52 protein-coding genes and 1 tRNA gene (2 of these 53 running past the window's edge) are annotated in these 57,223 nt (G+C 63.7%); 42 read left to right on the forward strand and 11 right to left on the reverse strand.

Annotated elements, in window-relative coordinates; all coding sequences use genetic code 11:
- Positions 1-273, forward strand: partial view of a hypothetical protein gene (locus DBR47_RS01030; protein WP_124446145.1) — the 3' portion only. The gene continues 438 nt to the left of window position 1, outside the view; 273 of the gene's 711 nt are visible here — the last part of the coding sequence; its start codon lies off the left edge, out of view; its stop codon occupies positions 271-273.
- Positions 274-346: 73 nt separating this feature from the next.
- On the opposite strand, the gene DBR47_RS01035 is transcribed toward DBR47_RS01030, so the two are convergent.
- A complete protein-coding gene (locus DBR47_RS01035; RefSeq protein WP_197046799.1) occupies positions 347-1,114 on the reverse strand; it encodes a PP2C family serine/threonine-protein phosphatase in 768 nt (255 codons plus the stop codon).
- A gap of 142 nt (positions 1,115-1,256) precedes the next feature.
- On the opposite strand from DBR47_RS01035, the gene DBR47_RS01040 reads away from it, so the two are divergent.
- The gene (locus DBR47_RS01040) at positions 1,257-1,484 is read left to right on the forward strand and encodes a YdcH family protein (RefSeq protein ID WP_124446146.1); all 228 of its coding nucleotides are present in this window, start codon (positions 1,257-1,259) and stop codon (positions 1,482-1,484) included.
- Positions 1,485-1,684: 200 nt separating this feature from the next.
- Positions 1,685-3,694: an ATP-dependent DNA helicase gene (locus DBR47_RS01045; RefSeq protein WP_124446922.1), complete on the forward strand. Its 2,010-nt coding sequence runs from the start codon at positions 1,685-1,687 to the stop codon at positions 3,692-3,694.
- A 53-nt stretch (positions 3,695-3,747) separates the two neighbouring features.
- Here the strand turns inward: DBR47_RS01045 and DBR47_RS01050 are convergent, their stop codons facing one another.
- Positions 3,748-4,542 carry an outer membrane protein assembly factor BamD gene (locus tag DBR47_RS01050; RefSeq protein WP_124446147.1) on the reverse strand — a complete coding sequence of 265 codons (795 nt, stop codon included), beginning with the start codon at positions 4,540-4,542 and terminating at the stop codon, positions 3,748-3,750.
- Between the two features lie 140 nt (positions 4,543-4,682).
- Between DBR47_RS01050 and DBR47_RS01055 the strand changes: the two genes are divergently transcribed.
- The 20 genes from DBR47_RS01055 to DBR47_RS01150 all read left to right on the forward strand — a co-directional run bounded on the left by DBR47_RS01055 (position 4,683) and on the right by DBR47_RS01150 (position 26,416).
- The gene (locus tag DBR47_RS01055; RefSeq protein ID WP_124446148.1) at positions 4,683-5,756 is read left to right on the forward strand and encodes an RluA family pseudouridine synthase; all 1,074 of its coding nucleotides are present in this window, start codon (positions 4,683-4,685) and stop codon (positions 5,754-5,756) included.
- Positions 5,757-6,108: 352 nt separating this feature from the next.
- On the forward strand, positions 6,109-6,957 hold the full coding sequence (gene scpB, locus DBR47_RS01060; protein WP_124446149.1) for an SMC-Scp complex subunit ScpB: 849 nt from the start codon (positions 6,109-6,111) through the stop codon (positions 6,955-6,957).
- Entirely contained in the window at positions 6,954-9,206 is a 2,253-nt protein-coding gene (locus tag DBR47_RS01065; protein ID WP_124446150.1) for a pseudouridine synthase, read from the forward strand. Before scpB ends, DBR47_RS01065 begins: the two co-directional genes overlap by 4 nt.
- A 139-nt stretch (positions 9,207-9,345) precedes the next feature.
- The gene (ndk, locus tag DBR47_RS01070) at positions 9,346-9,771 is read left to right on the forward strand and encodes a nucleoside-diphosphate kinase (protein ID WP_124446151.1); all 426 of its coding nucleotides are present in this window, start codon (positions 9,346-9,348) and stop codon (positions 9,769-9,771) included.
- Positions 9,772-9,843: 72 nt separating this feature from the next.
- Complete coding sequence (gene rlmN, locus DBR47_RS01075; protein WP_124446152.1) at positions 9,844-10,962, forward strand: 23S rRNA (adenine(2503)-C(2))-methyltransferase RlmN; 1,119 nt, start codon at positions 9,844-9,846, stop codon at positions 10,960-10,962.
- Between the two features lie 20 nt (positions 10,963-10,982).
- Positions 10,983-11,834, forward strand: coding sequence for a type IV pilus biogenesis/stability protein PilW (pilW, locus tag DBR47_RS01080; protein WP_124446153.1), 852 nt, complete (start codon positions 10,983-10,985; stop codon positions 11,832-11,834).
- Positions 11,835-11,850: 16 nt separating this feature from the next.
- Positions 11,851-12,864, forward strand: a complete 1,014-nt coding sequence (locus DBR47_RS01085; RefSeq protein WP_197046800.1) for a RodZ domain-containing protein — start codon at positions 11,851-11,853, stop codon at positions 12,862-12,864.
- 10 nt (positions 12,865-12,874) lie between these two features.
- On the forward strand, positions 12,875-14,179 hold the full coding sequence (gene ispG / locus DBR47_RS01090; protein WP_124446155.1) for a flavodoxin-dependent (E)-4-hydroxy-3-methylbut-2-enyl-diphosphate synthase: 1,305 nt from the start codon (positions 12,875-12,877) through the stop codon (positions 14,177-14,179).
- 47 nt (positions 14,180-14,226) lie between these two features.
- Entirely contained in the window at positions 14,227-15,528 is a 1,302-nt protein-coding gene (hisS, locus tag DBR47_RS01095) for a histidine--tRNA ligase (RefSeq protein ID WP_197046845.1), read from the forward strand.
- A gap of 68 nt (positions 15,529-15,596) precedes the next feature.
- Positions 15,597-16,277 carry a tetratricopeptide repeat protein gene (locus DBR47_RS01100; protein WP_124446157.1) on the forward strand — a complete coding sequence of 227 codons (681 nt, stop codon included), beginning with the start codon at positions 15,597-15,599 and terminating at the stop codon, positions 16,275-16,277.
- Positions 16,274-17,410, forward strand: a complete 1,137-nt coding sequence (gene bamB, locus DBR47_RS01105; RefSeq protein WP_231512067.1) for an outer membrane protein assembly factor BamB — start codon at positions 16,274-16,276, stop codon at positions 17,408-17,410. The genes DBR47_RS01100 and bamB overlap by 4 nt, the downstream gene beginning before the upstream one ends.
- A gap of 75 nt (positions 17,411-17,485) precedes the next feature.
- Positions 17,486-18,823, forward strand: a complete 1,338-nt coding sequence (gene der, locus DBR47_RS01110; protein WP_124446158.1) for a ribosome biogenesis GTPase Der — start codon at positions 17,486-17,488, stop codon at positions 18,821-18,823.
- Between the two features lie 95 nt (positions 18,824-18,918).
- Entirely contained in the window at positions 18,919-19,164 is a 246-nt protein-coding gene (gene hfq / locus DBR47_RS01115; protein WP_058720384.1) for an RNA chaperone Hfq, read from the forward strand.
- A gap of 161 nt (positions 19,165-19,325) precedes the next feature.
- The gene (gene hflX, locus DBR47_RS01120) at positions 19,326-20,636 is read left to right on the forward strand and encodes a GTPase HflX (protein WP_370454857.1); all 1,311 of its coding nucleotides are present in this window, start codon (positions 19,326-19,328) and stop codon (positions 20,634-20,636) included.
- Positions 20,637-20,755: 119 nt separating this feature from the next.
- The gene (hflK, locus tag DBR47_RS01125) at positions 20,756-21,982 is read left to right on the forward strand and encodes an FtsH protease activity modulator HflK (RefSeq protein ID WP_231512101.1); all 1,227 of its coding nucleotides are present in this window, start codon (positions 20,756-20,758) and stop codon (positions 21,980-21,982) included.
- A gap of 20 nt (positions 21,983-22,002) precedes the next feature.
- Positions 22,003-22,896 (forward strand): protease modulator HflC, encoded by an 894-nt coding sequence (gene hflC / locus DBR47_RS01130; protein ID WP_124446159.1) that lies wholly within the window; start codon positions 22,003-22,005, stop codon positions 22,894-22,896.
- Between the two features lie 35 nt (positions 22,897-22,931).
- Positions 22,932-23,120, forward strand: coding sequence for a DUF2065 domain-containing protein (locus DBR47_RS01135; protein WP_124446160.1), 189 nt, complete (start codon positions 22,932-22,934; stop codon positions 23,118-23,120).
- Positions 23,121-23,282: 162 nt separating this feature from the next.
- Entirely contained in the window at positions 23,283-24,446 is a 1,164-nt protein-coding gene (locus DBR47_RS01140) for an ATP phosphoribosyltransferase regulatory subunit (RefSeq protein ID WP_124446161.1), read from the forward strand.
- Between the two features lie 50 nt (positions 24,447-24,496).
- Complete coding sequence (locus DBR47_RS01145; protein ID WP_197046801.1) at positions 24,497-25,840, forward strand: adenylosuccinate synthase; 1,344 nt, start codon at positions 24,497-24,499, stop codon at positions 25,838-25,840.
- A gap of 54 nt (positions 25,841-25,894) precedes the next feature.
- Positions 25,895-26,416 carry a phosphoribosyltransferase gene (locus DBR47_RS01150; protein WP_058720380.1) on the forward strand — a complete coding sequence of 174 codons (522 nt, stop codon included), beginning with the start codon at positions 25,895-25,897 and terminating at the stop codon, positions 26,414-26,416.
- A 284-nt stretch (positions 26,417-26,700) separates the two neighbouring features.
- Here the strand turns inward: DBR47_RS01150 and DBR47_RS01155 are convergent.
- Positions 26,701-26,785: transfer RNA gene (locus tag DBR47_RS01155), tRNA-Leu, on the reverse strand.
- Positions 26,786-26,790: 5 nt separating this feature from the next.
- Positions 26,791-27,015 carry a hypothetical protein gene (locus tag DBR47_RS24805; RefSeq protein ID WP_231512068.1) on the reverse strand — a complete coding sequence of 75 codons (225 nt, stop codon included), beginning with the start codon at positions 27,013-27,015 and terminating at the stop codon, positions 26,791-26,793.
- On the opposite strand from DBR47_RS24805, the gene rnr reads away from it, so the two are divergent.
- Positions 26,920-29,190, forward strand: a complete 2,271-nt coding sequence (gene rnr / locus DBR47_RS01160) for a ribonuclease R (protein ID WP_231512103.1) — start codon at positions 26,920-26,922, stop codon at positions 29,188-29,190. The genes DBR47_RS24805 and rnr overlap by 96 nt on opposite strands.
- 12 nt (positions 29,191-29,202) lie before the next feature.
- Here rnr and DBR47_RS01165 read toward each other — a convergent pair whose 3' ends face one another.
- Positions 29,203-30,723, reverse strand: a complete 1,521-nt coding sequence (locus DBR47_RS01165) for an NAD(P)H-hydrate dehydratase (RefSeq protein ID WP_231512069.1) — start codon at positions 30,721-30,723, stop codon at positions 29,203-29,205.
- A 35-nt stretch (positions 30,724-30,758) separates the two neighbouring features.
- Positions 30,759-32,087, reverse strand: a complete 1,329-nt coding sequence (locus DBR47_RS01170) for an FAD-dependent oxidoreductase (RefSeq protein ID WP_124446163.1) — start codon at positions 32,085-32,087, stop codon at positions 30,759-30,761.
- A gap of 370 nt (positions 32,088-32,457) precedes the next feature.
- On the opposite strand from DBR47_RS01170, the gene rpsB reads away from it, so the two are divergent.
- The 16 genes from rpsB to DBR47_RS01250 all read left to right on the forward strand — a co-directional run bounded on the left by rpsB (position 32,458) and on the right by DBR47_RS01250 (position 47,697).
- Entirely contained in the window at positions 32,458-33,204 is a 747-nt protein-coding gene (gene rpsB / locus DBR47_RS01175) for a 30S ribosomal protein S2 (protein WP_124446164.1), read from the forward strand.
- A 114-nt stretch (positions 33,205-33,318) separates the two neighbouring features.
- Positions 33,319-34,215 (forward strand): translation elongation factor Ts, encoded by an 897-nt coding sequence (tsf, locus tag DBR47_RS01180; RefSeq protein ID WP_124446165.1) that lies wholly within the window; start codon positions 33,319-33,321, stop codon positions 34,213-34,215.
- 177 nt (positions 34,216-34,392) lie between these two features.
- On the forward strand, positions 34,393-35,103 hold the full coding sequence (gene pyrH / locus DBR47_RS01185; RefSeq protein ID WP_124446166.1) for a UMP kinase: 711 nt from the start codon (positions 34,393-34,395) through the stop codon (positions 35,101-35,103).
- A gap of 68 nt (positions 35,104-35,171) precedes the next feature.
- Positions 35,172-35,732 carry a ribosome recycling factor gene (gene frr, locus DBR47_RS01190; RefSeq protein ID WP_124446167.1) on the forward strand — a complete coding sequence of 187 codons (561 nt, stop codon included), beginning with the start codon at positions 35,172-35,174 and terminating at the stop codon, positions 35,730-35,732.
- A gap of 16 nt (positions 35,733-35,748) precedes the next feature.
- Entirely contained in the window at positions 35,749-36,477 is a 729-nt protein-coding gene (uppS, locus tag DBR47_RS01195) for a polyprenyl diphosphate synthase (protein ID WP_255420609.1), read from the forward strand.
- Between the two features lie 28 nt (positions 36,478-36,505).
- Positions 36,506-37,351: a phosphatidate cytidylyltransferase gene (locus DBR47_RS01200; protein ID WP_124446168.1), complete on the forward strand. Its 846-nt coding sequence runs from the start codon at positions 36,506-36,508 to the stop codon at positions 37,349-37,351.
- A 38-nt stretch (positions 37,352-37,389) separates the two neighbouring features.
- Positions 37,390-38,619: a 1-deoxy-D-xylulose-5-phosphate reductoisomerase gene (locus DBR47_RS01205; protein ID WP_124446169.1), complete on the forward strand. Its 1,230-nt coding sequence runs from the start codon at positions 37,390-37,392 to the stop codon at positions 38,617-38,619.
- On the forward strand, positions 38,616-39,983 hold the full coding sequence (gene rseP / locus DBR47_RS01210; RefSeq protein ID WP_124446170.1) for an RIP metalloprotease RseP: 1,368 nt from the start codon (positions 38,616-38,618) through the stop codon (positions 39,981-39,983). Before DBR47_RS01205 ends, rseP begins: the two co-directional genes overlap by 4 nt.
- 10 nt (positions 39,984-39,993) lie before the next feature.
- Positions 39,994-42,306: an outer membrane protein assembly factor BamA gene (bamA, locus tag DBR47_RS01215; protein ID WP_124446171.1), complete on the forward strand. Its 2,313-nt coding sequence runs from the start codon at positions 39,994-39,996 to the stop codon at positions 42,304-42,306.
- Complete coding sequence (locus DBR47_RS01220; protein ID WP_124446172.1) at positions 42,306-42,821, forward strand: OmpH family outer membrane protein; 516 nt, start codon at positions 42,306-42,308, stop codon at positions 42,819-42,821. Before bamA ends, DBR47_RS01220 begins: the two co-directional genes overlap by 1 nt.
- An 8-nt stretch (positions 42,822-42,829) precedes the next feature.
- Positions 42,830-43,909 (forward strand): UDP-3-O-(3-hydroxymyristoyl)glucosamine N-acyltransferase, encoded by a 1,080-nt coding sequence (gene lpxD, locus DBR47_RS01225; protein WP_124446173.1) that lies wholly within the window; start codon positions 42,830-42,832, stop codon positions 43,907-43,909.
- A 2-nt stretch (positions 43,910-43,911) separates the two neighbouring features.
- Positions 43,912-44,352 carry a 3-hydroxyacyl-ACP dehydratase FabZ gene (gene fabZ, locus DBR47_RS01230; protein WP_124446937.1) on the forward strand — a complete coding sequence of 147 codons (441 nt, stop codon included), beginning with the start codon at positions 43,912-43,914 and terminating at the stop codon, positions 44,350-44,352.
- Between the two features lie 20 nt (positions 44,353-44,372).
- On the forward strand, positions 44,373-45,158 hold the full coding sequence (gene lpxA / locus DBR47_RS01235) for an acyl-ACP--UDP-N-acetylglucosamine O-acyltransferase (RefSeq protein WP_124446174.1): 786 nt from the start codon (positions 44,373-44,375) through the stop codon (positions 45,156-45,158).
- Positions 45,159-45,162: 4 nt separating this feature from the next.
- Complete coding sequence (gene lpxB / locus DBR47_RS01240) at positions 45,163-46,323, forward strand: lipid-A-disaccharide synthase (RefSeq protein ID WP_231512071.1); 1,161 nt, start codon at positions 45,163-45,165, stop codon at positions 46,321-46,323.
- Positions 46,292-46,921, forward strand: a complete 630-nt coding sequence (gene rnhB / locus DBR47_RS01245) for a ribonuclease HII (RefSeq protein WP_124446175.1) — start codon at positions 46,292-46,294, stop codon at positions 46,919-46,921. Before lpxB ends, rnhB begins: the two co-directional genes overlap by 32 nt.
- A complete protein-coding gene (locus DBR47_RS01250) occupies positions 46,918-47,697 on the forward strand; it encodes an RNA methyltransferase (protein ID WP_124446176.1) in 780 nt (259 codons plus the stop codon). Before rnhB ends, DBR47_RS01250 begins: the two co-directional genes overlap by 4 nt.
- On the opposite strand, the gene DBR47_RS01255 is transcribed toward DBR47_RS01250, so the two are convergent.
- From DBR47_RS01255 to DBR47_RS01275, 5 genes are all read right to left on the reverse strand, one after another.
- Positions 47,694-48,713, reverse strand: a complete 1,020-nt coding sequence (locus DBR47_RS01255; RefSeq protein WP_124446177.1) for a 2Fe-2S iron-sulfur cluster-binding protein — start codon at positions 48,711-48,713, stop codon at positions 47,694-47,696. The two genes, DBR47_RS01250 and DBR47_RS01255, sit on opposite strands and share 4 nt — an antisense overlap.
- Positions 48,714-48,727: 14 nt before the next feature.
- On the reverse strand, positions 48,728-49,753 hold the full coding sequence (locus DBR47_RS01260; RefSeq protein WP_124446178.1) for a hypothetical protein: 1,026 nt from the start codon (positions 49,751-49,753) through the stop codon (positions 48,728-48,730).
- A gap of 151 nt (positions 49,754-49,904) precedes the next feature.
- A complete protein-coding gene (gene paaX, locus DBR47_RS01265; protein WP_197046802.1) occupies positions 49,905-50,849 on the reverse strand; it encodes a phenylacetic acid degradation operon negative regulatory protein PaaX in 945 nt (314 codons plus the stop codon).
- A gap of 59 nt (positions 50,850-50,908) precedes the next feature.
- Complete coding sequence (locus DBR47_RS01270) at positions 50,909-51,784, reverse strand: EamA family transporter (protein ID WP_124446180.1); 876 nt, start codon at positions 51,782-51,784, stop codon at positions 50,909-50,911.
- A gap of 1 nt (position 51,785) precedes the next feature.
- A complete protein-coding gene (locus DBR47_RS01275; protein ID WP_124446181.1) occupies positions 51,786-52,607 on the reverse strand; it encodes a pyruvate, water dikinase regulatory protein in 822 nt (273 codons plus the stop codon).
- A 317-nt stretch (positions 52,608-52,924) separates the two neighbouring features.
- Here DBR47_RS01275 and ppsA point away from each other — a divergent pair, with 317 nt between their 5' ends.
- Together ppsA and DBR47_RS01285 are read left to right on the forward strand one after the other, a co-directional pair.
- On the forward strand, positions 52,925-55,333 hold the full coding sequence (ppsA, locus tag DBR47_RS01280) for a phosphoenolpyruvate synthase (protein WP_124446182.1): 2,409 nt from the start codon (positions 52,925-52,927) through the stop codon (positions 55,331-55,333).
- Positions 55,334-55,587: 254 nt separating this feature from the next.
- Positions 55,588-57,223 carry the 5' portion of a sodium:solute symporter family protein gene (locus DBR47_RS01285; RefSeq protein ID WP_370454858.1) on the forward strand. Its footprint extends 449 nt past the window's final position, so 1,636 of the gene's 2,085 nt are visible here — the first part of the coding sequence; it begins with the start codon at positions 55,588-55,590; the stop codon falls past the right edge of the window.

Consider the following 57,223-nt stretch of genomic DNA (forward strand, 5'->3'; position numbering starts at 1 on the left):
TCGGCCCGCCAGCCTGCCGCCGATTGGCGTGAGCGTGAGTTGCAAAAATCGGCGGATGAGGCGCGTGCCGCGCGCGATGCCCAGCAGCGCCGTCAGCAGGCCCAAGAGCGCGAGCAGCAGATCAAGACCCGCCAGGCGCAGGCCGAGGCGCGCAATGCTCAGCGAGAGCAGGAGCGGGGTGGGCAGGCCGCTCCCTTGGCCTTGCCCAAACCGACGGCTGCCGAGCTGGCCGCGGCGGCGCAAGCCGCCAGCGCGGCGGGCGCCAAGCGCTGAGGTCGAGCGAAGGCTAGGCTTGAGTTGGCGTGGGTGCTGATCGGCGACCGAGCGGGCGCGAAGCCCGGCCAGTTCAAGACAGGGCTTGCAAGCGGACGATGGCGAGCGAGAGGTTGTCGCCGCTGCCTCTTGCGCGGTCGCGGGCCTTGTTGATCAAGGTCTCGGCGGCTTCGCGCGGCGGCAGGGTGCTCAGGGCCACGCCCATTTCGCTGGGGCTGAAGTAATGCCAGAGGCCGTCGCTGCAGCACATCAAGGTGTCACCGACCTCCAGGCTTTCGATGCAGCTGACGCTGGTCTGGGGCTCGGCCACCGTGCCCAGGCAGGCGGTCAGCAGATTGGATTGAGGGTGGCTTTGCGCCTCCAGCTCGCTGATCTGACCGTCGTCGACCAGACGCTGAACATAGGAGTGGTCCATGGTGCGCTTGAGCATGCGGTTGCCGCGGTAGAGGTAGATGCGCGAATCGCCCGAGTGAATCCAGTAACAGCGCCGGTCGGCATTGACCAAGAAAGCGGCCACCGTGCTGTGCGGCTCTTCCTCGGCCGAGAGCGCGGTCAGCTTGATCATGAGATGGGCTTCGGAGACCAGTTGCTGCAGCAGGTCCTCGGCCGACTCCTCGCCCGGCACAAAGCGTTCAAACAGCTGGCGTGCGGTTAGCAAGACCTGGTCGGCCGCCTTGCGCCCGCCGCTCTTGCCCCCCATGCCATCGGCCACCACGGCCAGCAGGCAGCCGGCATAGCGGGGGTGATTGATCACTTCGACCTGGTCTTGTTGGTAGGTACGGTCACCCCTGTGGGTGCCGGTAGCAGCAAGCAAACGAAAGCCAGGGGAGATGCGTGTCATACCGAAAACTATAATCGCTAATACCGGGGGAGCAGGGTGCTTCTGAGCTGAATTCACCCCCGCACTTCAGCGCCATGTTGGCTCGCTGCCCAGCCCTCTTTCGGCGCCCTTGCTCGCGACTTCACCCGCGCTCCCCACTCTCATGGATGATCAACTTCACTCGCTGTCGCGCCGCCTGATCGAGTTGCGCATGGAGCATGCGGATCTGGACTTGCTGATTGACCGCCAGACCGCCGACGAGAGCCTGGCCAAGTCCCAGGGCCAGCCCTCGGACGAGCTGAGTCTGCGTCGTCTGAAGAAGCGCCGGCTGGCCTTGCGCGATCTGATTGCCCGCCTGGAGCAAGAGCTGGATCCGGATGAATTGGCCTGAGCAAGCCGCCCGCCCTTCACAATGCGGGATCGACGCCCAGCCCATGGGTCCACGACATTTTGAGCCAGGCTCCTGAATTGAAGAACCCAGACCTCACCGACCGTACTCGCCTGCAGGCGCAAGCTGGATCGTCCGCCGATCCCTTTGGCCTCATCGAGGCCTTTGGCGATCAAGACGCGGAGGGCGAGCCGCAGCCCTTCATGCCGCGTGAGGCCTCGCCCAGCGAGCTGGAGCAATGGGTGGCCGCGGCTTTTGCGCCCCTCGGCCCCATTGCCAAGGCCGATCCCGGTTATTTCCCGCGCGAACAGCAACTGGCGATGAGCCAGGCCGTGGCCCGGGCCGTGGCGCGGCGCGAAACCCTGGTGGTGGAGGCGGGCACCGGCGTGGGCAAGACCTTTGCTTATCTGGTGCCGGCCTTGTTGTCGGGCGGCCGCGCCCTGATCAGCACGGCCACCAAGAATTTGCAGGATCAGCTCTTTATGCGGGACCTGCCGCGCCTGTGCGCCGCCCTGCAGGTGCCGGTGCGCATCGCCCTGCTCAAAGGGCGGGGCAGCTATCTCTGCCTGCATCGCCTGGGTCATGCCCGTCACAGCGCCGATCTGCCGGACAAGCGCTCGGTGATGACCTTGGCCCGCATTGAGACCTGGGCCCAGCAGACGCGCAGCGGCGACCTTGCGGAGTTGGACGGCCTGGACGAGCGCTCGCCCGTCCTGCCTTTTGTGACCTCCTCGCGCGACAACTGCCTGGGCTCCGAGTGCCCCGACTTCCGTGCCTGCCATGTGCTCAAGGCCAGGCGCGAGGCCATGGAGGCCGATGTGGTGGTGGTCAATCACCATCTCTTCTTCGCCGATATGACCTTGCGCGATAGCGGTGTGGCCGAGTTGCTGCCCAGCGTGGATCTGGCGGTCTTCGACGAAGCCCATCAACTGCCCGAGGCCGGGGTGCAATTCCTTGGCACTTTGCTGGGTACGGCCCAGTTGCTGGACTTCGGCAGGGATGTGCTGGGCCTGGGTCTGGCGCAAGCGCGTGGTCTGCAAGACTGGCAAGGCCTGCAGGCGCGGCTGGAGCGTGCCGCACGCCAGTTGCGCCTGGCCTGTGCTGGGCCTTTGGCCAGCGGCGGGCGCGAGGTGCGCGGCATGCTCAAACTGGCCTGGAAGGAGCGTGCCGGCCAACCCGCGTTTGTCGCGGCCTTGGAAGAGCTGGCCGGGGCCACAGACTTGGCCGTGGACCAACTGGCCACCGTGGCCGAGACCTCGCCCGATTTCCAGCGCCTGCATGAGCGTGCGGTGCAACTGCGCAAGCTGGTGGAGGTGTTCGCCCATGAGCCCGAGCCGGCCGATGTGCGTTGGATCGATCTGAGCCCGCATCAGGCGCGCTTGGTGGAGTCGCCGCTAGACATTCGTGAGGCCATGCTGGAGCAGCTGGGTACCCCGCAAGGGCAGAACAAGGCCTGGGTTTTTACCTCGGCCACCCTGGGTGATGATGAGCGCCTGAGCTGGTTCACCGAGCCGGCCGGGCTGGACAACGCCACCGTGCTGCGGGTCGGCAGCCCCTTCAATTACGCGGAGAACGCCAGGCTCTACATCCCGCGCAACTTCCCCAAGCCGAATGAGCCGAATCACCCGCTGGAGGTGGCGGCCCTGGCGGCCCGTTGCGCGCGCGCTTTAGGCGGGCGGACTTTTGTGCTGACGACCACGCTGCGGGCCCTGCAAAGCATTGGCGAGGCGATGCGGCAGGACTTTGAAGAAGCGGGTGACCAGATCGCCGTGCTCCAGCAAGGCGCGGCGCCCAAGCGCCAGCTGCTGCAGCAGTTCATGGAGGATCCGCGCGCCGTGCTGGTGGGTTCGGCCAGCTTTTGGGAAGGCATTGATGTGCCCGGCGACAAGCTGCAATGCGTCTTGATCGACAAGCTGCCCTTCCCGCCGCCCAATGATCCCCTGGTCGAGGCGCGGGTACAGCGCCTGGAGGCCGCGGGCCGCAATGCGTTTGCACATTACTTCATCGCCGAGGCGGCGATTGCGCTCAAGCAGGGCGGCGGGCGCCTGATCCGTACCGAGCAGGATCGCGGCCTGCTGGTTGTCTGCGACCCTCGAATGGCGGGCATGAACTATGGGCGCCGCCTGCGTGAGGCCTTGCCACCCATGACGCGCCTGGCGGAGGAGCAGCAGGCACTGGATTGGCTGCAGCTCTTGGCCGATATTCGGGAATAAAAAAGCGCGCCGCTTGGGCGCGCTTTGTTTGAAGTGGCGGACTCAGGGCCTGCTCACCAGATTTTCCACCAGGCCTTTTTCTCGCTGTTCGGGTTCAGATAGGCGCTGTTGGGAAAGCTCTTGGCCAGCACGCGCTGGGCGTCGTCGCGCAAGGGGGTCAGGCCCAGCTTGTCATAGCTCTTGACCATCAGCTGCAAGGCATGCTCTGCAGCAGGGGCATGCTGGAACTCCTGGACCGTCTGCTGCGCCCGGTTGGCTGCGGCCACATAGGCGCCGCGCTCGTAGTAGTAGCGCGCCACATGCACCTCGTAGTTGGCCAAGGTGTTGGTGATGAAGTCCACCCGCACCCGCGCATCGGCCGCGTACTTGGACTCGGGGTACTGCTCCACCACCTGGCGGAAGGACAGCAAGGCGTCGCGCGAGGCTTGTTGGTCGCGCTCGGAGATGTCCTGGCTGGCCAGGCGGCCGAACAGACCCAGGTCCTCATTGAAATTGACCAAGCCCTTCATGTAGAGGGCATAGTCCATCGCGGGGCTGGAGGGGTTGAGCTTGATGAAGCGGTCAAGCACGGTGATGGACTGGGCTCGCTCGCCGCTGCGGTGGTAGGCCCAGGCCAGATCGAGCTGGGCTTGCTGGGCCAGCAAGGTGCCGGCAGCGCGGCCTTCGATGCGTTCCAGGCTCTTGATGGCACGGTCATAACTGCCCGCCGAGAGGTCATCCTTGGCCTCTGCGTACAATTTGTCCAAATTGGCTTGCGAATTCGGGTCCTCTTTGGGCGCCGAGGAACAGGCGGCCAGGGCCAGCAGGGCAAGACCGACGAGCCAGCTCGCACGCGTCTTTGAGCGCATGCCGGACGCCGGTGCCGCGAGATCCAGGTTTGCCTGGGATTGGAGCACCTGCGCCGAGCGGCGCTTCACACATTTTTCTATCATGATCCCTACAGGGCGGTGCTTGACACCCCCTCAGCTGAAGACGGAGCTTTCATTATATGGTTCAGGCCCTGCCTGCAAGTTCGACCGAATCCTTTGATGGCGGCGATGAAGAGTGGGGTGCCGATCAGGAGGGCGCCGAGAGCGGCGACAAGCCTGATGCAGTGGATGGGCCAGATGCCCAAGAGGGTGCCGAGGTGCGCCAAGCCTTTGTCGAAGCCGACTGGCATGCTCAGCGGGTCGACCGTTTTCTGGTCCAGATGGCGCCGGAGTTCTCGCGCAACCATCTGCAAAACCTGATCGAGCGTGGCTGCGTCAGCATCAATGGTCAGCCTCTGGCGAGCGCCTCGCGCAAGCTGCTGGCGGGCCAGCAGGTGCAGGTGACGCTTTTGCCCACCGAGGAGAGTCGCGCCTTCCGGGCTGAGGTCCTGCCGCTGGCCATCGTCTATGAAGATGCCCATGTGCTGGTGCTCAACAAGGCGGCCGGCATGGTCGTGCATCCGGCCTCGGGCAATTGGTCGGGCACGGTGATGAATGGCTTGCTGGCCCATCACCCGGCGGCCGCGACGCTGCCGCGAGCCGGCATCGTGCACCGTCTGGACAAGGACACCAGCGGCCTGATGATGGTGGGCAAGAGTTCGGAGGCGGTGACGGCGCTGACCCGCATGATTGCCGCCCGCGAGGTGCATCGCGAGTATGTGGCCCTGGCTTTTGGCCGCGTGCCCGAGGCCTTGGTCATCGACGCGCCGCTGCGCCGCGACCTGATCTCGCGCATCAAGATGGCTGTGTTGGCCACCGGCAAGCCTTCGCGCACCGATGTCTACGCCCTGGGCGTGGGCGAGGTGGGTGTGCGTAGCGTGTCGGCCGTGCATTGCGTCTTGCACAGCGGGCGCACCCATCAGATTCGCGTGCATCTGGCTTACAAGGGCTATCCCCTGGTGTCCGATGTGCTGTATGGCGGTGTGCCCGCCTTGGGGCTGACGCGCCAGGCTTTGCATGCGGCGCGGCTCTCGTTTGCCCATCCGGTGACCGGGGCGCCGCTGCGTTTTGATGCATCTTTGCCACAGGATTTGGCCTCAGCTTGGGACTTGTTGGGCCTGCCGCCCTTCGAGCTTCCGCCGGTGGCCTACTGAGCGCGCTACAATCGGGCCTCATTGATGCCTGAAGTATCAGGCTGGCGAAGCAAACAGAGCGATGAGGGTGAGGCTGCGGTATCAGGCCCGCCCGACAAGATGCTCGCTTCGCAGGCCGCTCGCGCATCAAGCCCGCCGCGTGATCTGTCATGGCCAGGCTCTGACTTTTACAACAATCTGATTTTGTAAAACCAAGTCCGAGGCCACAGCGCACGCGCCAATGCACGAAGCCCCGCCTCCTGGCCGTCGAGCCCGACGCAAATATTGTTGGTGAACCAGCAATTTGCGCTGCCGATGTCAGTGGCCTGGAACAGCAAACCCCCGTTTGAATCGGGAAAGATGACGAAAGTCAATGAACACACAGGATGCTAAGCGCGTCCTCGAGACTGCGCTGATTTGCGCCCAACAGCCTTTGACCCTGCGCGATATGCGCAGCTTGTTTGCCGACGCCGTTGGGCCCGATACCTTGCGCAATGTCTTGGATGAACTCAGCCGGGACTGGGAAGGTCGCGGCGTTGAGTTGGTGGCGGTGTCTTCCGGGTGGCGCTTCCAGAGTCGGCCGGAGTTACGCGAGTATCTGGACCGTCTGCATCCCGAAAAGCCTCAGCGTTATTCGCGTGCCGTGATGGAGACCCTGGCCATCATTGCCTACCGGCAGCCCGTGACCCGGGGGGATATCGAAGACATACGGGGTGTGGTGGTGTCCACCCAGATCGTCAAGCAGCTGGAAGACCGGGGCTGGATCGATGTGATTGGCTACCGCGAGGCGCCGGGCCGGCCCGGGCTTTACGCCACGACCAAACAGTTTTTAGATGATTTGGGCCTCAACAGCCTGGAGCAATTGCCCGAGTTGGAGGCCGCAGGCGCTTCGCCCGCCCAAGCCTTGAGCGAGGCGGCGGGTCTGCAAGGTCTCCTGATCGAGGAGGCTGCGGCCGAGCCGCTGGAGACGAATCCAGAAGAACCTGCTGCCGATGCTGATTTGCAGCCGGTAGTGCAAGAAGGGGGTGAAGGTCTTGAGTTGATCGAGGCTCCTGCCACCGAAATTCCGTCGCAGCCCGAGGCTGTGACCGCAAGTTTTAGTCCGGACCCGGCCGATGCTGAGTCCCTCACCGCGCCAATTTCAGCCGAAGACGGCGCATCCCTTCCGGCCAAGCCGGACCCTTTGTCTGACGCCGCCGAACAGGTGCAAACCGACGCATGAATTCCAACGAAAACGACTCCACAACAGAACCCGCAGCCGCCTCGGCTGGCGATGCCCATTCGACCGAAGCTGCTGCGCCCAAGCGTAAGCGCAGCCCGGCCAAGCCCAAGCTGGCCGCTGAAGCCTCGGCCGAGCAGGCGGCAGCGCCCGTGGCCGAAGCGCCCGCCGCGCCGGTGAAGGCGCGTGCACCCCGCAAGACCGCGGCCAAGAAGGCCGAGGCTGTGGCGGACGTGGTGGAGTCAGCCCAGCAGCAGCCCGCTGCCGAGGCGCAAGATGGCCAAGAGGCGCCCAAGCGCCGGGCGCCGCGCAAGACGGCCGCCAAGGTGGAGGCCGAGCCCCTTGCTGAGTCCGCGCCTGCCGTGGCGGCAGCGCCTGTCGAGGCCGAAGCCCTCGCGCCGGCTCGCCGTGCACCGCGCGCCGAAAAGACGCCCGTGTTCACCCTGGCTCCCGAAGCGGTTGAATCGGGTGACGCCGGCCAACGCAGCGAGGCGCAGAGCGCAGAGGCTGGCGAGGCGGGCGCAGAGCGCAGCGAATCCGGCGAGCTGGAAGGCAATGAGCGCCGTAGCCGCAATCGCAACCGCCGTCGTGGCCGCAAGGACTTTGCCGAAGGCGGCGAGGGTGGCGAAGTGCGTGCCCCTCGCGTTGCCGAGCAGGCCGTGGCGCCCGCACCCGAGGCGCTGGCTGCCGTGGGTGAGCGTTTTGCCGAGGTGCTGACCGGCGACTTCGACGCCACCGTGGACGAGAGCGAAGACGACGAATTGGTCGCGTTGGATGAGGCGGAAGTCGACACCAAGCGCGTGCTGGCTCCCGAGCCCGATGCACCCAAGCTGCAAAAAGTGCTGGCCCAGGCTGGCATCGGTTCGCGCCGCGACATCGAGGACATGATTGCCGACGGCAAGATCGAGGTGAACGGCGAGGTCGCTCACATCGGCCAGCGCATCTCCTTTGGCGACAACGTGCGCGTGGCGGGCAAGCCCATCCGCGTGCGCATCTCGCCGCCCGCGCCGCGCATCCTGGCCTATCACAAGCCGGCCGGTGAGGTCGTGACCTTCAACGACCCCGAAGGTCGCCCGACGGTGTTCCGTCATCTGCCGCGTCTGCAGCAGGGCAAGTGGCAGTCGGTCGGTCGTTTGGACATGAATACCGAAGGCCTGCTGCTGTTCACCAACTCCGGTGAACTGGCCAACCAGCTGATGCACCCGCGCTTTGGCGTGGAGCGTGAGTACGCCGTGCGCGTGCTGGGCACCTTGTTGCCCGATCAAAAGGCGCGCTTGCTGGAAGGCGTCGTCATCGAAGGTCAGAAGGCGGCTTTCAAGAGTATTGAAGACGGCGGCGGCGAGGGCGTGAACCACTGGTATCGCGTGGTCATCACCGAAGGTCGCAACCGCGAAGTGCGCAAGCTCTTCGAGGCCGTGGGCCTGACGGTCAGCCGCCTAATTCGTATCCGCTACGGCACCGTGGTGCTGCCGCGCGGCCTGAAGCGCTGCGTCTGGATTGAGCTGGGCGAAGAGGATGTGAAGATCATCCGCCGCCTGGCCGGTGGTGGTGATCAAAACCAAGGCCGTGGCCGTGAGGACCGTGAGGAGCGGGGTGGCCGTGGTGACCGCGGTGACCGTGGTGATCGTCCCGAGCGCGGTCCGCGTCCAGAGCGTGGCCCCCGCGGGAATGAGCGCAATGAGCGTTCGCCCGAGCGCGCAGCGGGCGATCGTGGCCAGGAGCGGGGTGGCGAGCGTGGCGGTGATCGCGGTCAAAACCGTGGCCAGGATCGCGGCCGTCGTGCCGACGGTCGTCAAGCCGGCGTGGGCCCGCGTCCCAATGGCCGTGGGCCCGATCGTGGCAATGATCGCCCGGTCGAGCGTTCGCAGGATCGCTACAACGAGCGTTCCAGCGAGCGCGGCCCGGATCGCCAGGATGACGATTTTGACGAGCCCATCCCGCGCAATATCAATCCGCTGGAGCAGACATTCGACCGTCGCTTCGCCACCAGCAAGGGCCGGGGCATCCCCGCCGGCTTCGGCGCTGGCGGCAGCAGCAGCCAAGACCGTGGCGGCCGCGGTGGGCGTGGCGACCGGGGCGATGGCCCGCGCCAACCCGATCCGCTGCAGACCGCTGTCGGTTATATCGGCGCGGACGCCTTTGTCCGCCGCACCGGCCGTAACGGCGGTGGGCGCGGTGGCCAGGGTGGACAAGGTGGCAATAGCGGTGGCGGCGGTCGCTCCGGCGGCGGCTACGGCGGCCGCAATCGCTGAAGCGAGGTTCGCCAAGCTTTGAAGGCGTGAAGAAGTTGCCGGGTCTGCGCAGCGAGCCTTTGGCCGCTGACGCAAGCGGGACTTCTTCACACAGTACAATCGCGGGTTTTGCCAAGCCCCCAGATTTCAGGAGAAAACCATGGCTATCGAACGCACTCTGTCCATCATCAAGCCCGACGCCGTCGCCAAGAACGTCATCGGCCAAATCTACGCTCGCTTCGAAGGCGCTGGCCTGAAGATCGTGGCAGCCAAGATGGCCCATCTGTCGCGCGGCGAAGCTGAAGCTTTCTACGCTGTGCACAAGGCACGTCCCTTCTTCAACGACCTGGTGAACTTCATGATCTCCGGCCCCGTCGTGATCTCGGCTCTGGAAGGCGAGAACGCCATCCTGAAGCACCGCGATCTGATGGGCGCTACCGACCCGAAGAAGGCTGAGAAGGGCACCATCCGTGCTGACTTCGCTGACAGCATCGATGCCAACGCTGTGCACGGTTCGGACGCTCCCGAAACTGCCGCCGCTGAAGTGGCATTCTTCTTCCCCGGCATGAATGTTTACAGCCGTTAATTCGGCAGCTTGCCTCTTGTGCCGCGGCCTGGAGGCTTTAAAGGCCTGAGTGGCCGCACACAAGAGGAAATCATGGGCGCAGCAGTCAACCTACTGGGATTCGACCTTGAAGGCCTGGCTGCGTACTGTGAGCAGCTGGGTGAGAAGCGCTTTCGCGCCACCCAGCTGTTTCGTTGGATCCATCAAAAAGGCGCATCTGAATTCGATCAGATGACCGACCTGGCCAAGTCGCTGCGCGACAAGCTGGCAGGTCAAGCCCAGATCACGGCCTTGCCGGTGATCTCCGAACATATTTCCACCGACGGCACGGTCAAATGGCTGTTCGACGTCGGTGCGGGCAATGCGGTCGAGGCGGTGTTCATTCCCGAAACCGATCGCGGCACCCTGTGCATTTCCAGCCAGGCCGGTTGCGCCGTGGGCTGCCGTTTCTGCTCCACCGGCCATCAAGGCTTCAGCCGCAATCTCGACACCTCCGAGATCATTGCCCAGCTCTGGTTTGCCGAGCACAGCCTGCGCAAGCGCTTGAACACCAGCGAGCGCGTTATCTCCAATGTGGTGATGATGGGCATGGGTGAGCCGCTGCAGAACTACAACGCCCTGGTCCCCGCCCTCAAGATGATGCTGGACGACCATGGCTATGGCCTCTCGCGTCGCCGCGTCACTGTCTCGACCTCGGGTGTTGTGCCCATGATCGAGCGCCTGCGTGACGACTGCCCGGTGGCCTTGGCCGTGTCCTTGCACGCACCTAGCGATCCCCTGCGCGATCAGCTGGTGCCGCTGAACAAGAAGTACCCGATTGCCGAGCTGCTGGCGGCCTGCAATCACTATCTGGACAAGGCGCCGCGTGACTTCATCACCTTCGAATACTGCATGCTGGACGGCGTCAATGACACGCCCGAGCAAGCCCATGCTCTGGTGGAGCTGCTGCGCGGTCATGTGTCTTGCAAGATCAATCTGATCCCCTTCAATCCCTTCCCGGCCTCGGGCCTGAAACGCAGCGCCAATGAGCGGGTCAAGGCCTTTGGCGAAATCTTGTTGAATGCGGGCCTGGTGACGACGATTCGCAAGACGCGTGGTGATGACATCGACGCCGCCTGCGGTCAGCTGGCCGGTGAGGTGCAGGACCGTACCCAAGCCCATATCCGTATGGTGAGAGCGCCAGTAGTGGTAAAAGGCGCGAGCCCGTCCTAACACTGCAGAGCAAACAGCCCATGACTCAAATGCTGCCCGTCGCCCCCCATTCCTCCGTTCAGGCCCGGCCTGTTGGCTTGATGGCCCGTTTGTGGTGGCCTGTGTGGGTGGCGGTGCTCCTGGGTCTGACGGCCTGTGCCGCACCGGCGGTGCGCGATCAGCAGGGCGCTCCGCGCACCGACTTCGATTCGACCGATGCGGATCGCCGCGCTGCGCCGCGTCTGGAGTTGGCGGGGGCTTATTTTGCTCGCGGGCAGTACAAGACGGCGCTGGATGAGATCAAGCAGGTGTTGGCAGTCAAGCCGAATATGCGTGAGGCCATCAATATGCGGGGCCTGATTTACGCGGCCATGGGCGAGTCTCAGCTGGCGGACGAGAACTTCCGCCAAGCCTTGCAGCTCTACCCGCAAGACCCGGATACCTTGCATAACTACGGCTGGTTTTTGTGCCAGCAAAAGCGCTGGCCCGCGGCGCAAACCCAGTTTGACCTGGCGCTGGCGCAGAGCAACTATCGTGCGCCCGCGCGCACCTGGTTGGCCAAGGGCGTTTGTGCGGCCAGCGTGGGGCGCATGACTGAGGCCGAGCAAGCCCTGCAAAAGGCCTTTGAATTCGATCCGGCCAGCCCGGTGGTGGCTTATAACTTCGCGGATGTGCTCTACCGCAGCCAGCAGTACGAGCGGGCTCGCTTCTACATCCGGCGCGTCAATGCGCAGACCGAACAAAGCAATGCGCAAAGCCTCTGGCTGGCGCTGAGAATAGAGCGGCGATTGGGCAATAGTGCGGGCGTCGATGAACTGAGCCAGCTCTTGCGCCGCCGCCACCCGCAGTCGCCAGAACTGCAAGCCCTGGATGGTGGGCGATTCGATGAGTGATGAGGGAAAAGAACGCATGAGCACGAGTTTGAGCGAGCCGAACGCGCCCGCAGCGGAAGCCTTGTCCGCGGGCGCAACGGCCGGCGAGGGCAAGCCGCAGGCCAGCGCTGCCGCCACATCGGCCGGCGCCTTGCTGCGCGAAGCCCGGCAGAAGAAAGGCCTGCACATTGCTGCCCTGGCTGTCATGCTCAAAGTGCCGCAGGCCAAGTTGGAGGCCTTGGAGGCCGACCGTTGGCAAGAGCTGCCCGACATGACTTTTGCCCGCGCTCTGGCCAAGACCCTGTGCCGGGCGCTCAAGCTCGATGCCGAGGCGGTGCTGCGCCTGCTGCCTGCGGGCAAGGACCCCGAACTGAATGTGTCGCGTGGCCTGAACCAGCCCTACCGCGACCGCGGTGGATTGGGCGAGGGCTTCAGCCTGGCCTGGTTGAGCAGCCCGGTGGCCCTGGGCGTGCTGGCCTTGTTGGTGGCGGCGGGCGCCTTGTTCCTGCTGCCCGCCGATCTGTTGCAAAAGCTGACGGCCCAATCGACGGCAACCGAAAACACCCCGGTCGTGTTGGCGCCCGCCCCCGAAGTTAGTGCTGCCTCCGCTGCCATTGCTGCTTCGGGTGCCTTGGCCGCTGTGCCCGAGGCCTTGCCGGCCTCGGCTCAGGCCATGGCCGTGAATGCAAACCTGGGCCCCTTGGTGCCCTCGGCGACCAGTGCCGCCGCAACGCCCGCGCCTCAGGCTTCGGCCGCTGCGGCCAAGTTGCCCTCGGCCGGCGCCAGCTCGCCGGTCCCTGCCAAGATCGAAGGCCAGGCCCAGCTGCGCGTCAAGATCACGGACGAGTCCTGGGTTGAGGTGGTGGACGCCAAGGGTCAGGTCTTGCTGTCCAAGCTGCTGCGCCCCGGTGATGAGCAGAATCTGCAAGGTCTGCCGCCGCTGAAGATACGCGTCGGCAATGTGGCCGGCACCGAGCTGAGCCTGCGTGGCGCTGTGGTCGACCTCAAGGCCTTGTCCCGTGACAACGTGGCTCGCATCGAATTGAATTGAAGACGAACCGATGAGCGAACAAGTGATCGATACCCAAACCAGCGTGGCCCAAGCCCTGGCTGCCGTCGCTGCTGCCAAGCCCGCACAGCGCCAGTCGCGTCAGGCCCAGGTGCGCTGGGGCTCGCGCCTCGTCACCATCGGTGGCGGCGCTCCGGTGCGCGTGCAGTCCATGACCAATACCGACACGGTGGACGTCATTGGCACGGCCATCCAGGTCAAGGAGCTAGCGATTGCCGGCTCCGAGCTGGTGCGCATCACCGTCAACACGCCCGAGGCCGCGGAGGCCGTGCCGCATATCCGCGAGCAGTTGGACCGCATGGGCATCGACGTGCCCCTGGTCGGTGACTTTCACTACAACGGCCATCGCCTGCTGACCGAGTTCCCGGCCATGGCGCAGGCCCTGTCCAAATACCGCATCAACCCCGGCAATGTGGGCAAGGGTGACAAAAAGGACCGTCAGTTCGCCATGATGGTCGAGGCGGCGATGAAGTACGACAAGGTCGTGCGCATCGGCGTTAACTGGGGCAGCCTGGACGCCGAGTTGCTGGCCGAGCTGATGGACGAGAACGCCGCCCGGGCCGAGCCCTGGGATGCGCAACAGGTCATGTACCAGGCGCTGATCCAGTCGGCGCTGACCTCGGCCAGCTATGCCGCCGAGCTGGGGCTCAACCCCAACAACATCATCATCAGCTGCAAGGTCAGCGGCGTGCAGGACCTGATCTCGGTCTACCGTGCCTTGGCCCTGCGCTGCGACTACGCCCTGCACCTGGGCCTGACCGAGGCCGGCATGGGCACAAAGGGCACGGTGGCCTCGGCAACAGCCCTGTCCATCTTGCTGCAAGAAGGCATTGGCGACACCATTCGCGTCTCGCTGACGCCTCAGCCGGGCGAGGCCCGCACCCAAGAAGTGGTGGTGGCGCTGGAGATTCTGCAGTCCCTGGGTCTGCGTGCCTTCAACCCCAGCGTGACGGCTTGCCCGGGCTGCGGCCGCACCACCAGCACCACCTTCCAGGAGCTGGCCAAGCAGATCGACGACTATCTGCGGGCGCAGATGCCGGTCTGGCGCGCCAAGTATCCTGGCGTTGAGAACCTCAAGGTGGCGGTGATGGGTTGCATCGTCAACGGCCCCGGCGAAAGCAAGCATGCCGACATCGGCATCAGCCTGCCCGGCAATGGCGAAGCGCCGGCCGCGCCCGTGTTCATCGACGGTGAGAAGGCCCTGACCCTGCGCGGTGACAACATCGCCAATGAGTTCCACGCCCTGGTGGAAAGCTATATCGAGAAGCGCTTTGGCGCTGCCGCATTGACCGCCTGATTGCGAAGACTCCATTGATGACCGAAGTTCAAACACAGCAAAAGAAGTTGCCCCAACTCCAAGCAGTCAAGGGCATGAACGACATCCTGCCGCCGGACTCGGCGAGCTGGGAATGGCTGGAAGCCAAGATGCGCAGCGTGCTGCAGCGCTATGGCTATGCCAATGTGCGTACTCCCATCGTCGAGCCCACCGCCTTGTTTGTGCGCGGCATCGGCGAGGTGACCGACATTGTTGAGAAGGAGATGTACGCCTTCGAGGACCGGGCCGACAAGCACGGCCAGGCCGAGCATCTGGCCCTGCGCCCCGAGATGACCGCGGGCGTGGTGCGGGCCATGATCGAGCACTCGTTCTTGCGCGACTCGGGCCGCCGCCTCTATTACTTCGGCCCCATGTTCCGGCGCGAGAAGCCGCAAAAGGGCCGTTACCGCCAGTTCCACCAGATGGGCGTGGAAGCCCTGGGCTTTGCCGGCCCGGACATCGATGCCGAGGTGATTTTGATGGGCTCGCGCCTGCTGCGCGAACTGGGCCTGATCGATGGCGAGCATGTCAGCCTGGAGCTGAACTGCCTGGGTGAAGTGGCCGAACGCCGCGCCCACCGCGAGGCCTTGATCGCCTATCTGGAACAGCACAAGGACTCGCTGGACGAAGACAGCCAGCGCCGCCTCTACACCAACCCCTTGCGCGTGCTGGACACCAAGAACCCGGCCCTGCAAGCCATGGCCAATGGCGCCCCCAAGTTGCTGGACTTCTTGGGTGAGGCCTCGCTGGCCCACTTCATGGGCGTGCGGGCGATTCTGGATGCGGCTGGTGTGGCCTACCGCATCAACCCCCGCCTGGTGCGCGGCCTGGACTATTACAACCTGACCGTGTTCGAGTGGGTCACCGACAAACTGGGCTCGCAAGGCACGGTCTGCGGCGGCGGCCGCTACGACGGTCTGATCGAGCAGCTGGGCGGCAAGGCCGCACCGGCGGTTGGCTTCGGCATGGGGATTGAGCGCATGTTGCTGCTGCTGGAGGAGGTGAGCCTGCTGCCCGCCGCGCCCACGCCGCATGCCTATGCCATCGTGCCCTCCGCCCAGGGCTTGCCCCAGGTGATGGTGGCCCTGGAAGGCCTGCGCGCCGCCGGTGTGACGGTTGTCTTGCACCCAGGTCAAAGCAGCATGAAGTCGCAGTTCAAGAAGGCCGATGCCAGCGGCGCGGCCTTTGCGCTGATCTTCGGCGAGGACGAGCTGGACCAGGGCTTGGTGGCCGTCAAGCCCTTGCGTGCCAGCCCTGAGGCGAGCACGGAGCAGTTCACCCGTGACCTGGCCCATGTTTCGGATTGGGCGGCCGAGCTGCTCAACGCATAATCGCGGGCGCCGGGTTGATCCCAGCCCGGCGCTCCATTCATTTCGCTAATCCAAAGAATCTGTCATCCATGGCGTCGCATCTCGATCTCGAAGAACAAGAACAGTTAGACCAGCTGAAGGCTTTTTGGAAGCGCTGGGGCAATCTGATTACCTGGGTGCTGACCCTGGTGCTGGCCAGCTACGCGGCCTGGACGGGCTGGAACTGGTGGCAACGCGACCAGTCCATCAAGGCCGCGGCCATGTATGACGAGCTGGACCGCGCGGTGCAGCAAAGCGATGCCGACAAGGCGGGCCGGGTCTTCGCCGACCTGAAGGAGCGCTTCCCCGGCACCAGCTACGCCGCCCAAGGTGCTTTGCAAGCCGCCAAGGCGCAGTTCGACAAGGGGCAGCTCGATGCGGCCCAAGCCAGCCTCGCCTGGGTGGCCGAGAAGGGCAATGAGTCCGAGTACCGCGACATCGCCCGCCTGCGCCTGGCCGGCCTGCAGATGGATGCCAAGAAGTTTGATGAAGCCGCCAAGACCTTGGACGCCATCAAGTCCAGCGACTTTGCCGCTCTGCAAGCCGACCGCCGTGGCGATCTGTTCAAGCTGCAAGGCAAGCCGGACCTGGCCCGCGCCGAGTACCAAAAAGCCCATGCCGCCATGGACAAGACGCAGAACTATCGCCAACTGATCGAAGCCAAGCTGGCCACCCTGGGTGTGGCCCAGCCCGATGAAGCCGCATCAGCAAGCAAGGGAGCTGCCAAGTGAGGGCCCGCTCTTCGGTCCTGACCGGCGCCCTAGTGCTGGCGGGCAGCTTGATGCTGTCGGCCTGCTCGCTGTTCGGCTCAAACTCGGCCACCAAGCCCGCCGCGCTGGAGCAGCTGACGCCCGCCATCGCTGGCCGGGTGGTGTGGGAGTCGCGCCTCGATAGCGTGCAATTCCCCCTGTCCATCGCCGCCGTAGGTGAGCAGTTTGTGGTGGCGGGCAGCGATGGTGTGGTCACCTCTCTGCTGGCCACTAACGGCAAGCCGCAGTGGCGCGCCGATGTGGGCCAGAAGCTTGCCGCCGGCGTGGGCAGCGATGGCCGCTTTGCCGCCGTCGTCACCCGTAATAGCGAGTTGGTGGTCTTGGATGCCGGCAAGACCGTCTGGCGCAAGACCTTGTCCACGCCCGTGATCGCTGCGCCCCTGGTGGCGGGTGAGCGGGTGTTTGTTTTGACGGTCGACCGTCAGGTCCTGGCCTTTGACGCGCTGGACGGTCACAAGCTGTGGGAAATGCGTCGCCCCGGCGACGCCCTGACCCTGGCGCAGGCCGGCGTCATCGGCGCCTATAAAGACACCCTCATCGTTGGCCAAGGCCCGCGCCTGACCGGTGTTGATCCTCTCAAGGGCACCGTGCGCTGGGAAGCCAGTGTGGCCAATCCGCGCGGTACCAATGAGGTGGAGCGCCTGGCCGATCTGGTCGGCCCCATGTTGCGCAGCGGCGAGCTGCTGTGCGCGCGCGCCTTCCAGTCCGCTGTGGGCTGCGTGAACGCCGACCGCGGCGTGGCTCAATGGAGCCGCAATGTGGGCGGCATCAACGGCGTGGGCGGAGATGCGAAAATCGTCGTCGGCGGCGACGCCTCCGATCGCTTGACTGCCTGGAATGCCGCTAACGGTGAAGTCAATTGGACGGCCGAGCAGTTCCAGAACCGCCGCCTCAGCGCCCCCCTGGTTCAGGGTGCCACCGTCCTGGTGGGCGACTTTGAAGGCTATGTGCATTTCCTCAATCGCGACACGGGCAAGACCCAGCTGCGTTTGAGCACCGACGGTTCGGCCATAGCGGCCGCACCGGTGGCCCTGGGCACCACGGTGCTGGTGGCCACACGCAAGGGCGGCTTGTTTGCCCTGCGACCCGAGTAAAGAGGGCCGGGCCGGAACTCCTCCGCCGGCCTTGTCCTTGCAGTACCTTTTTTGCTTTACGAGAAGAACAACAATATGAAACCAGTCATCGCCCTTGTCGGACGTCCCAATGTGGGCAAGTCCACCCTGTTCAACCGGATGACCAAGAGCCGGGACGCCATCGTGGCCGACTTCGCGGGTCTGACCCGCGACCGCCACTACGGCGACGGCCGTCTGGGCAACCGCGAGTTCATCGTTATCGATACCGGTGGCTTTGAGCCTGACAGCACCACAGGCATCGTCAAGGAGATGGCCAAGCAGACGCGTCAGGCCGTGGCCGAGGCGGATGCGGTGATTTTTGTGGTCGATGTGCGTCTGGGTTTGTCCGCCCATGACTCCGACATCGCCCGCTATCTGCGTCAGGCGAACAAGCGCGTCTTCGTGGCCGTCAACAAGGCCGAGGGCATGACCGAGTCGCCCTTGCTGGCCGAGTTCCACGAGTTGGGCATGGGCGAGCCTCATCCCATCTCGGCCGCACACGGCCAAGGCATTCGAAGCCTGCTGGACGCGGTGCTGGAGCCCTTCGAGTTTGAAGAGGGCGACGAGATTGCCGATGGTGCGCCCGATGGCGTGATCCGGCTGGCCGTGGCCGGCCGCCCCAATGTGGGCAAGAGCACGCTGATCAACACCTGGCTGGGTGAAGAGCGCCTGGTGGCCTTCGACATGCCCGGCACCACGCGCGATGCGATCTCGGTGGATTTCGAGCGCAATGGCCAGAAGTTCCAGCTGATCGACACGGCGGGTCTGCGCCGCAAGGGCAAGGTCTTTGAGGCCATCGAGAAGTTCTCGGTGGTCAAGACCTTGCAGGCGATTGCCGATGCCAATGTCGTGCTGCTCTTGCTGGATGCAACCCAGGGCGTGTCCGACCAAGACGCGCATATTGCGGGTTACATCCTGGAAAGCGGTCGCGCTGTGGTGCTGGCCGTCAATAAATGGGATGCCATCGACAGCTATCAGCGTGAGCAGCTGCAGCGCTCCATCGAGCAGCGTCTGGCCTTCATGAAGTTTGCGCCCATCCACAATATCTCGGCCCTGAAGCGTCAAGGTCTGGGGCCCTTGTGGGGCGCGCTGGCGGATGCTTACTCATCGGCCTACAAGAAGATGACCACGCCGGTGCTGACCCGCCTGATCCAGGAAGCGGTCGAGCACCAAACGCCCAAACGCAGCGGACACTTCCGCCCCAAGCTGCGTTACGCCCACCAGGGCGGCATGAACCCACCGCTGGTGATCGTGCACGGCAATTCGCTGGAAGGTGTGACCGAGGTCTACAAGCGCTATCTGGAGGGCCGCATCCGCGCCCACTACAAACTGGTCGGCACGCCCATGCGTATCGAGATGCGCTCCTCGAAGAATCCTTTCGACGACAAGGACTGACTCTAACTCCTCATCACAGGGCCGCACGCCCTGCGACCCTGTGTTAAGGTGGATCCCGTATCCCTCTCAATCCCTCTCACAACACGGAGCATATCGTGAGCAATAAAGGCCAACTCCTGCAAGACCCCTTCCTGAACCTGCTGCGCAAAGAGCATGTTCCGGTCTCCATCTACTTGGTCAACGGCATCAAGTTGCAAGGCCATATCGAATCCTTCGATCAGTACGTTGTGTTGTTGCGCAATACCGTCACTCAGATGGTTTACAAGCACGCCATCTCGACGGTCGTGCCGGGTCGTGCCGTGAACTTCCATACGGCTGACGCTGCGGACGACGCAGCCTGATAGGCATTGCGGGCGATGTGTGCCACCCGGGCTTTTCCAAGGCAGCGCTCAACAGGCTGATCGGAAGAAAGGTTCGGGGGCTCTTGAATGCCGGGTTGAATCAAAGTACTTGATTTCAACCCAACCAGCCCATCATTTGCTACACCTTGAGTTCTTCCCCTATCTCTCATCTCTCTTCCGCGACGCCGCCCTCTGAGGCGGCGCGCGCCATTCTCGTCGGCGTTGATTTCGGCCGCAGCAACAAGTCGGTGGGCAGTTTTGACCCCACGCTGGACGAGCTGGCTTTGTTGGCCGAATCGGCCGGCGACACGCCGGTGGCTCGCGTCATCGCACGCCGCCAGGCTCCCGATGCCGCTTTGTTTGTCGGTTCGGGCAAGGCCGATGAAATCAAGCTGCTGGTGCAGGCCCACCAGGCGCACACCGTGCTTTTCGATCAGGCGATCTCGCCCGCGCAGCAGCGCAATCTGGAGCGAGTGCTGGGCGTGCCGGTGGCCGATCGCACGGCCCTGATCCTTGAGATCTTTGCCGCGCGCGCCCAAAGCCATGAAGGCAAGCTGCAGGTCGAGCTGGCCAGGCTGCAATACCTGGCCACCCGCCTGGTGCGACGCTGGAGCCATTTGGAGCGCCAAAGCGGCGGCATCGGCATGCGTGGCGGCCCAGGTGAGGCGCAGATCGAGCTGGATCGCCGCATGATCGACGATCGCATCAAGACCATCAAAGACAAGCTGAAGAAAGTGCAGCGCCAGCGCAGCACCCAGCAGCGTGCGCGCAGCCGCAACGGCGTGTTTCGCGTGTCCTTGGTGGGCTATACCAATGCGGGCAAGTCCACGCTCTTCAATGCCTTGGTCAAGGCCCGGAGCTACGCGGCCGATCAACTCTTTGCCACGCTGGACACCACGACCCGCTCGCTCTATCTGGAGCAGGCCGGCGCCAGCGTGTCGCTGTCGGACACGGTGGGCTTTATCCGCGATCTGCCGCACAAGCTGGTCGAAGCCTTCCGCGCCACGCTGCAAGAGGCGGCCGATGCCGATCTGCTGCTGCATGTGGTGGATGCCGCCTCACCGGTGCTGGATGAGCAGATGCTGGAAGTGGAGCGGGTGCTGGAGGAAATCGGCGCCGCCGACATTCCGCAAATCCTGGTCTACAACAAGCAAGACTTGCTCGAAGAGGACCAGCGTCCGCGCGAGCCCATGGACTGGCTGGAGCGCCCAGGCCAGGGCGGTGGCGGTGGCTTGCGGGTGCCGCGCGTCTTTGTCAGTTCCTTGGACGGCAGCGGCCTGGATTTGCTGCGTGAACAGATCGTCGTGGCTATGCAACGTGCGCCTGGCGACATCAATCCCCTTGCCAACGATCCGCGTGGCTTGAAAATCCAGGAGGCCCCCCCAGTTGAAGGGGGGGACTTCGAAACCGAAGAAAACCCCGGTGCTGTCTCGCCTGGCGAGGCCGCCGATTTACCGAAAACACAGGCATGAGCATGAATACCTTTGAGCCCGTGAGCCGCGAGCGGCCGATGAAAAGCCCCGTTGGCGGGCAGATGAAGTCAGTGGCGGCCGCCGCGCAAGCCTTGGCCGCGGGCGCGCTGTTCAAGCTGATGCCCAGTGGCTGGCGTGCCGGTCGTTTGCTGAACAATGGCCGCAACGATGGCCCGCCCGATCTGGATGAGCTGTGGCGTGATTTCAATCGCAAGCTCTCCGGCATGTTTGGCGGCAAGGGCGGCGGCAATGACAACGGCGGCCCCAACCAAGGCGGCCCCAACAGCGGCGGCAACAACTTCCAGCCCGATATGAAGAGCGCCGGCATCGGCGCTGCGCTGATCGGTGGCGTGGTCTTGCTGGGTTGGCTGGGCAGCGGCTTCTTCATCGTGCAAGAAGGCGAGCAGGGCGTGGTGACCTCCTTCGGCAAGTACAGCCGCACGGTTGAAGCCGGTTTCCAATGGCGCCTGCCTTATCCCTTTCAGGCGGTTGAGGTCGTTTCGGTGACCCAGCTGCAGCAGGTGGAAGTGGGTCGTGCCGTCGTGGTGCCGGCCTCCGGCCTGCGTGACTCCTCCATGCTGACGCAGGATGAGAACATCGTCGACATCCGCTTCACCGTGCAATACACGCTTAAGAATGCCCGCGACTATCTGTTCGAGAATCGCAATCCCAACGAAGCCGTGGTGTTGGCGGCGGAGTCTGCCGTGCGCGAGATCGTGGGTAAGAGCAAGATGGACTCGGTCTTGTATGAACAGCGTGATGCCATCGCGGTGGATTTGGCTAAGTCGGTGCAGGCCCAGTTGGACAGACTGAAGACCGGCATCCTGGTCAATAGCGTCAATGTGCAGAACGTGGCGCCGCCCGAGCAGGTGCAGGCCGCGTTTGACGATGCCTTCAAGGCCGGCGCCGACCGTGAGCGCCTGAAGAACGAAGGCCAGGCTTACGCCAATGATGTGATCCCCAAGGCCCAAGGTACTTCGGCCCGTTTGATCGAGGAAGCCGAGGGCTACAAGTCCCGCGTGGTCTCGCAAGCCGAGGGTGATGCGCAGCGCTTCAAGAGCGTCTTGGCCGAGTATCAGAAGGCGCCCGCGGTCACGCGTGATCGCCTCTATATCGACACCATGCAGCAGGTTTACTCCAATGTCAGCAAGGTGATGGTGGACAGCCGCAGCGGCTCCAATCTGCTGTATTTGCCCTTGGACAAGCTGATTCAGCAGACCGGTGCGGGCAATGTCACCGTGACCGCGACCCAGCCCACACCGGTGCAGCCGGAAAGCCCGGCGCCCAGCACCGGTAGTAACGACATTCGCTCCCGCGACGGCCTGCGCAGCCGCGACGGACGCTGAAGAATCCGGGAGAAATTTCAATGAATCGTCTTGCTGCCATTGCCGTTGGCGTCCTTATTGCATTCATGGTGGCCAGCTCTACGCTGTTCATCCTGGATCAACGCCAGTTCGCCGTTGTCTACTCTTTGGGTGAGATCAAGGAAGTTGTGACCGAGCCCGGTCTCAAGTTCAAGATGCCGCCGCCGCTGCAAAACGTGGTCTTCCTGGACCGCCGTGTGCAGACCCTGGACAGCCCCGAGTCGCGCCCCATCTTTACCGCCGAGAAGAAGACCCTGGTCATCGACTGGCTGGTGAAATGGCGTGTGGCCGAGCCTCGCCAGTTCATCCGCAATAACGGCGCCAATATGCGTAACGTTGAAAATCGACTGAGCCCGGTGGTGCAGGCCGCCTTCAACGAAGAAGTCACCAAGCGCACCGTCTTGGCCGTGCTGGCTACCGAGCGTGAGAAGGTGATGAACGATGTGCGTGCTCGTCTGGTCGACGAGGCCAAGCAGTTCGGTATCGAAATCCTGGACGTGCGCATCAAGCGGGTGGACTTCGCCGCCAATATCACCGACTCGGTCTACAATCGCATGAAGTCCGAGCGTTTGCGCGTGGCCAATGAAGCCCGCTCCACCGGCGGCGCCGAAGGCGAAAAGATTCGCGCCGATGCCGATCGTCAGCGCGAAGTGATCGTGGCCGAAGCCTATCGCGATGCGCAGAAGATCAAGGGTGAGGGTGATGCCAAGGCGTCCGCCATCTACGCCGAGTCCTTCGGTCGTGACCCGCAATTCGCGCAGTTCTATCGCTCGCTGGAAGCCTATCGTTCCACCTTCCGCAACAAGTCGGATGTGATGGTGCTGGACCCCAACAGCGAGTTCTTCAAGGCCATGCGTGGCAATAGCGCCGCGCCCGCTGCCCCAGCGCGCAAATAAGGTCTTGCGCATGAGCGAAGCCAAGGGGAGGGGCCGTGTCGTCTGATCAGATCTTCGCGGCCCTGGCCTTGATGCTGGTGATCGAGGGCTTGCTGCCCTTGATCAACCCGACGCTGTGGCGCCAGGTCTTTGCTCGCATGCTGGCCATGACGGATGGACAGATCCGCTTCGTGGGTCTGTCCAGCATTCTGGCCGGCAGCCTGCTTTTGCTCTTCGCGCTTTGAATTGACCTTGGCTTGATGCCTCGCTGAGGCGCGAATTGAGGCTCTGTCAAGCGCCTCTTGAGGGCCAAGTCTTGCCCGCGCGACGCCACGATCTGCTGTGGCCATCGGGTTTTTGATCGCGGCCCGGTACAATGCCGTTTTTAACCGCTTGCGAAAATTCTCATGGCCTCTGCTTGGTTGCTGCCCGAGCATCTCGCTGACGTACTGCCCTCCCAAGCGCGCCGCATCGAAGAGATGCGCCGTGAGTTGCTGGATATGGCGCGCACCTATGGTTGCGAGTTGGTCATGCCTCCGCTGTTGGAGCATCTGGAGTCCTTGCTCTCCGGTGCCGGCCACGAGCTGGATTTGAAGACCTTCAAACTGGTCGATCAACTCTCCGGCCGCTCTCTTGGTCTGCGTGCGGATACGACGCCGCAGGTCGCGCGCATCGACGCTCACCTCTTGAACCGTGCCGGCGTGACCCGCCTGTGCTACTGCGGCCCGGTTGTGCATACCCGTCCTTCGGGTCTGCATGCCACCCGTGAGCCCTTGCAGTTCGGCGCCGAAATCTATGGCCATGCAGGCCTGGAAGCCGACCTCGAGGTGCAGGAGATGGCCTTGGAAGTGGTGCGCCGCGCCGGCCTGAAAAACCCGACCCTGGATCTGGGCGATGCCCGTCTGGTGCGCGGTGTGCTGGGTGATGTGGCCTTGAGCCCCGCTGAATTGGAGGCGGTCATCGCGGCCCTGGCGACCAAGGATCCGGTGGCCTTGCAGGCCATGGGCTCGGTCCTGCCGGCCGAGGTTTTGAGCGGCCTGCAGACCTTGCTGACCCTGTATGGCGGTGTCGAGGTGCTGGCGCAGGCGCGGGCCCAATTGCCGGCCCATCCTGCCATCCATGCGGCTCTGAATGATTTGCAATGGCTGGCCGAGCATCTGCAGCAGACTCACCCGGAGGTAAGTCTGAGCTTTGATCTGGCGGACCTGGTGGGCTATGCCTATTACAGCGGTGCGCGTTTTGCCCTGTATGCGGCCGGTTCCAGCGATGCCATCCTACGCGGTGGCCGTTATGACGAGGTGGGCGCCGTGTTTGGCCGGCGCCGCCCCGCCGTGGGCTTCAGCCTGGATCTGAAGACCTTGGTGGCCCTGACGCCCGACAAGGGTTTGCGCGCCGCCGTGCGTGCGCCCTGGGGTGGTGATGCCGCCCAGCGCGCGGCCGTGCGCGCCCTGCGTGAAGCAGGCGAGACGGTGGTGTGTGTGTTGCCTGGCCACGAGCATGAAGGCGACGAATTTGAGTGCGACCGCGAATTGCTGCGTGTCGGCCAAGAGTGGGTGCTGCGCGCGCTGTGAAAGCGCGCCGGCTGCCCTGACCCATTTTTTTGATCATCGGAATGAGCAAGATGAATAGCGAAATCTCCCGCGGCCGCAATGTGGTGGTGGTTGGTACCCAGTGGGGTGACGAAGGCAAGGGCAAGGTCGTGGACTGGATGACCGATCACGCCCAAGGCGTGGTGCGCTTCCAGGGCGGCCACAACGCCGGTCACACCTTGGTGATCAAGGGCGTGAAGACGGCTTTGCAGCTGATTCCCTCGGGCATCATGCGCGACGGCGTGGCCTGCTATATCGGCAACGGCGTGGTGGTCGATCCGACCCATCTGTTGAGCGAGATCGAGCGCCTGGAAAAAGCCGGTGTGGAAGTGCGTTCGCGCCTTTTCATCAGCGAGTCCTGCCCGCTGATCCTGCCCTTCCATGTGGAAGTGGACAAGGCGCGTGAAGCCCTGCGTGAAAGCAGCGGCAGCGGCAAGATCGGCACCACCGGCAAGGGCATCGGCCCCGCCTACGAAGACAAGGTGGCGCGCCGTGCCCTGCGCGTGCAGGACCTGAAGCACCCCGAGCGTTTCGCCAAGAAGCTGCGCGAGTTGCTGGATCTGCACAACTTCGCACTGTCGGGTTATCTGAATTCCAAGGCGCTGGAGTTCCAGCCCATCTTCGACCAAGCCATGAAGATGGCCGAGTTGATCAAGCCCATGATGGCCGACGTCGGCTACATGATTCACAAGGCTCATTTGGCCGGTGCCAATATCTTGTTCGAGGGCGCGCAAGGCACGCTGCTGGACATCGACCACGGCACCTATCCTTACGTGACCTCCAGCAACTGCGTGGCCGGCAATGCCGCCGCCGGCGCTGGCGTGGGCCCGCAAATGCTGCACTACATGCTGGGCATCACCAAGGCCTACACGACCCGCGTGGGTTCGGGCCCCTTCCCGACCGAGCTGGAGTGGGAAAAGGAAGGCACGGTGGGCTATCACCTGTCTACCGTGGGCCAGGAGAAGGGCACCGTCACCGGTCGCGCCCGTCGTTGTGGCTGGTTCGATGCCGCGGCTTTGAAGCGTTCGGTCATCATCAACGGCATCACCGGCCTGTGCATCACCAAGCTGGACGTGCTGGACGGCCTGACCGAGATCAAGATGTGCGTGGGTTACGAGCTGAATGGCCGTCACTTCGACATCTTGCCTTTGGATGGCGACGAGATCGCGGCCTGCCAGCCCATCTACGAAACCTTTCCCGGCTGGACCGAGACCACCTTCGGCGTGACTGCCTGGGACAAGCTGCCCGAGAACGCACGTCGCTATCTGGAGCGCATCAAGGAAGTCATCGGCGCGCCGATAGACATGGTCTCCACCGGCCCCGACCGCGAGCACACCATCGTGCTGCGCCATCCCTACCAGGGCAGCAAGGCCTGAGCCTCTGAGGCAAAGGTCGGCTGGCTTTTTCATACCAAACAGGAGTTCTTCACTATGTTGACCGACGACGGCAAGCATTTGTACGTGTCTTGGGACGAGTACCACATGCTCACTGAACGCCTGGCGCTGAAGATTCATGCTTCGGGCTGGGAATTCGATCAGATTCTCTGCCTGGCGCGTGGTGGCATGCGACCCGGCGACGTGCTGTCGCGCGTTTTTGACAAGCCGCTGGGCATCATGTCCACCAGCTCTTATCGCGCCGAGGCCGGCACCATCCAGGGCCGCCTGGACATCGCCAAATACATCACCATGCCCAAGGGCGAGTTGGCCGGCCGCGTGCTGCTGGTTGACGATCTGGCCGATTCGGGTGTGACTCTGAAGGCCGTGGTCGAGCGTCTGCGCGGCATGCCCTCGATCTCCGAGCTGCGCTCGGCCGTGATCTGGACCAAGGGCGTCTCCAGCTACACGCCGGACTATTATGTCGAGATGCTGGACACCAGCCCCTGGATCCACCAGCCCTTCGAGGAATACGACGATATGCGGCCGGACGCCCTGGCCAAGAAGTTCGTCGTTTGATTCGTACGCGCAAAGGCCAGCCTGACTTGATGCCAGTGCAAGCACTTGCCGAATGAATCGCCACAAGCCGACCGCATGCCAATGCCGTCGGCTTTGTTTTTGCCCGCCGATTTGTTGCGCTCGCCCGCCGCCCAGAAAAAAATATTTTCACCAGGGCTCGCATTTGCTCAGCGGCGCGCTGGCCACAAAGCAAAATGCCTGCATGTCAGTGAACAAGCAGGCACGAAAAATCGATTCGGCAATGACAAAGGCCGATATCTTTCGATATCGGCCTTTGAAAAATTTGGTGCCCAGGAGAGGACTCGAACCTCCACGGAGTTACCCGCTAGTACCTGAAACTAGTGCGTCTACCAATTCCGCCACCTGGGCAAGGTTCAAAACAAGCTCTTTCGAATTTGTTTTGACGTTTCAGGAAAGAGAAGGATTCTATCATCAAAAACTTTAAGAACGCAAGCGAGTCGCCGCAAACAGGTCCTGCGCTGCTCAGCGAGGTCGATGGCACCCTGCAAGGTCATCGTGACGGCCACGGTTTTCTGCTGCCCGATGCGGGCGCGCAAGACATTTATCTGGCGCCGCAGGAGATGAATGCCGTCATGCACGGCGACCGCTTGCGCGTGCGAATCACGCGTTATGACAAGCGTGGCCGACCCGAAGGACGGGTGCTGGAAATTCTGGAGCGCAAGAAAAAGCCCATCATCGGGCGCCTGCTGCTGGAGTCCGGCATCTGGTTGGTCGCGCCGGAAGACAAGCGCATGGGCCAAGACATCTTGATCCCCAAGAACGGTACCTCCAATGCGACCGCCGGCCAAGTCGTCGCGGTGGAATTGATCGAACCGCCTTCGCTGTACTCGCAGCCCGTGGGACGTGTGGTCGAGGTCTTGGGTGAGATCGATGACCCCGGCATGGAGATCGAAATCGCGGTGCGCAAATACGATGTGCCCCATCGTTTCAGTGCCGAGACTCTGGCCCAGGCTGCCAAGCTGCCCGAGAAGCTGCGCGCGGTGGACTTGAAAGGGCGCATCGATCTGCGCGATGTGGCCTTGGTCACCATCGACGGTGAAGATGCCCGCGATTTTGACGATGCGGTCTATTGCGAACCGCACAAGCAGGGCCGAGGCAAGACCGCCTTCAATGGCTGGCGCTTGCTGGTCGCGATTGCCGATGTGAGCCACTACGTCAAGCCCGGCGACCCGCTGGATGCCGATGCTTACGAGCGCGCAACCTCGGTCTACTTCCCGCGCCGGGTGATCCCGATGCTGCCGGAGAAGCTGTCCAACGGGCTTTGTTCTCTGAACCCCTACGAAGACCGACTGTCCATGGTCTGCGATATGTTGGTGAGCGAGACCGGTGAGGTGCAGGCCTACCAGTTCTATCCGGCGGTGATCTGTTCGCACGCCCGCTTTACCTACAACGAGGTGGCGGCGATTTTGGGCAATACCCATGGGCCCGAGGCCGCCAAGCGCCGCGAGCTGGTGCCGCATCTGCTGCATCTGCACGAGGTTTACCGCGCCTTGCTGGCCGAGCGCGGCCGCCGCGGTGCCATCGACTTCGACACCACCGAGACGCAAATCGTCTGCGATGACAATGGCCGCATTGAGAAGATTATCCCGCGCACCCGTAACGAGGCGCACAAGCTGATCGAGGAAGCCATGCTGGCCGCCAATGTCTGCGCCGCCGACTTCATTGCCGACGCCAAACATGGCTCGCTGTTCCGTGTGCACGAGGGGCCCACACCCGAGAAGCGCGTGGCCTTGCAAGCCTATCTGCGCGCCCTGGGTCTGGGCCTGGCGATCAGCGACAACCCCAAGCCCAAGGAGTTCCAGGCCATCGCCGCGGCGACCAAGGAGCGCGTCGACGCGACGCAGATCCATGCCATGCTCTTGCGCTCCATGCAGCAGGCGGTCTACACCTCCGCCAACGCGGGGCATTTTGGCCTGTCCTACGAGGCTTACACCCACTTCACCAGCCCGATCCGGCGTTACCCAGACCTCTTGGTGCACCGTGTGATCAAGGCCTTGTTGAGCAACAAGCGCTATCACCTGGATGCCGGCAAGATGGCCGTGCCCATGCCGGCCAAGCGACCCGGTCGCGCTCAACCCATAGACCCTGCCAAGGCCAGCACCGAGCTGGAGCGCTGGGAGGTCGTCGGTGCCCACTGCAGCGCCAACGAGCGCCGCGCCGACGAAGCCTCGCGTGACGTCGAGGCCTGGCTCAAGTGCCGATACATGCGCGAGCATCTGGGCGAGGAGTTTGCCGGCACCGTCAGTGCGGTCACCAGCTTCGGCCTGTTTGTGCAACTCGACGCGCTGTTCGTCGAAGGCTTGATTCACATCACCGAATTGGGTGGCGAGTACTTCAAGTTCGACGAGGTGCGCCAAGAGCTGCGCGGCGAGCGCACCGGCATTCGCTATGCCACCGGCGCCAAGGTGCAGGTGCAGGTCAGCCGGGTCGATCTGGATGCCCGCAAGATCGATTTCCGCCTGGTGCAGGACAGCGAAGAGGCCAAGCTGATCGCTCGTGCCCAGCGGGACAAGGCCGGGTTGCCGCCGACGAATCGCGCCGCGATGACGGCCGTCGAGGCTCTGGAGGAGGTGCGCCGCAATGACCGCGAGGTGAAGAAGAGTGCGGGCAAGAAGTCGGGCAAGCCGGCTCGGCGTGGCGCCAAGCCGGCGGGTGCTGCATCGGCCGCACCGGCGGCGCATCCGGTCAAGGCGGCACGGCAGGCCGCGCGGGGCAAGACGGCGTCCAAATCGGCCGCGGGCAAGAAGCGCTGAAGCTCTTCCTGTTTAAGGCAGGCTCAGCGCCTGCCTGAGCTCGTGCATCTGCTCGATCAAATCGGCGGCGCGCAGCGGGCCCGCGCGCCGTGCGTCAGCAGCGCGCCCATGCCAGTAAACGGCCGCTGCGGCGATGGCTTGTGGGTCTTGTTTGGGGGCTTGGGCCCATAGGCCTGCGAGCCAGCCCGCCAGAACATCGCCGCTGCCGGCCGTGGCCAAGGCGGCATTGCCGCTGCTATTGATCAGCAACTCGTCGCTGCGCGCCGCGGCGACCAAGCTGCCCGAACCCTTCAGCACCGCATAACAGTCAAAGCGATCGGCCAGGGCCTGGGCTGCGCTCAGTCTATCGGCCTGGACCTCGGTCGTGCTGATGTTCAGCAGGCGTGCGGCTTCGAGCGGATGGGGCGTTAGCAGTGTGGGCAGACCGCGCGCCGCGCGTTGGCGCAAGGCCTCTTGCAGTGTGGGGCTCAGGCTGAGGCTGTTGAGCGCGTCGGCGTCCAGCAGCAGGCGCTCGCTGTGCTGCAGCAAGGCGGCCAGCTCTGGGGCGATGGCGCTGCCGCCGCCGCAGCCGGCCACCACGGTCAGGCTTTGCCAGCCCTCGCTGCTTTGCAGGCGCTGCGGTGGCATGAGCATCAGCTCAGGGCGTTGGGCATCGGCGTCCTCGGTGAGGGCCGTGGAGGTGTTGAGAAAGGTCAGAAAAACCCGGCCCGCACCTGCCGCCAATGCGGCGCGGCCGGCCAGGCGGGCCGCGCCGCGCATGCCTGGCGCGCCGCCCATCACCAGCACATCACCTTGACTGCCTTTGTGTGCCGTGGCTGGGCCGGGCCGTAGCCAGGCTTGCAGACAGTCCTGGCCCAGCCAATGCGCATCGGCCATCTGGCTGGGTGTGAGGCCTAAATCATCGAACCAAAGCTCGCCACACAGGGCGCGCCCCTGGCCGGTGAGCAGGCCGGGCTTGAGGTTCAGCAGGCAGAGCGTGTGCTGCGCCTGCAGCACGGCCGAACCCTTGGCGCAGCCGCTGTCGCCCGAGAGGCCGCTGGGCAGGTCGATGGCCAGCTTCGGCGTGCTGAGTCGGTTCAGCAGGCTGATGGCGCCCTCCAGTTCGCTGGAGCCGGGGCCTTGAGTGGCGCCCAAGCCCAGCAAGCCGTCGACGATGAGGCCTAGGTGCTCGGGTGGACTCAATTCTGCGCGAATCACGACTCCCGCCGCCTGCGCTTCGGCCAAGGCCTGGCGCGCGTCGGCAGGGCCATCGGCTTTGGCGCCGATGAGGCTGACCGTCACTTTTCGCCCCAGGCCATGCAGCAGGCGGGCGGCGACCAAGCCATCGCCGCCGTTATTGCCGGGCCCGCAAACAATCCAAATCACGCGGCCTGCGTCGGGCTGCAAAGCCATCGCCAGTTTGGCCACGCTCGCGCCGGCGCGGGCCATCAGTTGCATGGGGGCGCTGGCCTGCAAGGCCTGGGCTTCGATGGCCCGGCTGCTGGCCACGCGGTAGAGCGGGAGTGAGTGCGAGGGGGCGCTGAGTTTGATCACGGCGGACCTTGGCTGGGGCGAGTTTGCCTCGCAGCTTAGCCCAGGCGGGAGATCTCCAGTCCGCTGATGTCGGGGATGTCGCTGCCCGCTTGCTGGCCGCCGATCTGGCTGCGCAGCACAGCGGCGGCGCCGCAGGCCAGGGTCCAGCCGGCCAGGGCCGAGGACTCTTGCGCCAGGTTCAGCCAGATGCCTGTGCGCCCGCTGTCACCCAGCACAGGCAGTTCATCGGCCAGATGGACCTGGCTGCCGGTCCATTGCAAGACCTGGCCGGACTGCATGGAGCCGGGGAACCAGTCGTTCAAGACCTTGTGCAGCAGGGCGGTGGTGGGAGCTTTGATTTGACCTTGGCCGTCCTCGATCTCGCCGCTGAACTTGCCGCTCAGGCTCAGGCGCACTCGCTGGCCCAGGCGGCTGATGCTGACGCCGCTTTGCTGGTCCAGCAGGGCGGCTTGCGGGCCGAGGTGCGGGTGGGCCTCCAGCTGTCGCAACGGTGCGGTGATGGAGCAGGCGTGCAGCCGTGTTGTCGCCAACTTCAGGCCCAGGGATGCTAATAGCTCGGACGCGCCGGTGCCGGCGCAAACCACGATGGCATCGAAGCTGTCTTGCTGAGGGCCGGGTGTCGCGGGTCGGGTATCACCGGCTTCGCGCTTGTCCATGCTTTCGCCAGGGCGTGAGGCAGGGCCGGCTTGTTCGATGGGCGGCGTGTACTCATGCACCAGGCTGGCCTGCTTGCCCGGCGTGATGCTGCGCACCGTTGTGTGGAAGCGAAATTGCGTGCCCAAGCGCTGCGCTTCCAGACGCAGCAGGTGGGCAAACTGGCGGCAGTTGCCGACCTCGGCCTGGGGCAGATGGACACCGGCTTGCAGGGCCTGCTCCGGGTTGAGGCCGGGCTCCAAGGCCAGGCATTGCGCGCTGTCTAGCAGCTGTGGGCGCGCGCCGAACTGCTCCAGCAGATCAAGGCCGGGCTGGACCTGCTTGAGCTCGCGCGCCGTCCTCAGCAGCACCAGCTGGCCTTGGCTGCGCTCGTAGTCCAGTTGCAGGGTCCGGCGCAGAGCTTGCAGGCGCTCCAGGCTGAATTGAGCCAGCTTGAAGAGACGCTGCTGGGTTGCGCTGGCGTCCTTGTCCTTGGCGGCGCGGCGGCGCTTGAGTTGCCAGCCTATGCCGCGGCCCGCGCTCAGGCTGGGCCAGCCGGCGGCCACCCAGGGCAGGCGCAGGGCAGGGGCGATGATGCCGGCGTTGGCGAAGCTGCCTTCGGCGGCCACGCTGCCGCAGCGGTCAAACACGGTGACTTGATGACCGTCGGCGGCGAGTTCATATGCGGTGCAGACGCCGGCGATGCCGGCGCCAATGATGGCGATGCGCATGTTCAGCCCCTCGCCTGCTTGGGCAGCATTGGTGGCCGGTGGCCAGGGCTGCGGCGGGGGCTGGCAGTGGTGCTCTGATCGCGCGGTGAATCAGGGCAGGGAAGGGCTCGCAACTGGCCTTCTCGCAGGCGCTCGGCGGCGCCGCTCAGGTCGTGGGGCATAGGTGGTGTATACTCTTTGGGTTTTGCCGGCGGCTGAAAGCAATATTGCTCAAGCTCAGACTGGTAAATCAATCGCAAACCGGCTATTCGAGAGGTGTTGCTGCTGTTCAGATAAAGCCCGTTGCCTTGACTTCAGTTAAGCAGCGAGCGGATGTGTATCGCAGAGCAATTCGAGCCGGATTTTAGACACAACCTTCGGAGTATTTGAAATGTCCGTCACTATGCGCGAGATGCTGGAAGCCGGCGTCCACTTTGGTCACCAAACTCGTTTCTGGCACCCCAAGATGGCCCCGTACATCTACGGCCATCGCAACAAGATTCACATCATCAACCTCGAGAAGACGCTGCCCGCCTTCGAAGAGGCGATGAAGTTCGTCCGCAATCTGTCGTCCAAGCGCGGCACCATCCTGATGGTCGGCACCAAGCGCCAAGCCCGTGAAGTCGTGGCTCTGGAAGCTCAGCGCGCCGGCATGCCTTATGTCGACCAGCGTTGGTTGGGCGGCATGATGACCAACTTCAAGACGGTCAAGGCTTCGCTGAAGAACCTGAAGGACATGCAAGCTCAGGTCGACGCTGGCACCCAGCCCGCCATCAAGAAGGAAGCGCTGATGTTCCAGCGCGACCTGGCTAAGCTGGAAAAAGACATCGGCGGCATCCAAGACATGGCCGGCCTGCCCGACGCCATCTTCGTGATCGACGTGGGCTTCCACAAGATCGCTGTGGCCGAAGCCAAGAAGCTGGGCATCCCCGTCATTGGCGTGGTTGACACCAACCACTCGCCCGTCGGTATCGACTACGTGATCCCTGGCAACGACGACTCCGCCAAGGCTGTCGCTCTGTACGCCCGTGCCGTGGCTGACGCCGTGCTGGAAGGCCGTGCCAACGCCGGTAACGACGTGGTGCAAGCGCAAGCTCCCGCTGGCGACGAGTTCGTGGAAGTCAGCGAAGGCGCCTGAGTTCTGAACTCCTGCGAAAAAGGGGCTGATTCAGCCCCTTTTTTTTAAAAAATTGATATCAACGAGTCTTGCTCCTGTGTTGTAGGCAAGGCTCACCGAAACCGGAGAATCAAGATGGCTGTTATTACCGCAAGCATGGTTGCCGAGCTGCGTGCTCGTACCGACGCTCCCATGATGGAGTGCAAGAAGGCGCTGACCGAAGCCGAAGGCGATCTGGGTCGTGCTGAAGAAATCCTGCGCGTCAAGCTGGGCAACAAGGCTGGCAAGGCCGCTTCGCGCGTGACCGCCGAAGGCGTGGTCGCTACCGCCGTGGTGGGCAATGCCGGCGCGCTGCTGGAAGTGAACTGCGAAACCGACTTCGTGTCCAAGAACGATGCCTTCCTGGCTTTCGTGAATGCTGTCGCGGGTCTGATCGCTTCGGACGCACCGGCTGACGTGGCCGCCCTGTCGGCACTGCCCCTGTCGCAAGAAGGCTTCGGCCCGACTGTGGAAGATGTTCGCAAGGGCCTGATCGGCAAGATCGGCGAGAACATGACCATCCGCCGCTTCCAGCGCTATGCCACCGGCTCCAAGCTGGCTTCCTACCTGCACGGCACCCGCATCGGCGTGATGGTTGAGTTCGACGGCGACGAAGTCGCTGCCAAGGACGTCGCCATGCACGTGGCCGCCATGAAGCCCGCCGCTCTGTCTTCGGCCGATGTGCCTGCTGAGCTGGTTGAGAAGGAGCGCAAGATCGCTGCCGAGAAGGCTGCCGAGTCCGGCAAGCCTGCCGACATCGTCGCCAAGATGGTTGAAGGCTCGGTGCAGAAGTTCCTGAAGGAAGTCTCGCTGCTGGATCAAGTCTTCGTGAAGGCTGCCGACGGCAAGCAAACCGTTGCCGCCATGCTGAAGGACAAGGCCACCACCGTGAAGGGCTTCACCCTGTACGTGGTCGGCGAAGGCATTGAGAAGAAGGTGGACGACTTCGCTGCCGAAGTGGCTGCGCAAGTGGCTGCCGCCAAGGGGGCTTAAGCCTCTTGTAACAAAAAGGGCGCCTCTCGGCGCCCTTTACACTTGAGCCCGCACCTATCGGCCGAATTCACTTCTGGCCGACCTGACCCGCCCCACAAAGGCTGCGATGACGGGGTGCTGGCGCTCAGAGAATTTCCCTGCACACCATTGCTCACCCGCAGCTCTTAGAGGTCAATCATGCCCGCGCTCAAACGCATTCTGCTCAAACTCTCCGGCGAAGCCCTGATGGGCGACGACGCCTTCGGCATCAATCGCGCCACCATCGTGCGCATGGTGCAAGAAATCAGAGAGGTGACCGAACTCGGCGTTGAGGTGGCGGTGGTCATCGGCGGCGGCAATATCTTCCGTGGCGTGGCGGGTGGCTCCGTCGGCATGGATCGTGCGACGGCCGACTATATGGGCATGCTGGCCACGGTGATGAATTCGCTCGCCCTGGCGGACACCATGCGCCAAGAAGGCATCACCGCGCGCGTGATGTCGGCCATCGGCATCGAGCAGGTGGTCGAGCCCTATGTGCGCCCCAAGGCCTTGCAGTATCTGGAAGAGGGCAAGGTCGTCGTCTTCGCCGCCGGTACCGGCAACCCCTTCTTCACCACCGACACCGCGGCCGCGCTGCGTGGCGCCGAGATCGGTGCCGAGATCGTCTTGAAGGCGACCAAGGTCGATGGCGTTTACACTGCGGACCCGAAAAAGGATCCGAACGCGACGCGCTACTCGCGCATCACATTCGATGAAGCAATCACCAAGAATCTGCAGGTCCTGGACGCGACGGCTTTCGCCCTGTGCCGCGACCAGAAGCTGCCGATCCGCGTGTTCAGCATCCTCAAGCCCGGCTCGCTCAAGCGCGTGGTGATGGGTGAGGACGAAGGCACGCTGGTTCACGTTTGATTTGATGGAAGATCAAGGCTGGGCATGGGCCCAGCCCAGGATCAGATCAGGAATTTTTGAGAAGCATCATGAGCATTGCAGACATCAAGAACAACGCCGAAGTGAAGATGGCCAAGTCGGTCGAGGCGCTTAAGAACGAGTTGCACAAGATCCGCACCGGCCGTGCCCACCCCGGCATCTTGGATCAGGTGAGCGTGGACTACTACGGCTCCCTGGTGCCCATCTCGCAAGTGGCCAATGTGACCTTGCTGGACGCTCGCACCATCAGCGTGCAGCCCTGGGAAAAAGGCATGGGCGCCAAGATCGAGAAGGCGATTCGCGAGTCTGATCTGGGCCTGAACCCCGCTTCGCAAGGCGAGTTGATCCGCGTGCCCATGCCGCCTTTGAACGAAGAGCGTCGCCGTGACCTGACCAAGGTCGTGCGCAATGCCGGCGAAGACGCCAAGATCGCCGTGCGCAATCTGCGCCGCGAAGCCAATGAGCAAGCCAAGAAGCTGACCAAGGACAAGCTGATCAGCGAGGACGACGAGCGCCGCAGCCTGGACGAGGCCCAAAAGCTGACCGACCGCACCATCGCCGAAATCGACAAGCTGATTGCGGCCAAGGAAGCCGAAATCTTGGCGGTCTGAGCGGAATAGCCCCCGAGTGAGCACCGATCAGAGAACGGTTCCCCGCCACGTTGCCATCGTCATGGATGGCAATGGGCGCTGGGCCAAAAAGCGTTTCCTGCCCCGTTTCTTTGGCCACAAGCAAGGCGTCGACGCCTTGGTCAAGGTGGTGCAGGCCTGTATTGATCGCGAGATCGAGTACCTGACGGTGTTCGCCTTCTCGTCCGAAAACTGGAAGCGCCCCTCCGACGAGGTCTCCGGCCTGATGGGCTTGGTGCTGGCCGCCGTCTCGCGCTACCTGGCCCGCATGGGCTCCATGGGTGTGCGTATTCGTATCGTGGGTGATCGCGATGCGGTCAGCCCCAAGTTGCGCAATGCCTGGAACGAGGCCGAAAGCGCCACCGCTCACAACAGCAAGCTGACCCTGTCGGTGGCCTTCAACTACGGTGGCCGTTGGGATGTGGTGCAGGCCTGCAAGGGCGCGATGCAAGCGGGTGTGCCGCCCGAGGAATTGACCGAGGCACGCTTGTCCGAGTTCATGGCCATGAACTATGCGCCGGACCCGGACCTCTTCATCCGCACCGGCGGTGAGGTGCGTATCAGCAACTTCCTGCTCTGGCAGGTGGCGTATACCGAGTTTGTCTTCTCCGACTGCCTCTGGCCCGAATTCGGCGACGCGCAGTTGGATGCGGCCATCGAGGCCTTCCGCGAGCGTGATCGGCGCTTTGGCGGTGTTAAAGAAGCACCGGCTGTCATAGCGGGCTAATTGCTCTCCTGGCGAGGTAAGGCTTTTCATGCTGAAACAACGCATCATCACGGCCTTGGTGCTGCTGGCCGTTTTGCTGCCTGCCGTGTTCGTCGCCAACCCTTGGCCTTTCGCCCTGCTAACGCTGCTCTTGATCGCAGCGGCCGGTTGGGAATGGGCCAAGCTCAATTCAACGACGGCCTCGCCGCGCTGGCTGCCCGCAGTGTTCGGTGCAGGCGTGGCCTCGGCCTGCGCCATCACCCTGCTGGGGCACGGCCTGCAAGCCCCGCCCGATTGGTGCTGGTGGCTGGCCGGCGTGGTCTGGGTGGCCGGTGGCTCCTATGCCTTGCGCGGCGGCCCCAAAGCCTGGCCCCATGCCTCCAGCGGCCTGCGCTTGGCGCTTGGCGCCATCGTCTTGTTTGCCGCCTGGTTGGCCATGGCCCAAGCCAAGGCCATGGGCACCAACTTCTTGCTCTCCATCTTTTGCCTGGTCTGGATGGCCGATGTGGCCGCCTATTTCGGCGGGCGTGCATTTGGCCGCCGCAAGCTGGCGCCCTCCATCAGCCCCGGCAAGAGCTGGGAAGGTGTCTGGTCTGGCATGTTGGGCGTGATGCTGCTGGGCGTGCTTTGGGTCCATGGCTTGGAAGAACATTTCGTGTTCGATTCCCCCTCACTCTTCATGCTGCTCAAGCGCCAAGGCCTGATCGTCAGCCTCTTGGGCCTGCTCTTCTTGAGCGCCATGAGCGTGGTGGGTGATTTGTTTGAATCCTTGATCAAGCGCGCCGTTGGTGCCAAGGACAGCAGCCAGCTGCTGCCCGGCCATGGTGGCGTGCTGGACCGAGTCGATGCCTTGCTGCCGGTGTTCCCGCTGGCCCTGGCCCTGAGTTCGCTGTGAACTCTTTCTGAATTTCTTGTGTGGCCCCGCCTGCTCCCATGACCACTACTTCATCCAGCCTCCAGGCCTCGCAAGTTCCCCAACGCCGTCAGCGCATCTGTGTGCTGGGCTCGACCGGCTCGATTGGCGTCAACACGCTTGACGTGCTGTCCCGCCATCCCGAGCGTTACGAGGTCTTCGCGCTCTCGGCCATGAGCCGAGTCGAAGACCTGCTGGCCCAATGCCTGCGCTGGCAGCCGCGTTTTGCCGTCATGCCCGCTGCTGAGCCTGCCGCGCGCCTGCGCGTGTTGCTGCGCGAACAGGGCAGCCGCACCGAGGTGCTGGACGGCGCCGATAGCCTCTCGCAGATCGCTGCCCACCCGGATGTGGACATGGTGATGGCCGCCATCGTCGGCGCCGCCGGGCTCTCGCCCTGCCTGGCTGCGGCCAAGGCCGGCAAGCGACTGCTGCTGGCGAATAAGGAGGCCATCGTCGTCGGTGGCGCTTTGTTCATGCAGGCGGTGGAGCAGGGCGCTGCGACCTTGCTGCCCATCGACAGCGAACACTCCGCCATCTTCCAATGCCTGCCCGAAGACCGCAGCAGCTGGGCCCAGCGCATCGACCACATCGTGCTGACCGCCTCGGGCGGCCCCTTCCGCCAGCGCGACCCGTCTACCTTGGCCGAGATCACGCCCGAGCAGGCCTGCGCCCACCCCAACTGGGTGATGGGCCGCAAGATTTCGGTGGACTCCGCCACCATGATGAACAAGGCCTTGGAGGTGATCGAGGCGCGCTGGTTGTTCAATCTGGCGCCCGAGCAGATCCGGGTGCTGATTCATCCGCAGAGCATCATTCACTCCATGGTGGTGTGCCGCGATATGTCGGTGCTGGCCCAGCTGGGCACGCCGGATATGCGAGTGCCCATCGCCTACGGCCTGTCCTTCCCGGAGCGAATTGAGGCCGGGGCCAGCCGATTGGAGCTGGAAAAGCTCGCGGCCCTGAGCTTTGAGGAAGCCGATGAGAAGCGCTTCCCAGGGCTCTTCCTGTCCTGGCGTGCCCTGCGCGCGGCCGAGGGTTCGACCGCTGTCTTGAATGCGGCCAACGAGGAGGCCGTCGAGGCTTTCTTGAACAAGCGCCTGCGCTTCGATCAGATCCACCGTATCAATCTGCAATGCCTGGACGAGCTGCCACCCCAGGCCGGTGAATGCGCCAGTGTGGAAGGCTTGCTGGGCCTGGACGCGCGCGTGCGCCGCCATGCGCAGGGCCTGATTGCTGGGCTCTCTGCATGAGTACCTTGTTGGCCTTTCTCGTCACGCTGGCCGTGCTCATCGTGGTGCATGAGTATGGCCATTACCGCGTGGCGCGTGCCTGTGGCGTCAAGGTGCTGCGCTTCTCGGTCGGCTTTGGTCGCGTGCTGTGGCGGCGTCAGGCGCATCCCGACGCGACCGAATTCACGCTCTGCGCCATTCCCCTGGGTGGCTATGTGCGCATGCTGGACGAGCGCGAAGGGCCTGTGCTGCCGGCCTTGCGCGAGCAGGCCTTCAACAACCGCCCCCTGCGTCAACGCGTGGCCATCGTGGCGGCCGGCCCCTTGGCCAATTTGCTGCTGGCGGCCCTGCTGTTCGGGGCGGCCAACTGGACCGGCATGTCGGTGCCCAAGGCCGTGCTGGGCGCGCCGGTGGCGGGTTCCTTGGCCGAGCGCGCGGGCATGCAGGCGGGGGACTGGGTGCAAGCCACATCCAAGAACGGGCAGGACTGGTTGGACACCGGCTCCCTGCTCGATCTGCATGAACAAGTGGCCGCAGCCCTGGCCCAGGGCGAAAGATTGCACCTGAGTGTGAGCGATGCTAAGGGCCATGGTCGGCGTGAATTGCTGCTGGATACCGAGAGCTTGAAGGGCGCCGAGATGGACGCCGGTCTGAGCGCCAAGCTGGGCCTGGGTGGCCCCTTCAGCGAGCCGGTGCTGGGCCGCATCTCTGCCGGAGGTGCCGCCGAGCAGGCAGGGCTGAAGGAAGGCGATCGAGTGTTGGCGGTCAATGAGCTTGCGGTCCAAGACGCCGCCAGCCTGCGCCAGCTGATCCGTGCCTCCGGCAGTACGGGCGAGGTGCAGGCCCAGCTGTGGCGGGTGCAGCGCGGCGCTGAGACGCTATCAATCGAGGTACGCCCCAAGCTGGTCAGCGAAGCGGACAAAGAGATCGGCCGCATCGAAGCCCTGGTGGGCGCCGCGCCCGAGATGGTGATGCAGCGTTACGGCTTTGTTGACGGCTTGTGGCGCGGTTTTGAGCGCACATGGGATGTGTCCTGGATGACGCTCAAGGTCTTCGGTCGCATGCTGATCGGCGAGGCCTCGCTGAAAAATCTGAGCGGCCCCTTGACCATCGCCGAGTACGCCGGGCAGTCCGCCCGCCTAGGTCTGGCGCACTATCTGGGCTTCCTGGCCTTGGTCAGTGTGAGCCTCGGGGTGCTGAACCTGCTGCCACTGCCCATGCTCGATGGTGGACACCTGATGTATTATCTTTTCGAGGGTTTGAGCGGCCGCCCCGTCTCGGAGTGGTGGCAAACGCAGCTGCAGCGCGCAGGTGCGTTGATCCTGATGCTGATGATGGCTTTAGCCCTTTCCAACGACGTGGCCCGCTTGACGGGTCTGCATTGACTCTATCTGCATGTCCTCATCTCAAAGACCGGGAGCGTTTCTGCGCCCCTCAATCCTGACCTTGGCCCTGGTGGCCACACTGCAGTCAGGCGCCGCCTGGGCCGTGGAACCCTTCATCCTCAAGGACATTCGTGTTGAAGGCTTGAACCGAACCGACCCCGGTACGGTGTTCGCAAGCCTTCCCTTCCGCATCGGTGACACCTACAACGACGACAAGGGCGCGGCTGCCTTGCGCGCCTTGTTCGCCACCGGTTTGTTCAAGGACGTGCGCATCAATATCGATGGCAACTCGGCGGTGGTCATCATCGAGGAGCGGCCTATCATCGCCAACGTCAGCTTCGTCGGCCTGAAGGAGTTCGATACCGAGGCCCTGACCAAATCGCTGAAGGACGTGGGCATTGGCGAGGGCAAGCCTTTCGACAAGGCCTTGGCCGACCGCGCCGAGCAGGAGTTGAAGCGTCAATACCTGACCCGCAGCCTCTACGGCGCCGAGGTCACGACCACCATCACGCCGCTGGAACGCAACCGTGTCAACGTGAGCTTCTCCGTCACCGAGGGCGACCCAGCCAAGATCGGTGAGGTGCGCATCCTAGGCAGCAAGGTGTTCTCGGAGAGCACCCTGGTGGGCCTGATGGAGCAGACCACTTCGGGCTGGCTGACCTGGTACACCAAGACCGACCGCTACTCGCGTTCCAAGCTCAATGCCGACCTGGAAACGCTGCGCTCCTACTACCTGAATCGCGGCTATCTGGAGTTTGCCGTCACCTCCACCCAGGTGACGATTTCGCCCGACAAGCAAAGTATCAATATCGCCATCACGGTCAGTGAGGGCCAGCCCTACACCGTCACGGCGGTCAAGCTGGAAGGCGACTTCCTGGGTCGCGAAGAAGACTTCAAGCGTCTGATCCAACTCAAGCCCGGCCAGGCCTATCAGGGCGAGGCGGTGGCTCAGACCACGCGTCTGTTCTCCGATCTTTACGGCACTTTTGGTTACGCCTTCGCACGCGTCGACAGCCGGCCCGAGATCGACAAGGCCACCGGCCAGGTGGTGGTAACTTTCACCGCCGAGCCGCAACGCCGCGTCTATGTGCGCCGCGTCATCATTGGCGGCAATACCCGGACCCGCGATGAAGTGATCCGCCGCGAGTTCCGCCAGTTCGAATCGGCCTGGTATGACGGCCAGCGCATCAAGGCTTCGAAGGACCGGGTTGAGCGTCTGGGTTATTTCAAGCAAGGCGAAGTGACCATTGACACCCAGGAAGTGCCAGGCGCACAAGACCAGGTGGATGTGATCCTGACCGTGGTCGAGCGCCCCACCGGCAACATCATGGTGGGTGCGGGCTACTCCAGCCAGCAAAAGCTGTCCTTGACCGGCTCCATCCAGCAGGACAACGTGTTCGGCTCCGGCCACTCGCTGGGCATCCAGGTCAATACCGCATCCACCGGCCGTGCCTTGGTGGTGAGCGAGACCGATCCCTACTTCACCGTGGACGGCGTGTCGCGCTCGATCGACGTGTTCTACCGCACGCAAAAGCCCATCAACACCCTGGGCGAGCAGTATGAGTTGATCACCCACGGCGGCACGGTGCGCTTCGGTGTGCCCTTCTCGGAAATTGACACCGTGTTCTTCGGTCTGGGTTATGCCCAAACCACCATGAGCACCACCGCCGGTCTGCCCAATAGCTATCTGCTGTACGGCCGCTTGTTTGGCAAGAACAGCCGGGAGTTCCCCTTCACCATTGGCTGGCAGCGTGACAACCGCGACAGCATCATCTCGCCCACGGCGGGTCGCTATCAGCGCGTCAACTTTGAAATTAGCGCCCTGGGTGATGCGCGTTATGCCCGCGCCAATTTGCAGTACCAAGAGTACTTCCCCATCACCAACAAGATCACCCTGGGCGTGAACAGCGAACTGGGTTGGGGGCAAGGCCTGGGCGGCAGGCCCTATCCCATCTTCAAGAACTTCTACGCCGGTGGCCTGGGTTCGGTGCGGGTGTTTGAAGCCGGCTCGCTGGGTCCGGTGGACGTGACCGGCTCCTACTCCGGCGGCAATCGCAAGGTGAACGTCAATGCCGAGTTGTACCTGCCCGTGCCGGGCGGTGGTAATGACAAGACCTTCCGTCTCTTCGGCTTCTGGGATGCCGGCAATGTCTGGGGTCCGGACGAAAAAATCACCGGCGACTCCATCCGTTCCTCCGCCGGTATCGGCCTCAGCTGGTTGTCCCCCATGGGCCCGCTGCGCTTGAGCTATGGCACGCCATTGCGCAAGAAGCCCACGGATAGAATCGAGAAATTCCAATTCCAAATCGGGAATGCATTCTGATGAAAAGCATGTCATTGAAAGCGGTGGCGCTGTCCGCCATGATGTCGGTCTCCGCCTTGGCGGGTGCGGCTCAAGCCCAAGAGCTGAAGATCGGTTATGTCAACAGCGAGCGAGTCATTCGCGAAGCCAATCTGGCCAAGGCCGTTGGTCTGAAGCTGGAAGCAGAATTTGGCAAGCGCGAGAAGGACCTGAAGGATCTGGAATCCAAGCTGCGCGGTGCTGCCGAGAAGCTGGAAAAAGACGCGCCCACGCTGTCGGAATCTGAACGCAGCCGTCGTCAGCGCGATCTGGTCGAGCAAGACCGCGAACTGCAGCGCAAGCGCCGCGAGTGGCAAGAGGACCTGAGCCAGCGTAAGCAGGAAGAAATGTCGGTCATCGTGGACCGCGCCAATCGCGTCATCAAGCAGATTTTTGATGCCGAGAAGTACGACCTGATCGTGCAGGACGCCATCATGTCCAGCGCGCGCGTTGACATCACCAAGAAGGTGATCGACACGCTCAACGCTCAGAAGTGAGCGCGCAGGTGGCCCCAGAGGTTCACCTTGCTGATTTGATCGCCGCCTTGGGCGGCGATCTTATTGGTGAAGCCCAAACCCGCATCAGCCGCATCGCGCCGCTGGACGAAGCCGATGGGCAAACCATCAGCTTTCTGGCCAATCCGCGTTACCAGGCTCAGCTGGCGCAGACGAATGCGGCTTGTGTGATCGTCGCACCGGCCTTTGCCGAGGCGGCCGCTAAGCGAGGTGAGAAGGGTGGCGAAAAGGGCGGGGAAAGGGGCGGGGCGGTCATCGTCACGCCTGACCCTTACCTCTATTTTGCACGTCTGACGCAATGGTGGGCGGCGCGTAGCCGGCCGCTGGGCGCCGCGCGCATTCATCCAAGCGCGGTGGTTGACCCCAGCGCCCGGCTCGGCGCGGGTGTGGACGTGGGCCCTTTGGCCGTGATCGAGGCCGAGGCCGAGATCGGTGATGGCGCCCGCATTGGCGCGCATTGCGTGATAGCGCAGGGCGCTCGCATCGGTGCGGGCACGCGCCTGGCCGCTCGCGTCACCGTGGGCTTTGGCTGCGAGCTGGGCCAGCGCTGCATCGTGCACAGTGGCGTGGTGATTGGTGCGGACGGCTTTGGCTTCGCGCCCAACTTCAAGTCCGAGCAACCTGGCTGGGAGAAGATCGAGCAGCTGGGCAATGTGCGCATCGGCAACGATGTGGAGATTGGCGCCAACACCTGCATCGACCGCGGCGCCTTGGCCGACACGGTGCTGGAAGACGGGGTCAAGCTGGACAATCTGATCCAGATCGCCCACAACGTGCAGATTGGCCGGCATACGGCCATCGCCGGCTGCGCGGCGATTGCTGGCAGCACCAAGATCGGCGCCTTCTGCACCATCGGTGGCGCGGCCAATGTGGTCGGGCATCTGGTGCTGGCCGACCATGTGCATGTGTCGGCCGCCACCCTGATCAGCCGCTCCATCAGCCAGCCCGGACAGTACAGCGGCGTCTATCCCTTCGAGGACAATGCCAGCTGGGAAAAGAACGCGGCCACCCTGAGACAATTGCATTCCTTGCGCACCCGCTTGCGCGATCTTGAAAAAAAGAACACATGACCATGGACATCCACGCCATTCTGAAGAAGCTGCCGCATCGCTACCCGATTCTGTTGGTGGATCGCGTGCTGGAAGTCGAAGCCGGCAAGCGCATCTTGGCGATCAAAAACGTCAGCATCAACGAGCCCTTCTTCCTCGGCCACTTCCCCCATCGCCCGGTCATGCCGGGTGTGCTGATTCTGGAAGCCATGGCCCAAGCCGCCACGCTGCTGGCCCTGGAAAGCTCGGACATCAAGCTGGATGAAACCACGGTCGTCTACTTCGCCGGCATCGATAACGCGCGCTTCAAGCGCCCGGTCGAGCCCGGCGATCAGCTGCGCCTGGATGTGACGCTGGAGCGCGCCAAGGCCGGTATCTTCAAATTCAGTGGCAAGGCCTATGTGGGTGAGCAGCTGGCGGCCGAGGCCGACCTGATCTGCACCATGCGCAAAATCTCCGACTGAGACTGAGCGAGAGATAAGCCATGTCGTCCCGCATTCATCCCAGCGCCATCATTGACCCGGCGGCGGAGCTGGACTCCACCGTCACGGTAGGCGCCTACAGCTTGATTGGCCCGCATGTGCGCATCGCGGCCGGTACCACGGTGGGGCCGCATTGCGTGATCGAGGGTCGCACCACGATAGGCGCGGACAACAAGATCTTCCAGTTCAACTCCATCGGCGCCGTCCCGCAGGACATGAAGTACGCGGGCGAGCCGACCGAGCTGGTGATCGGCGACCGCAACAGCATTCGCGAGTTCTGCACCCTCAATCTGGGCACGGCTCAGGACGAGGGCGTGACCCGCATCGGCAGTGACAATCTGCTGATGGCCTATGTGCACATCGCCCACGATGTGCGTTTGGGCAGCCATATCGTGTTGGCCAATAACGCCACGCTCGCAGGCCATGTGCATGTGGGCGACTGGGCGACGGTGGGCGGCCTGTCGGGCGTGCATCAGTTCGTCAAGATCGGCGCTCACGCCATGATCGGCTTTCAAGGCCATGTGGCCCAGGACGTGCCGCCCTTCATGACGGTGGACGGCAATCCGCTGGCGGCCCGTGCCGTCAATGTGGTGGGCCTGCGCCGCCGTGGCTTCAGTGCCGAGCGCATCGCCGTGATCAAGCAGATCCACAAGCTGCTCTACCGCTCGGCCCTGACGTTTGAACAATCGCAGACCGAAATCGCGGCGCTGCAAGGTCAAGGGGCCGACGAGGATGTGGCATTGATGTTGAGCTTTTTAGCCGCAGCGACTCGCGGCATCGTGCGCTGAAGCCATGACCGACACTCCGCCTCGTTTTGGCATGGTGGCCGGCGAGGCCTCCGGTGATCTGCTGGCGGGCCTGCTCTTGGCCGGCCTGCGTGAGCGCTGGCCCGAGCTGCAAGCCTGCGGCATCGGCGGCCCGCGCATGGCGGCCCAAGGTTTTGAGGCTTGGTGGCCGCATGACAAGCTGTCCATCTTTGGCTATGTCGATGCCTTGCTGAACATCCGCGAGCTGCTGTCCATACGCAAGCAACTGGGCAATCGCCTGATCGCCTTACCGCCCGAGCAGCGGCCCGCAGCCTTCATCGGCATCGACGCGCCCGACTTCAATTTCGGCCTGGAGCAGCGCCTGCGCGAGGCCGGCATCAAGACCGTGCATTTCGTTTGCCCTTCGATCTGGGCCTGGCGGGCCGAACGGGTGGAGAAGATCAAGCGCTCGGCCGACCATGTGCTCTGCCTCTTTCCTTTTGAGCCCGAGATCCTGCGCAAGCACGGCATAGCGGCGAGCTATGTTGGTCACCCGCTGGCCGATGCGATCCCCTTGCACCCGCCCAAGGCCGAGAGCCGTGCCAGTTTGGGCCTGGCGCACAGCGACACCGTTGTGGCCTTGCTGCCCGGCAGCCGCCGCAGCGAGATCCGCTACATTGCCGAGCCCTTTTTGCGCGCCGCCGTCTTGATGCAGCAGCAGAGGCCCGAGCTGCGCTTCATCATGCCCATGGCACCGGGCTTGCGCGCCTTGATCGAGCCCTTGGTGGCTCGCGTAGCACCTGGGTTGAATCTGAGCCTGCTGGACGGCCGCTCCCACGAGGCCCTGGCCGCCTGCGACATCACCCTGGTGGCCAGCGGCACGGCGACGCTGGAGGCGGCCTTGTTCAAGCGGCCCATGGTGATTGCCTACCGCATGCACTGGCTCAACTGGTGGCGCATGAAGGGCCGCAACTACCAGCCCTGGGTGGGTTTGCCCAATGTGCTGGCGCGTGAGTTCCTGGTGCCCGAGCTGATTCAGGATGCCTGCACGCCCGAGGCCTTGGCCAAGGAGGGCCTGGCCTGGTTGGCGGACGAGAACCGCTATTTCCACGCCCAGGCCCGATTCGAACAACAACATCAAATGTTGCGCTGCAATACCGCGCAAAAGGCCAGCCATGCCATCGCGCAAGTCATCGGGCGTGCCTGAGCAATTGGGCCTGTCCTGGGCCGGTCCCGGCCTCTTGGCGGGGGTGGATGAAGCGGGGCGTGGCCCCTTGGCCGGGCCGGTGGTCGCGGCCGCCGTCATCCTGGACGATGCCGCCCCCATCCTCGGTCTGCGTGACTCCAAAATCCTCAGCGAGAAAAAGCGCGAGGCCTTGTTTGACGAGATCCGCGCCAAGGCCTTGTGCTGCTGCATCGCCGAAGCCAGTGTGGAAGAGATCGACCGCTTGAACATTCTGCAGGCCACGATGTTGGCCATGCGCCGTGCGGTGGAAGGCCTGCGCCTCAAGCCTTCTTTTGTGCAGGTGGATGGCAATCGTCTGCCTGTGCTCAAAGTGCCGGCCGAGGCCATCGTCAAGGGCGACGCCAAGGTGCAAGCCATCTCGGCCGCCTCCATCCTGGCCAAAGTGCACCGCGATCGCCAATGCCTGGCCATGCATGAGGCTCATCCGGCCTATGGCTTCGCCACCCACAAGGGCTACCCCACGGCCGAGCATCTGGCCGCCCTGCGCGAGCATGGCGCCACGCCTTTTCATCGACGTACATTCGGTCCGGTCCGAGCAGTTTTGGAGTTGGCTTCGTGAGCGAAAAAATCTTGCACATCACGTCGCGTGACAACCCCGCCCTGCAACGCCTGCGCAAGCTCAGCCAGGACGGCGGCGCTTATCGCAAGCTGGGTGGCGTTTGGCTGGAGGGCGACCATCTGGCCCGCGCCTGTCTGCAGCGTGGCCATGCGGTGACCTTGGCGGTGCTGACGGAGGAGGGCGCTCAGAACCCCGCTCTGCGCGACTTGGCCGATGCCGCCCCGCGCCAGCTGATCGTGCCCGCGGCCCTGTTCAAAGGCATCAGCGGCCTGGAGTCGCCGGCGCAAATCGGGTTCGAAATTCCGTTTGAAGCAGGGCAAGACCTGACCCCGGGCCTCGACAGCGTGGTGCTGGACCGCCTGCAAGACGCCGGCAATGTGGGCACGATTTTGCGCAATGCCGCAGCCTTTGGCTTCAAGCAGGTGCTGGCCTTGAAGGGCACGGCGGCGCTGTGGTCACCCAAGGTTTTGCGTGCCGGCATGGGCGCGCACTTCGGCCTGCACCTGATCGAGGGCCTCAGCCCGGCCGATCTGGACGCGCTGCAAGTACCGCTGATTGCGACCAGCTCTTACGCCGAGTCACAAATCCATCAGCTCACCCTGCCCAAGCCCTGCGCCTGGGTGATGGGCCACGAGGGCCAGGGCGTGCAAGCCGACTTGATGCAACGCTGCGCCCTGACCGTGGGCATCCCGCAGCCGGGCGGTGAGGAGTCGCTCAATGTGGGCAGCGCCGCGGCCATCTGCTTGTACGAAAGTGCCCGCCAACGCTTGGTTTAACTGATGCGCTGCGACATGAATCGCTCGTGATGCAAGAGCGACTCCTGCGCGCCCAGGGCTCGCACCGCGCTCAAGCAGTCTTCGGTGAACTCGGTGCTGCCGGCCACGAATACGCTGTGCGCCGAGAGATCGGGGAAGAGTTGGGGCAGCAGGCCGGGGAGCCGGCCGTGCAAGATCCCCGGCTTCTCCTCACCGGTCAGCGTCAGCTTCCAGCTGAAATTGCGATGCATGCGTGACCAGTAAACCAAGCGGCCCTTGGCATAAAAGTCTTCTTCGCTGCGGGCCGAGAACAGCAGGGTGACCGGCTTGCGGTAGCCCCGCTTCAAGGCCGCCTCGGTGAGCGAGAGCAAGGGCGCCAGGCCCGAGCCCGCCGCCAGGCACAGGACAGGCGTGTCGGCCTTGGGGTCGCCGATAAAGTTGCCGTAGGGCCCGGACAAGCTCAGCCCATCGCCGATGCCCACTTCTTCGTGCAGCCAGTTGCTGGTTTGGCCGCCGTCGACGCGGGTCACCTGCAAGACCAGGCTGCCGTCCTGGCGCGGCGCATTGGCCAAGGAGTAATGCCTGGGCGTGGCGCCGGGTTTAGGCGCCGTGATGGCCACGTACTGGCCGGGCCAAAAGCGCAGCGGTGCGCCCAGGGGCAGCAGCTGAAACTCGCAGATGCGCGGTGTGCGCTGGATCTTTTCCACCACCACATAAGGCATGCCTTCGCGGGGCGGGAAGAGCTTGGGTGAGGCATCGGCCGAGCCCCATTCGATCACCAGGCGCTCGGACAAAGGCTTGGCCATGCACATCAGGCCGAAGCCCTGTTTGCGCTCCTCCTGCGACAAGGCCATGTCCATCACAAAGCCTTGATCGAACTGGCCTTCCAGCACGCGCACCTTGCACTCGCCGCAAGCACCGGCGCGGCAGTTATTGGGCAGGGCGTAGCCGCCCCGCTCCAAGCTCATCAACACCGTGTCGCCATCGGCCACGGGAATGTTCTGGCCCGAAGGCGAGAGGGTGATGACTTTGCTCATAAGAAAGCCCTCGCTCAGAACACCGGGATGATGTCTTTCATGTCCACATCGCGCACCTCTTCACCCGAGATGCCCACCTCCGGGATGGCAGGGAAGGGGATGCCGTATTTGTCCAGCACGCCCTTGAGATTGAGCATGGCATTGCGCCAGTTCTCCTTCTTGGCCTCGTACTCGGGGATGTAGAAGCCAGCGTTGCGGGCCACGGTCTCGATCTCGCGCTGGTTGGGGATGAAGTCCGGGCCTATGTCCCAGAAGTCTTCCGGCGGCTCGAACAGCACGCCCGAGAGGAAGAGGAAGCCAGCGCGGATCTGCTTGGTGATCAAGGATTTGTCCGACAGATCCATCTTGGGATAGTCGCGCTCCATCAAGGCCATGCAGATGGCCATATGCCGACCTTCGTCGCGGCCCACCTTGCGGAAGCCTTCCTGGAACACCGGCTCGGTACACTTGGCCGCCATCTGGTGAAAGATGGTGGCCGCCGCGATCTCGCCCATCAAGAAGGAGCTGAACAGCACGGCCAGACTGTACTTGGGCACGGCGTTCTTATAGCCCGTCCAGTAGCGGCCGCCGTTGTGATACAGCCAGTGCGCGTTCTTCCAGGCCTTGCGGCCGATCTCGGTCTTGGGCTCGTAGGTGAGCGGGTCCGGGTGCTCCAGCAGCTTGGTGATGGCCAGGCCACAGAGTTGTTCGTGGTTTTGCTCGTCGCGCGTCACCGAGAAGAAGCAGCGGCGTACCGCGTCTTCTTCGTGGGCCTCGTAAGTCTTGATGAAGGCGGCGGCAAACACCGGCGGGGCCGAGGCGTCAAAGACCGAGAGCAGAGTCCACCAGTAGGCCATGGCCTCGCGTTCTTCCCAGCTGTAGCGCGAGGCGTCGAAAGTGTCCCAGGGCAGTTTCTTGGGGTCCCAGTACTCGCGCTGCGAGGCATCCCAAACCTCCTCCAGCTTGGCCGTCTCGCTGCGCCAGCTTAAAGGGTAGACATTGGGCTGCACCGTGGCGGGGGGCAGTTCCATGGTGTGGGCGATCCGTTCGTGGTGTGACATGGCCGTCTCCAAATATTGTTGAGATCAGGCCGGGCTGTGTGTAGACCTGATACGACAAATGGTAATTACTGCCAAGTCTGTATCATATTGACCTGGGTCAGAACTCGCGTTCCTGCCTGCTAGGGCTTTTCCCGGGGCCTCGGGCTGGGGCTTAGAGCAGACCGCCGAAGCGCTGGAAGACGTAAGGCGTCAGCGGCGGCACAAAGCCGGATTCGGCCTTGAGCTGGGCCAGCACATGGGCGTCCGCCGCCAGGTGCAGGCGCCGATACAGCTCGGCAGACAAGGCATAGGCCTGGGTGCCCGGCCAGCTTGGCGGCAGCAGGGCGGTGGGCAAATGCGGGTCGCGCAGCTGCACCCGGCGGAAGGAGTGAATCAGCAGGGTACGGGCCAGCAAGGCCGGGCCGGCTGGAATGGGCTGGCCGAGAGCCAGGGCTTGCTCCAGGCTGCTCAGCAAGGGGCTGAAACGTTGGATGAACTGCTCATAGTCGCTCGCCAACTGATCCAGGGGCCAGGCCTGGGTGGCGAACTCCTGCAGGGATCGACCCCGCAAGGGCGCGATCTCTTTGGCGGATAGAACGAAGACTTGATCGCGCAGGCCCAGACGGTGCAGCATGCTGGCCAGGGCATCGCGGCGCGGCGCTGGGTGGCCCAGCACACCCGGGCCCAGGGCCACAAAGCCCTCCCAGGCCAGCTCGCGCCGCAGCTGCAGGCGCGCCGGAGCGGCCTCGACACCCGCCTGCATGACGAGCAAGGTCCACTGACCGTCCCAGCCCTCGGGCGTGGCCGAGTAGATGCGGCTGTGAGCCTGCTCGAAACGGCTGAAGCCCTCGGGGGTGAGCTGGTATTCGCTGCGCCGGCCCTGGCGATTCGCGCGCAACCAGCCATCTTGCGTCAGCCGGAACACGCTGGTGCGCACCAGGCGCTCGTTCAGGCCCAGGGGCTCGGCCAGGCGTATCAGGCTTTTGAGCCAGAAATGCCCGCCATAGGGCGCGATGGAGTCGCCCAGCAAGGTGACGATCAGGGACTGGGCATTGAGCCGCTCGCTGGCCAAGGCCTGGTCAATCCAGTCGCGGAGCAGAGGTGTGGCGGGGCTCAAGATAGAGGCGTCGGTGGCAAGAAATGGGGGGCCTGGAGCATAGCGAAAGCGCAGGTGAATCAGAGCGTCAAGCCGATCACGCCCGCCGCGATGCAGGCCGCGCCGGCCAAACGCCAGCCGCGCTCGCCTTCCTTCAGCAAGGTCCCGCCCAGCAAAGCTGCGAACAGCATCGAAACCTCGCGCGTGGGTGCCACCCGAGACAGCGGCGCCAGCTGCATGGCATAGAGCACCAAGATGTAAGCCAGCGGGCTGCACACCGCCACCAGCAGGACGTAGCGCCACTGCAGACGCAGAGCGCCTGCAAAACCCTCAGGGTCGCGCCACAGCGCGGGCAACATAAAGGGCACGCGCAGCAGATTGCTGAAATAGTCCAGCAGCAGGGGCGAGATCAGCAAGACCTTGATGGCATAGCCGTCCACCACGGTGTAGCCCGCGATCAGGACGCCTATGAGGCCGCCCCATAGCAGGCCTAACTTTCTGCGCCGCTGGGCCTCGCCCACGCTGCGCCGCCACAGCCCCGGCCCAGCAGCAATCAGCACAATGCCCAGCACCACGGCCAGCAGGCCCAGGCTGCCGCGCAGGCCTAGATGCTCGTCCAGCAAGAGCAGGGCCGCGATGGCCGACATGGCCGGTGCACTGCCGCGCGCGATGGGGTAGACCACGCTCAGATCGGCCACCCGGTAGCCGGTCAACAAGGCGTTGAAATAGAGCAGGTGCAGGATGGCCGTGGCCAGCAAAACGGCCCAGATCTTGGCGTCGAAGGCGGCGACGACATCCCAGCCCACCACCCAGACCACCGGCAGCCAGATCACGCTGACCGTGAGCGCCGAGGCCAGAGCGAAGTGATGGTTGCCGCCGGCCTTTTTGGCCGCGAAGTTCCAAAAAGCATGCAGCAGCGCGGCGGCCAGCACAAGGGCTAGAGCGTTGGCGGGCACCTCAGTAGATCAAACGGTCCGGCCGCAGGTCGCGCAGAATGGTGGTGGCGATCTCTTCGATGGATTTGTGAGTGGAGGACAGCCAGGCGATGCCGTCCTTCTTCATCATGGCCTCGGCCTCGTTGACCTCGTAGCGGCAGTTGAGCAGATCGGCGTATTTGCTACCTGGGCGGCGCTCGTTGCGGATCTGGCTGAGGCGCTCGGGGTCAATCGTCAGTCCAAAGCATTTGCGCTTGTGGGCTACCAGCATGGAGGGCAGGCGACCGCGCTCAAAGTCCTCGGGGATCAGCGGGTAGTTGGCGGCCTTGATGCCGTGTTGCATGGCCAGGTAGAGCGAGGTGGGCGTCTTGCCGCTGCGCGACACGCCGACCAGGATCACATCGGCCACATCCAGATTCTTGGCCGATTGGCCGTCGTCGTGGGCCAGGGAAAAATTGATGGCCTCGATGCGGTCGTGGTACTCCTGGCTGCGCGCCACATCGGAAAAACGGCCGACCCGGTGGTTGGACTTGGTCTCGAACTCCTCTTCCAAGGGCTCGATAAAAGTGCCGAACATGTCCAGCACCCGGGCCTGGCAATGATCGCGCACGATCTTCAGCACCTCGCGGTCTACCAGGGTGGCAAAGACGATGGCCCGCATGCCCTCGCGCACGCTGGTCTCGTTGATCTCGCGCACGACGGTATAGGCTTTCTCCGGCGTGTCGATGAAGGGGCGGCGCACATGGCGGGGCTTGATGGGGAACTGGGCCAGGATGGAATTGCCGAAGGTTTCGGCGGTGATGCCGGTGCCGTCGGAGACAAAGTACACGGTGCGATTGGGCATGGTGGGGCGTCCTTAGTTCAGGCAGATCATAGGTTCACTTCGACCTGAGGCCGCCGCAAACCCGGGCGTATCAGCTGTGGCCACCGCTGAAAAGATTTCAAACAATCTGCCAAAAATCTCAAAGACCCGTCGCAAAGCTTGCCCGTAGAATCAGCGGCATTCATCCCCTTCAGCCGCATGAACGCCTCCACCCCACAATCAAAATCAAGAATTGGTGTGAGTGACTTTGTCTGCCTCAGTCTGATGGATGACGCCCCTGGCCTCTTGGCTGGCGTCATTGCGGGAGCACCGATTTTTTTACATCCCGGAGCTTTCCCATGTCACAACGCTATGAGCCGACCGCCCTGGTCGTTCCCTTTGAGAATCTGAGAATGACGGATGTCGAGGTGGTCGGCGGTAAGAACGCCAGCCTCGGCGAAATGATTTCCCAACTCGCAGCCTCCGGCGTGCGTGTGCCCGGTGGTTTCGCCACCACGGCCCATGCCTTCCGCGAGTTCCTCAAGCATGAAGGGCTGGACAAACGCATCGAAGCGCGTCTGGCCACCCTCAATACCGACGATGTGCGCGCCCTGGCCGAAGCCGGTGCGGAAATCCGCGGCTGGTTGGAGGCGCAGCCCTTTCCGGCCGATCTGGAAGCGCAGATCCGTAGCTCCTTCGCCCAGCTGACGGCCGACAACCCCGGCGTGTCTTTTGCCGTGCGTTCCTCCGCCACCGCCGAAGACCTGCCCGACGCATCGTTTGCCGGCCAGCAGGAGACCTTCCTGAACGTGGTGGGCATCGAGGAAGTGCTGCACAAGATGAAGGAGGTGTTTGCCTCCCTCTACAACGACCGCGCCATCAGCTACCGTGTGCACAAGGGCTTCGCCCACGCCGATGTGGCTTTGAGCGCCGGTGTGCAGCGCATGGTGCGCTCCGACCTGGGCTCGGCCGGTGTGATGTTCACCATCGACACCGAGAGCGGCTTCAAGGACGTGGTCTTCATCACCTCCAGCTATGGCCTGGGTGAGACCGTGGTGCAGGGTGCCGTCAACCCCGACGAGTTCTACGTGCACAAGCCCGCCCTGGCGCGCGGCAAACTGCCCATCATCCGCCGTAACCTCGGATCCAAGCTGATCAGCATGGAATTCGCCACGCCGGAAGAAAAGGCCGTGAGCGGCAAGTTGGTCAAGACGGTGGACACCGCGCCCGAAATGCGCAACCGCTACTCGCTCAATGATGCCGAGGTGATTGAGCTGGCCAAGTACGCCATGATCATCGAGAAGCATTACGAGCGCCCCATGGACATCGAGTGGGGCCGTGACGGCGTCGATGGCCGCATCTACATCTTGCAAGCTCGTCCGGAAACGGTGAAGAGCCAGGCCGAAGGCCAGGTCGAGCACAGCTACAAGCTCAAAGGCCATAGCGCTATCCTGGCCGAAGGCCGCGCCATCGGTCAGAAGATCGGCACTGGCCCGGTGCGTCTGGTGGAGAGCATTGCCGAGATGGACCGCGTCCAGCCCGGCGACATCCTGGTCACCGACATGACCGACCCCAACTGGGAGCCGGTGATGAAGCGGGCCTCCGCCATCGTCACCAACCGCGGCGGCCGCACCTGCCATGCCGCCATCATTGCGCGCGAGCTGGGCATCCCGGCAGTGGTGGGCTGCGGTGACGCGACCGAGAAGCTCAAGGACGGCCAGCTGGTCACCGTGGCTTGCTCGGAAGGCGATACCGGTTATATCTACGACGGTCTGCTGGAAACCGAGGTCAGCGAGGTGCATCGCGGCGAGCTGCCTTACTGCCCGGTCAAGATCATGATGAATGTGGGCAATCCGCAGCTGGCGTTCAACTTCGCGCAAATGCCTAGCGCAGGCGTGGGTCTGGCCCGGCTTGAGTTCATCATCAACAACAATATCGGCGTCCACCCCAAGGCCATCCTGGACTATCCGAATATTGATGCCGACCTGAAAAAGGCCGTCGAGTCCGTCGCCCGTGGTCACGCCTCGCCGCGCGCTTTCTACGTGGACAAGCTGGTGGAAGGCATTGCCACCATCGCCGCCGCTTTCTTCCCGCGCCCGGTGATCGTGCGTCTGTCGGACTTCAAGAGCAATGAGTACCGCAAGCTGATCGGTGGCTCGCGCTATGAGCCCGATGAAGAAAACCCCATGCTGGGTTTCCGGGGTGCCTCGCGCTACATCAGCGGCGAGTTCTCAGACGCCTTCGCGATGGAATGCGAGGCCTTGAAGCGCGCCCGGGTCGAGATGGGCCTGACCAATATCGAGATCATGGTGCCTTTCGTGCGTACCGTTCGCCAGGCCGAGCGTGTGGTGGGCATGTTGGCCGAGCGCGGCTTGAAGCGTGCGGCCGCCGGGGGCACGGATGGCTTGCGCGTCATCATGATGTGCGAGGTGCCCAGCAACGCCATCCTGGCCGACCAGTTCCTGGAACATTTCGACGGCATGTCGATTGGTTCCAATGACCTGACTCAGCTGACCCTGGGCCTGGACCGTGACTCGGGCCTGGAGCAATTGGCCGGTGACTTCGATGAGCGTGATCCCGCCGTCAAGGCCATGATCTCGCGTGCCATCAGCGCCTGCCGCTCCACCGGCAAGTACATCGGCATCTGCGGCCAAGGCCCCAGCGACCATCCCGACTTCGCCGATTGGTTGGCGGAGGAAGGCATTGTGTCCATCTCCCTGAATCCTGACTCGGTGATCGAGACTTGGCAGCGTCTGGCCAAGCGTTAAGCTGAACTAGCGATCTGTGACGGCCTCTGCGGAGGCCGTTTTTCATGGCGAGCCTGACTGCAAGGCGGGCGAGCGATGAGCAAAGGGCGGGTTCTTCGCTATCGACAGGGCGGGCTTGTGGCTCGCATGATGGCAGCCTGTTTTGCGTCTGTTTTGCGTCTGTTTTGCGTCTGTTTCGCACCTGTTTCCGTCTTGCCCGGGCTCGCTCTGGGTCTTTGTCCGTGACTTCTCAGCCCTCTGCTTCCGCCACGCCCATTCCCGCTCCGGCTCGCCAAGACGATGGCTTGGCCCTACGCCTGCGGCGCATCTATCTTTGGTACACCCTGGGTTTCATCCTGTTCGTGCTGGCGCTGGCCTTGTTCGAACAGCTGGGCATGCCCAAGACCTGGATAGGTTTTTGTTTTTTGGCCGCCACCGTGGGTGTGTACGCCTGCATCGGCCTGCTGAGCCGCACGACCGACGCCGACGAGTATTACGTGGCCGGCCGTCGCGTGCCCGCCATCTACAACGGCATGGCCGCCGGGGCGGACTGGATGAGTGCCGCCTCCTTCATCGGCCTGGCGGGTACCTTGTACCTGTCTGGCTACGCCGGCCTGGCCTTTGTGCTGGGCTGGACGGGAGGCTTTTGCCTGGTGGCCTTGTTGCTGGCGCCTTATCTGCGGCGCTTTGGGCAATACACCATCCCTGACTTTTTGGGCGCGCGCTATGGCGGCCATGCGCCGCGCTTGATCGGTGCGGCGGCGGCCATCCTGGTTTCTTTTATCTACGTTGTGGCGCAGATTTATGCGGTGGGCCTGATCACCTCGCGGCTGACCGGCCTGACCTTCGAGATCGGCGTATTTGTTGGCTTGGGCGGCGTGTTGGTTTGCTCATTTCTAGGCGGCATGCGGGCCGTCACCTGGACCCAGGTGGCGCAATACATCGTCTTGGTGATCGCTTATCTGGTGCCGGTGGTATGGCTGTGTGCCAAGCAAACCGGCGTGCCCCTGCCGCAGTTGGTTTACGGCTATCAGCTGCAGAAGCTGACCGTGCGCGAGCAAGAGTTGGTCAAGGATCCGGCCGAGCTGCAGGTGCGACAGCTTTTTGCTCAAAAGGCCGAGGCCTTCGACAAGAAACTGCAGGATGTACCGACGGCCTTGGCCCAGGATCGCCTGCAAGCTTCCCGCCAGGTGGCCGAGCTCAAGGCCCATGACGCGCCCTTGGCCGAGGTGCAGGCCGCCGAAAAGCGCCAGGCCGCCTTGCCCCGCACACCGGCCGACGCGCAGGAGCAATGGGAGCGGGGGCGGGTGATGAATGAGACCCGTGCCCAGCCCTTGGTCGGCATGCCGCCGCAGGCACAAATTTTTTCGGGCGATCCGGCGGGCACGCCGGCGCAGCGTCAGCAGTTCGAGGAGTCCCGCCGCAATTTCCTGGCCCTGATGTTTTGCCTGATGGTGGGAACGGCTGGCCTGCCGCATCTGCTGACCCGCTACTACACCACGCCTTCTGTGGCGGAGGCGCGCAAATCGGTGGGCTGGTCGCTGTTCTTCATCGCCTTGCTTTACTTCACCGCGCCTGCCCTGGCGGTGATGGTCAAGTACGAGGTCTTCACCCAGTTGGTGGGCAGCTCTTTCGCCCAGCTGCCGGCTTGGATCGCGCAGTGGAGCCGGGTGGACCCCAGCCTGCTCTCGGTGGCCGACATCAACGGTGACGGCATCTTGCAGCTGGGCGAGATGCGCATCAGCAGCGACATCATCATGCTGATGACGCCCGAGTTGGCGGGCCTGCCTTTTGTGGTTTCGGGCATGGTGGCGGCGGGGGGCTTGGCCGCAGCCCTGTCCACCGCCGATGGTTTGCTGCTGACCATCTCGGCCGCCTTGTCCAATGATCTTTACTACCGCAGCCTCAATC

The organism is Paucibacter sp. KBW04, assembly GCF_003852425.1.
GTDB lineage: Bacteria > Pseudomonadota > Gammaproteobacteria > Burkholderiales > Burkholderiaceae_C > Paucibacter_A.

What these genes read in the sequence shown, in the direction of transcription:
- ndk (WP_124446151.1), top strand. Translation starts at nt 9,346, where the DNA reads ATGGCTATCGAACGCACTCTGTCCATCATCAAGCCCGACGCCGTCGCC.
- DBR47_RS01055 (WP_124446148.1), top strand. Translation starts at nt 4,683, where the DNA reads ATGGTTCAGGCCCTGCCTGCAAGTTCGACCGAATCCTTTGATGGCGGC.
- DBR47_RS01150 (WP_058720380.1), top strand. Translation starts at nt 25,895, where the DNA reads ATGTTGACCGACGACGGCAAGCATTTGTACGTGTCTTGGGACGAGTAC.
- DBR47_RS01100 (WP_124446157.1), top strand. Translation starts at nt 15,597, where the DNA reads ATGGCGTCGCATCTCGATCTCGAAGAACAAGAACAGTTAGACCAGCTG.
- rpsB (WP_124446164.1), top strand. Translation starts at nt 32,458, where the DNA reads ATGTCCGTCACTATGCGCGAGATGCTGGAAGCCGGCGTCCACTTTGGT.
- DBR47_RS01040 (WP_124446146.1), top strand. Translation starts at nt 1,257, where the DNA reads ATGGATGATCAACTTCACTCGCTGTCGCGCCGCCTGATCGAGTTGCGC.
- tsf (WP_124446165.1), top strand. Translation starts at nt 33,319, where the DNA reads ATGGCTGTTATTACCGCAAGCATGGTTGCCGAGCTGCGTGCTCGTACC.
- frr (WP_124446167.1), top strand. Translation starts at nt 35,172, where the DNA reads ATGAGCATTGCAGACATCAAGAACAACGCCGAAGTGAAGATGGCCAAG.
- der (WP_124446158.1), top strand. Translation starts at nt 17,486, where the DNA reads ATGAAACCAGTCATCGCCCTTGTCGGACGTCCCAATGTGGGCAAGTCC.
- DBR47_RS01260 (WP_124446178.1), bottom strand. Translation starts at nt 49,753, where the DNA reads ATGTCACACCACGAACGGATCGCCCACACCATGGAACTGCCCCCCGCC.
- DBR47_RS01255 (WP_124446177.1), bottom strand. Translation starts at nt 48,713, where the DNA reads ATGAGCAAAGTCATCACCCTCTCGCCTTCGGGCCAGAACATTCCCGTG.
- scpB (WP_124446149.1), top strand. Translation starts at nt 6,109, where the DNA reads ATGAACACACAGGATGCTAAGCGCGTCCTCGAGACTGCGCTGATTTGC.
- DBR47_RS01170 (WP_124446163.1), bottom strand. Translation starts at nt 32,087, where the DNA reads ATGCGCATCGCCATCATTGGCGCCGGCATCGCCGGCGTCTGCACCGCA.
- DBR47_RS01205 (WP_124446169.1), top strand. Translation starts at nt 37,390, where the DNA reads ATGACCACTACTTCATCCAGCCTCCAGGCCTCGCAAGTTCCCCAACGC.
- DBR47_RS01200 (WP_124446168.1), top strand. Translation starts at nt 36,506, where the DNA reads ATGCTGAAACAACGCATCATCACGGCCTTGGTGCTGCTGGCCGTTTTG.
- DBR47_RS01065 (WP_124446150.1), top strand. Translation starts at nt 6,954, where the DNA reads ATGAATTCCAACGAAAACGACTCCACAACAGAACCCGCAGCCGCCTCG.
- lpxA (WP_124446174.1), top strand. Translation starts at nt 44,373, where the DNA reads ATGTCGTCCCGCATTCATCCCAGCGCCATCATTGACCCGGCGGCGGAG.
- rnhB (WP_124446175.1), top strand. Translation starts at nt 46,292, where the DNA reads ATGCCATCGCGCAAGTCATCGGGCGTGCCTGAGCAATTGGGCCTGTCC.
- DBR47_RS01045 (WP_124446922.1), top strand. Translation starts at nt 1,685, where the DNA reads ATGCCGCGTGAGGCCTCGCCCAGCGAGCTGGAGCAATGGGTGGCCGCG.
- bamA (WP_124446171.1), top strand. Translation starts at nt 39,994, where the DNA reads ATGTCCTCATCTCAAAGACCGGGAGCGTTTCTGCGCCCCTCAATCCTG.
- pilW (WP_124446153.1), top strand. Translation starts at nt 10,983, where the DNA reads ATGACTCAAATGCTGCCCGTCGCCCCCCATTCCTCCGTTCAGGCCCGG.
- DBR47_RS01140 (WP_124446161.1), top strand. Translation starts at nt 23,283, where the DNA reads ATGGCCTCTGCTTGGTTGCTGCCCGAGCATCTCGCTGACGTACTGCCC.
- hflK (WP_231512101.1), top strand. Translation starts at nt 20,756, where the DNA reads ATGCCCAGTGGCTGGCGTGCCGGTCGTTTGCTGAACAATGGCCGCAAC.
- DBR47_RS01145 (WP_197046801.1), top strand. Translation starts at nt 24,497, where the DNA reads ATGAATAGCGAAATCTCCCGCGGCCGCAATGTGGTGGTGGTTGGTACC.
- hflC (WP_124446159.1), top strand. Translation starts at nt 22,003, where the DNA reads ATGAATCGTCTTGCTGCCATTGCCGTTGGCGTCCTTATTGCATTCATG.
- DBR47_RS01220 (WP_124446172.1), top strand. Translation starts at nt 42,306, where the DNA reads ATGAAAAGCATGTCATTGAAAGCGGTGGCGCTGTCCGCCATGATGTCG.
- DBR47_RS01085 (WP_197046800.1), top strand. Translation starts at nt 11,851, where the DNA reads ATGAGCACGAGTTTGAGCGAGCCGAACGCGCCCGCAGCGGAAGCCTTG.
- ispG (WP_124446155.1), top strand. Translation starts at nt 12,875, where the DNA reads ATGAGCGAACAAGTGATCGATACCCAAACCAGCGTGGCCCAAGCCCTG.
- rlmN (WP_124446152.1), top strand. Translation starts at nt 9,844, where the DNA reads ATGGGCGCAGCAGTCAACCTACTGGGATTCGACCTTGAAGGCCTGGCT.
- DBR47_RS01275 (WP_124446181.1), bottom strand. Translation starts at nt 52,607, where the DNA reads ATGCCCAATCGCACCGTGTACTTTGTCTCCGACGGCACCGGCATCACC.
- rseP (WP_124446170.1), top strand. Translation starts at nt 38,616, where the DNA reads ATGAGTACCTTGTTGGCCTTTCTCGTCACGCTGGCCGTGCTCATCGTG.
- fabZ (WP_124446937.1), top strand. Translation starts at nt 43,912, where the DNA reads ATGGACATCCACGCCATTCTGAAGAAGCTGCCGCATCGCTACCCGATT.
- ppsA (WP_124446182.1), top strand. Translation starts at nt 52,925, where the DNA reads ATGTCACAACGCTATGAGCCGACCGCCCTGGTCGTTCCCTTTGAGAAT.
- pyrH (WP_124446166.1), top strand. Translation starts at nt 34,393, where the DNA reads ATGCCCGCGCTCAAACGCATTCTGCTCAAACTCTCCGGCGAAGCCCTG.
- DBR47_RS01035 (WP_197046799.1), bottom strand. Translation starts at nt 1,114, where the DNA reads ATGACACGCATCTCCCCTGGCTTTCGTTTGCTTGCTGCTACCGGCACC.
- lpxB (WP_231512071.1), top strand. Translation starts at nt 45,163, where the DNA reads ATGACCGACACTCCGCCTCGTTTTGGCATGGTGGCCGGCGAGGCCTCC.
- DBR47_RS01050 (WP_124446147.1), bottom strand. Translation starts at nt 4,542, where the DNA reads ATGCGCTCAAAGACGCGTGCGAGCTGGCTCGTCGGTCTTGCCCTGCTG.